Annotated in this window: 51 protein-coding genes and 2 tRNA genes; 43 read left to right on the top strand and 10 right to left on the bottom strand. The window is 71.7% G+C overall.

All coding sequences use genetic code 11. From position 1 onward, the window contains the following. Nucleotides 1–25 precede the first annotated feature (25 nt). Together ABZ659_RS29355 and ABZ659_RS29350 are read left to right on the top strand one after the other, a co-directional pair. Nucleotides 26–484 carry a hypothetical protein gene (locus tag ABZ659_RS29355; RefSeq protein WP_360225658.1) on the top strand — a complete coding sequence of 153 codons (459 nt, stop codon included), beginning with the start codon at nt 26–28 and terminating at the stop codon, nt 482–484. A gap of 124 nt (nt 485–608) precedes the next feature. Next, nucleotides 609–761: a hypothetical protein gene (locus tag ABZ659_RS29350; protein WP_164873000.1), complete on the top strand. Its 153-nt coding sequence runs from the start codon at nt 609–611 to the stop codon at nt 759–761. Between the two features lie 59 nt (nt 762–820). On the opposite strand, the gene ABZ659_RS29345 is transcribed toward ABZ659_RS29350, so the two are convergent. Continuing rightward, nucleotides 821–1381 (bottom strand): CGNR zinc finger domain-containing protein, encoded by a 561-nt coding sequence (locus ABZ659_RS29345; protein ID WP_360225623.1) that lies wholly within the window; start codon nt 1379–1381, stop codon nt 821–823. A gap of 500 nt (nt 1382–1881) precedes the next feature. Further along, on the bottom strand, nt 1882–2295 hold the full coding sequence (locus tag ABZ659_RS29340) for an SsgA family sporulation/cell division regulator (RefSeq protein ID WP_004002642.1): 414 nt from the start codon (nt 2293–2295) through the stop codon (nt 1882–1884). A 191-nt stretch (nt 2296–2486) separates the two neighbouring features. Between ABZ659_RS29340 and ABZ659_RS29335 the strand changes: the two genes are divergently transcribed. From ABZ659_RS29335 to ABZ659_RS29305, 7 genes are all read left to right on the top strand, one after another. After that, nucleotides 2487–2939, top strand: coding sequence for a TIGR02611 family protein (locus tag ABZ659_RS29335; protein ID WP_360225621.1), 453 nt, complete (start codon nt 2487–2489; stop codon nt 2937–2939). A 97-nt stretch (nt 2940–3036) separates the two neighbouring features. Then, nucleotides 3037–3108, top strand: a tRNA-Val gene (locus ABZ659_RS29330). A 522-nt stretch (nt 3109–3630) separates the two neighbouring features. Next, the gene (locus ABZ659_RS29325) at nt 3631–4917 is read left to right on the top strand and encodes an extracellular solute-binding protein (RefSeq protein ID WP_360225619.1); all 1287 of its coding nucleotides are present in this window, start codon (nt 3631–3633) and stop codon (nt 4915–4917) included. 14 nt (nt 4918–4931) lie between these two features. Continuing rightward, the gene (locus tag ABZ659_RS29320) at nt 4932–5888 is read left to right on the top strand and encodes a sugar ABC transporter permease (RefSeq protein WP_360225617.1); all 957 of its coding nucleotides are present in this window, start codon (nt 4932–4934) and stop codon (nt 5886–5888) included. Next, nucleotides 5885–6778: a carbohydrate ABC transporter permease gene (locus ABZ659_RS29315; protein ID WP_360225615.1), complete on the top strand. Its 894-nt coding sequence runs from the start codon at nt 5885–5887 to the stop codon at nt 6776–6778. Before ABZ659_RS29320 ends, ABZ659_RS29315 begins: the two co-directional genes overlap by 4 nt. 10 nt (nt 6779–6788) lie before the next feature. After that, nucleotides 6789–7400 carry a hypothetical protein gene (locus ABZ659_RS29310; RefSeq protein ID WP_360225613.1) on the top strand — a complete coding sequence of 204 codons (612 nt, stop codon included), beginning with the start codon at nt 6789–6791 and terminating at the stop codon, nt 7398–7400. A 105-nt stretch (nt 7401–7505) separates the two neighbouring features. Continuing rightward, nucleotides 7506–10247 carry a Tat pathway signal sequence domain protein gene (locus ABZ659_RS29305; protein ID WP_360225611.1) on the top strand — a complete coding sequence of 914 codons (2742 nt, stop codon included), beginning with the start codon at nt 7506–7508 and terminating at the stop codon, nt 10245–10247. Between the two features lie 4 nt (nt 10248–10251). On the opposite strand, the gene ABZ659_RS29300 is transcribed toward ABZ659_RS29305, so the two are convergent. After that, the gene (locus tag ABZ659_RS29300; protein WP_360225609.1) at nt 10252–12588 is read right to left on the bottom strand and encodes a hypothetical protein; all 2337 of its coding nucleotides are present in this window, start codon (nt 12586–12588) and stop codon (nt 10252–10254) included. 101 nt (nt 12589–12689) lie between these two features. Here ABZ659_RS29300 and ABZ659_RS29295 point away from each other — a divergent pair, with 101 nt between their 5' ends. After that, nucleotides 12690–13136, top strand: coding sequence for an SRPBCC family protein (locus tag ABZ659_RS29295; RefSeq protein WP_360225607.1), 447 nt, complete (start codon nt 12690–12692; stop codon nt 13134–13136). Between the two features lie 39 nt (nt 13137–13175). Continuing rightward, nucleotides 13176–13247, top strand: a tRNA-Val gene (locus ABZ659_RS29290). 48 nt (nt 13248–13295) lie between these two features. Here the strand turns inward: ABZ659_RS29290 and ABZ659_RS29285 are convergent. Beyond that, on the bottom strand, nt 13296–14024 hold the full coding sequence (locus ABZ659_RS29285) for a 3'-5' exonuclease (protein ID WP_360225605.1): 729 nt from the start codon (nt 14022–14024) through the stop codon (nt 13296–13298). A 193-nt stretch (nt 14025–14217) separates the two neighbouring features. Here ABZ659_RS29285 and ABZ659_RS29280 point away from each other — a divergent pair, with 193 nt between their 5' ends. The 3 genes from ABZ659_RS29280 (at nt 14218) to thrS (ending at nt 18061) form a co-directional block, all read left to right on the top strand. Next, nucleotides 14218–14784 carry a DUF4365 domain-containing protein gene (locus ABZ659_RS29280; RefSeq protein ID WP_360225603.1) on the top strand — a complete coding sequence of 189 codons (567 nt, stop codon included), beginning with the start codon at nt 14218–14220 and terminating at the stop codon, nt 14782–14784. Further along, on the top strand, nt 14781–15983 hold the full coding sequence (locus ABZ659_RS29275) for a hypothetical protein (RefSeq protein ID WP_360225601.1): 1203 nt from the start codon (nt 14781–14783) through the stop codon (nt 15981–15983). Before ABZ659_RS29280 ends, ABZ659_RS29275 begins: the two co-directional genes overlap by 4 nt. Nucleotides 15984–16084: 101 nt before the next feature. Further along, the gene (gene thrS / locus ABZ659_RS29270) at nt 16085–18061 is read left to right on the top strand and encodes a threonine--tRNA ligase (RefSeq protein WP_360225599.1); all 1977 of its coding nucleotides are present in this window, start codon (nt 16085–16087) and stop codon (nt 18059–18061) included. A 31-nt stretch (nt 18062–18092) separates the two neighbouring features. On the opposite strand, the gene ABZ659_RS29265 is transcribed toward thrS, so the two are convergent. Further along, entirely contained in the window at nt 18093–18752 is a 660-nt protein-coding gene (locus ABZ659_RS29265; RefSeq protein ID WP_360225597.1) for a potassium channel family protein, read from the bottom strand. A gap of 65 nt (nt 18753–18817) precedes the next feature. Here ABZ659_RS29265 and ABZ659_RS29260 point away from each other — a divergent pair, with 65 nt between their 5' ends. Further along, complete coding sequence (locus tag ABZ659_RS29260; RefSeq protein ID WP_360225595.1) at nt 18818–19378, top strand: HIT domain-containing protein; 561 nt, start codon at nt 18818–18820, stop codon at nt 19376–19378. Between the two features lie 58 nt (nt 19379–19436). Here ABZ659_RS29260 and ABZ659_RS29255 read toward each other — a convergent pair whose 3' ends face one another. Together ABZ659_RS29255 and ABZ659_RS29250 are read right to left on the bottom strand one after the other, a co-directional pair. After that, nucleotides 19437–21098, bottom strand: a complete 1662-nt coding sequence (locus ABZ659_RS29255) for a hypothetical protein (RefSeq protein ID WP_360225593.1) — start codon at nt 21096–21098, stop codon at nt 19437–19439. A 213-nt stretch (nt 21099–21311) separates the two neighbouring features. Next, entirely contained in the window at nt 21312–23510 is a 2199-nt protein-coding gene (locus tag ABZ659_RS29250; RefSeq protein ID WP_360225591.1) for an elongation factor G-like protein EF-G2, read from the bottom strand. Between the two features lie 216 nt (nt 23511–23726). Between ABZ659_RS29250 and pgsA the strand changes: the two genes are divergently transcribed. From pgsA to ABZ659_RS29175, 15 genes are all read left to right on the top strand, one after another. Beyond that, nucleotides 23727–24545: a phosphatidylinositol phosphate synthase gene (pgsA, locus tag ABZ659_RS29245; RefSeq protein ID WP_360225655.1), complete on the top strand. Its 819-nt coding sequence runs from the start codon at nt 23727–23729 to the stop codon at nt 24543–24545. Then, nucleotides 24542–25450, top strand: a complete 909-nt coding sequence (locus ABZ659_RS29240) for a phosphatidylinositol mannoside acyltransferase (RefSeq protein WP_360225589.1) — start codon at nt 24542–24544, stop codon at nt 25448–25450. Before pgsA ends, ABZ659_RS29240 begins: the two co-directional genes overlap by 4 nt. Further along, nucleotides 25447–26610: a glycosyltransferase family 4 protein gene (locus ABZ659_RS29235; RefSeq protein ID WP_360225587.1), complete on the top strand. Its 1164-nt coding sequence runs from the start codon at nt 25447–25449 to the stop codon at nt 26608–26610. Before ABZ659_RS29240 ends, ABZ659_RS29235 begins: the two co-directional genes overlap by 4 nt. 549 nt (nt 26611–27159) lie before the next feature. Further along, nucleotides 27160–27702, top strand: coding sequence for a hypothetical protein (locus tag ABZ659_RS29230; RefSeq protein WP_360225585.1), 543 nt, complete (start codon nt 27160–27162; stop codon nt 27700–27702). 131 nt (nt 27703–27833) lie between these two features. Then, nucleotides 27834–28745: a pyridoxal 5'-phosphate synthase lyase subunit PdxS gene (pdxS, locus tag ABZ659_RS29225; protein WP_360225583.1), complete on the top strand. Its 912-nt coding sequence runs from the start codon at nt 27834–27836 to the stop codon at nt 28743–28745. Next, the gene (gene pdxT / locus ABZ659_RS29220) at nt 28745–29350 is read left to right on the top strand and encodes a pyridoxal 5'-phosphate synthase glutaminase subunit PdxT (RefSeq protein ID WP_360225581.1); all 606 of its coding nucleotides are present in this window, start codon (nt 28745–28747) and stop codon (nt 29348–29350) included. The genes pdxS and pdxT overlap by 1 nt, the downstream gene beginning before the upstream one ends. Nucleotides 29351–29398: 48 nt before the next feature. Continuing rightward, entirely contained in the window at nt 29399–30151 is a 753-nt protein-coding gene (locus tag ABZ659_RS29215) for a YebC/PmpR family DNA-binding transcriptional regulator (protein ID WP_360225579.1), read from the top strand. Between the two features lie 198 nt (nt 30152–30349). Beyond that, entirely contained in the window at nt 30350–30889 is a 540-nt protein-coding gene (gene ruvC, locus ABZ659_RS29210; RefSeq protein WP_360225577.1) for a crossover junction endodeoxyribonuclease RuvC, read from the top strand. Then, on the top strand, nt 30886–31491 hold the full coding sequence (ruvA, locus tag ABZ659_RS29205; RefSeq protein WP_360225575.1) for a Holliday junction branch migration protein RuvA: 606 nt from the start codon (nt 30886–30888) through the stop codon (nt 31489–31491). The genes ruvC and ruvA overlap by 4 nt, the downstream gene beginning before the upstream one ends. A 50-nt stretch (nt 31492–31541) precedes the next feature. Beyond that, entirely contained in the window at nt 31542–32609 is a 1068-nt protein-coding gene (ruvB, locus tag ABZ659_RS29200; protein WP_360225573.1) for a Holliday junction branch migration DNA helicase RuvB, read from the top strand. Nucleotides 32610–32775: 166 nt separating this feature from the next. Then, nucleotides 32776–33273, top strand: a complete 498-nt coding sequence (yajC, locus tag ABZ659_RS29195) for a preprotein translocase subunit YajC (protein ID WP_360225571.1) — start codon at nt 32776–32778, stop codon at nt 33271–33273. Between the two features lie 131 nt (nt 33274–33404). Next, the gene (gene secD, locus ABZ659_RS29190; RefSeq protein WP_360225569.1) at nt 33405–35180 is read left to right on the top strand and encodes a protein translocase subunit SecD; all 1776 of its coding nucleotides are present in this window, start codon (nt 33405–33407) and stop codon (nt 35178–35180) included. A 1-nt stretch (nt 35181) separates the two neighbouring features. Further along, nucleotides 35182–36297 carry a protein translocase subunit SecF gene (secF, locus tag ABZ659_RS29185; protein ID WP_360225567.1) on the top strand — a complete coding sequence of 372 codons (1116 nt, stop codon included), beginning with the start codon at nt 35182–35184 and terminating at the stop codon, nt 36295–36297. Beyond that, complete coding sequence (locus tag ABZ659_RS29180; RefSeq protein WP_360225565.1) at nt 36294–36833, top strand: adenine phosphoribosyltransferase; 540 nt, start codon at nt 36294–36296, stop codon at nt 36831–36833. Before secF ends, ABZ659_RS29180 begins: the two co-directional genes overlap by 4 nt. Nucleotides 36834–37141: 308 nt before the next feature. Continuing rightward, a complete protein-coding gene (locus ABZ659_RS29175) occupies nt 37142–39664 on the top strand; it encodes a RelA/SpoT family protein (RefSeq protein WP_360225563.1) in 2523 nt (840 codons plus the stop codon). Nucleotides 39665–39724: 60 nt separating this feature from the next. On the opposite strand, the gene ABZ659_RS29170 is transcribed toward ABZ659_RS29175, so the two are convergent. Then, nucleotides 39725–40954, bottom strand: a complete 1230-nt coding sequence (locus ABZ659_RS29170) for a DUF349 domain-containing protein (protein WP_360225561.1) — start codon at nt 40952–40954, stop codon at nt 39725–39727. 135 nt (nt 40955–41089) lie between these two features. Further along, nucleotides 41090–41929 carry a peptidylprolyl isomerase gene (locus ABZ659_RS29165; RefSeq protein WP_360225559.1) on the bottom strand — a complete coding sequence of 280 codons (840 nt, stop codon included), beginning with the start codon at nt 41927–41929 and terminating at the stop codon, nt 41090–41092. 178 nt (nt 41930–42107) lie between these two features. On the opposite strand from ABZ659_RS29165, the gene ABZ659_RS29160 reads away from it, so the two are divergent. From ABZ659_RS29160 to rpsD, 5 genes are all read left to right on the top strand, one after another. After that, nucleotides 42108–42818, top strand: coding sequence for an MBL fold metallo-hydrolase (locus ABZ659_RS29160; protein ID WP_360225557.1), 711 nt, complete (start codon nt 42108–42110; stop codon nt 42816–42818). 13 nt (nt 42819–42831) lie between these two features. Next, nucleotides 42832–44094, top strand: coding sequence for a histidine--tRNA ligase (hisS, locus tag ABZ659_RS29155; protein WP_360225555.1), 1263 nt, complete (start codon nt 42832–42834; stop codon nt 44092–44094). Between the two features lie 127 nt (nt 44095–44221). After that, nucleotides 44222–44878, top strand: coding sequence for a vitamin K epoxide reductase family protein (locus ABZ659_RS29150; RefSeq protein WP_360225553.1), 657 nt, complete (start codon nt 44222–44224; stop codon nt 44876–44878). 44 nt (nt 44879–44922) lie between these two features. Beyond that, a complete protein-coding gene (locus tag ABZ659_RS29145) occupies nt 44923–46278 on the top strand; it encodes a replication-associated recombination protein A (RefSeq protein ID WP_360225551.1) in 1356 nt (451 codons plus the stop codon). A 304-nt stretch (nt 46279–46582) separates the two neighbouring features. Further along, the gene (gene rpsD, locus ABZ659_RS29140) at nt 46583–47197 is read left to right on the top strand and encodes a 30S ribosomal protein S4 (protein WP_360225549.1); all 615 of its coding nucleotides are present in this window, start codon (nt 46583–46585) and stop codon (nt 47195–47197) included. A gap of 30 nt (nt 47198–47227) precedes the next feature. On the opposite strand, the gene ABZ659_RS29135 is transcribed toward rpsD, so the two are convergent. Further along, the gene (locus tag ABZ659_RS29135) at nt 47228–49408 is read right to left on the bottom strand and encodes a regulator (protein WP_360225547.1); all 2181 of its coding nucleotides are present in this window, start codon (nt 49406–49408) and stop codon (nt 47228–47230) included. 149 nt (nt 49409–49557) lie between these two features. Here ABZ659_RS29135 and ABZ659_RS29130 point away from each other — a divergent pair, with 149 nt between their 5' ends. The 8 genes from ABZ659_RS29130 to ABZ659_RS29095 form a co-directional block, all read left to right on the top strand. Further along, nucleotides 49558–50007, top strand: coding sequence for a DUF948 domain-containing protein (locus ABZ659_RS29130; RefSeq protein ID WP_360225545.1), 450 nt, complete (start codon nt 49558–49560; stop codon nt 50005–50007). 9 nt (nt 50008–50016) lie between these two features. Beyond that, nucleotides 50017–50373 (top strand): hypothetical protein, encoded by a 357-nt coding sequence (locus ABZ659_RS29125; protein ID WP_360225543.1) that lies wholly within the window; start codon nt 50017–50019, stop codon nt 50371–50373. Further along, nucleotides 50373–53045, top strand: a complete 2673-nt coding sequence (gene alaS / locus ABZ659_RS29120) for an alanine--tRNA ligase (RefSeq protein ID WP_360225541.1) — start codon at nt 50373–50375, stop codon at nt 53043–53045. Before ABZ659_RS29125 ends, alaS begins: the two co-directional genes overlap by 1 nt. A gap of 32 nt (nt 53046–53077) precedes the next feature. Then, nucleotides 53078–53542, top strand: a complete 465-nt coding sequence (ruvX, locus tag ABZ659_RS29115; RefSeq protein ID WP_360225652.1) for a Holliday junction resolvase RuvX — start codon at nt 53078–53080, stop codon at nt 53540–53542. A 121-nt stretch (nt 53543–53663) separates the two neighbouring features. Then, a complete protein-coding gene (gene mltG, locus ABZ659_RS29110; RefSeq protein ID WP_360225539.1) occupies nt 53664–55433 on the top strand; it encodes an endolytic transglycosylase MltG in 1770 nt (589 codons plus the stop codon). Between the two features lie 25 nt (nt 55434–55458). Then, complete coding sequence (locus tag ABZ659_RS29105) at nt 55459–56298, top strand: shikimate dehydrogenase (RefSeq protein ID WP_360225537.1); 840 nt, start codon at nt 55459–55461, stop codon at nt 56296–56298. Between the two features lie 51 nt (nt 56299–56349). Further along, complete coding sequence (locus tag ABZ659_RS29100; protein ID WP_360225535.1) at nt 56350–56667, top strand: hypothetical protein; 318 nt, start codon at nt 56350–56352, stop codon at nt 56665–56667. Between the two features lie 163 nt (nt 56668–56830). Then, nucleotides 56831–56916 (top strand): chorismate synthase (locus ABZ659_RS29095; protein WP_158693198.1); only part of this gene is annotated, 86 nt, incomplete at its 3' end.

The following is a 56916-nucleotide window of genomic DNA, read 5'->3' as shown; positions in this document are numbered from 1 at the left end:
CGACCGAGCCTGCCTGGAGGACCGGATGATTGCCGAGACCGTCTGTTCCGCCGTCGCCGCGGCCGGGCTGGGCATCGCCGCGGTCAGCGCCTACCGCAAGCGATTCCTCGCCGCCACCCGGATCGCCGCCTACGCGCTCGTCCCCCTCGGACTGGTGATGACGGGCGTCGTGGAGTGGGCCGCCGACACCGCCTTCAGTCCCACGGCGTGGGCGGGGGTCGGGGTGCTGGGTGCGGCTTGGGCGCTGTTCACGACCACCCGTGCCGTGGAGCGCCGTCGCGGAGGCGGCCGTCAGGAGCGCAAGGCCGCCCGTGCCGCCGCCCGCAGCGGTGCCGTGGAGCCGGGCGCCTCGGCACCCGCCCTGGGCGCGAGCACCCGCCAGAAGGCCCGGCCGCAGGGCGGCGCGAGCGGCTCCGGGGCCCGTGCGGACGCCGCGGACGACTTCAGCGACATCGAGGCCATCCTCAAGAAGCACGGCATATGACCCCGCCCGAGGGGCGCGCGGGCGGAAGGTGACCGGTCCGTTCACGGATTCCGGCGAACTCCCGGGGCTGGTTGGCGTGTTGATCGCGTGGCGGGTGCGGGTTTAGGCCATCATCGCCCGCGAGATGCTGGATACGACCCAGAGCGATGCCGCGCCGCCGCAGGACGAGCCGCGTGGATGCCTCTTCGCCCTTTCCCAGCCACCGCTAATGATCTTCCTTGCGGTGATCGGGTGTCTGCTGCTTACAGCCGCGTTGCACGATCTGCTGTTGCTGTAAGCCGTACCCGCGGCCCCCGGCGCCACCCGCCGGGGCCCGCGTCGACGGTCGTCCTCCGCTCAGCTCGCCGCTTCCTTGCGGCGCGCCCGGTAGGCGGCCACATGGAGGCGGTTTCCGCAGGTGCGGCTGTCGCAGTAGCGGCGGGAGCGGTTGCGGGAGAGGTCGACGAAGGCACGTCGGCAGTCCGGGGCCTCACAGCGCCGCAGCCGCTCGCGTTCCCCGGCGACCACGAAGAAGGCCAGCGCCATCCCGCAGTCGGCCGCCAGGTGGTCGGCGACCGAGGCGCCGGGCGCGAAGTAGTGCACATGCCAGTCGTAGCCGTCGTGGTCGGTGAGCCGGGGTGTGGTGCCCGCGGCGGCGACCAGCTCGTTGATCATTTTGGCCGCGGTCCGGGAGTCCGGGGCCGCGAAGATCCCGGCGAACCTGCCGCGGATCTCGCGCACGTCCGAGAGGTCGAGTTCCGAGAGCACACCGACATCGCTGACTTCGTGCGTTCGCACGAACTCTTCGAGCGCTACGACATCGGACAGCGCGTCCGGCGTCGCATCGTCCTCCGGCGAGGTGTTCACCAGATCCACCACGGTGTCGAGGGCGCACCGGGTGTCGTGGGTGATCAGCACGTTTCGCTCCCTGGCCTGGTGGTCGGGCGGGCGCCCGCCGATGCTGGCCGATGGTAGTGGCTTCCGGACACGCCGTGCCGGGTCCGGGTCCGCCCGGCCGCTGGATGCCGTGACAACGTCGACGGCGGGTCGGGGGTTCCCGGGCCGCACACGCCTGGGGCCGCGTCGCACCCCTGGGTCGCACACACTCCCGGACCGCACACATTCCCGGAGCGCCACATACCTCTGGGCCGCACACATTCCCGGAGCGCACACATTCCCGGACCGCCACATACCTCCGAGCCGCACACATTCCCGGACCGCCACACACCTCTGGGCCGCACACACCCCCGGACCGCGCGCACCGCTGGGCGGCACGCCCGGGGCCGCACGCACCGGCGCCGTCGGCCGCGGTGGTCCGCGGCGCGACGGCGCCGGTGTGTGCCGTATGCGGTTGTCGTGGCCCGAGCCGTCTCCCCGAGTGGACGGCGCCGGGCGGCTTGGTGGTGGCTGCCGGCCTCCTAGCTCTCCGCCAGGATGTGCGACAGTTCCTGGTCGAGATCGAAGTGCCGGTGTTCCGTGCCGGGGGGCACGGCGGCGTCGGTTCGCTTGAGGAACGATTCCAGGGCCCGCGCCGGGGCCTCAAGCAGGGCCTCGCCTTCCGGGGAGCTGAGGGCGATGCAGACGACGCCCTGGCCGTGACTGCGCGACGGCCAGACGCGGACGTCGCCGGTGCCGGTGGGACGGTGAAGCCCCTCGGCGAGGAGGTCGCGGGCGAACACCCACTCGACGGTCTCCTCGGCTCCGGTGTGGAAGGTGGCGTGCACGGCGTAGGGGTCGGCCGTGTCGTACCGCAGGCCTGCGGGGACAGGCAGGGAGGACTCGCTCGACACAACGAGGCGCAGGTGCAGCTCGCAGCTGACCGTGGTGTTCATAAGCGCCAGGGCCTTTCGCTCAGTGTGCGCTCGGGGATTCGCACGTCGGCGAAATCGACATGCCACCTACGGTGCCGTTGTAAACCCCTCTGAGGGTTTTGTGCGGCTTTACGTAACTCTTCCGGCCGAGAACCTGTTCTCCTGGTACGACCATTTCGGTGACGGGAATCGTTCCGGTAGGGTCTGGGTGTATGAACACGGGGAGTGACGGGCCGGGCGAGGTCGCCGTGGCGTCGGGAGATGCGGAAGTGGACGGTGCACAGGGTGAGCGCGCGCTCGGCTCACGGGCGCCCGCCTTCATCAAGGCGCGTCGTGTGCTGCACCTGAGCTGGCAGGTGGGGGTCTTCATCGTCGGCCTCGCGGTGGTGGCCACGGGAGTGGTCATGCTGCCGCTGCCCGGACCGGGCTGGGTGGTGATCTTCGGGGGTATGGCCATCTGGGCGACCGAGTTCGTCTGGGCCCAGCTGGTGCTGCGCTGGACCAAGCGCAAGGTCACCGAGGCCGCCCAGCGCGCCCTCGACCCCGAGGTGCGGCGCCGGAACATCATCCTGACGACGATCGGCCTGGTCATCGTGGCGGTGCTGGTCGGGATCTACGTGTGGAAGTTCGGCTTCATGATGCCGTGGAAGATCAAGGATCAGTGACCCGCAGTGACGGGCACCGGAGACCGGGGTCGGGCTCCGGCCGCTGGTGCCCGGTCACAGGCACCCGCTGACATGCGGTAATGTTCTTCCTGCGTCCGGGCGATTAGCTCAGTGGGAGAGCGCTTCGTTCACACCGAAGAGGTCACTGGTTCGAACCCAGTATCGCCCACCCGGGACACCGGCCCACCTGCGAACGCGCGGGTGGGCCGGTGTCATGTGTGCGTGCTCCCGGTGTCGGCGACTGGGCGGCGCGGCGTGCCGTGGAGGGGGGCTGGCGGGCCGTAGGGCCTCTCCCCGCCGCCACCGGGATGTCGGAGGCGGGTGACTGGCCGCGGGGGCGCCAGGGGGCGCTCGTGGCGTGCATACGGCCCGCCCCCGCCCCGCCGTCTGACCGGCACCCGCCGCCCAACGCTTTCCAGCCGCCGCACCCACCCCACCCCCGCCCCACAGCCACCTCTCAGCTGCCCTCCAGCCCCACCCGTTCGACCAGCCGACCCCGCTCCTCCCACCTGCGCTTTCGCCTCGTTCGACGCCTCGCCGAGCCCTGTATTCGCGCGTCGCCTCACACAGCGTCGGAAAAAATTGCTGTCCGAATCATTGACGCACCCGTAGCCCCTCCGTAACTTGTGCCAGCAAGCGCTTACTTGAAACGATTCATGCAGGCGGAACGACACTGCGGGGAGGGCCCACTGTGGGAACCAGCAGGAATGTTGAGCGGCGAACGATCCTGAAGGTGGCCGGTGCGTCGGCGGCCACGCTCGGGCTGGGCCTGACGACCGGATGTGGCGGGGACGGTACATCCGCGGACGGGACGGTGACCCTCCGTTACGCGTGGTGGGGTGGCGAGCCGCGCACCATCGCCATCAAGAAGACGATCGCGCTCTTCGAGAAGAAGTACCCCAAGATCAAGATCAAGCCGGAATTCACCGACTACGCGGCGTTCTGGGAGAAGTTCCAGACCCAGGCATCCGGCGGGAATCCCCCGGACGTTTTCCAGAATGCGGTCGGGTTCCTGCGCAAGTACGACCAGCGCGGGATTCTGATGGACCTCAAGACGCAGGCGGACGCCGGGAATCTGAGCCTGGAGAACTTCCGCAACGGAGTTCTGGCGAACGGTCAGGTCGACGGCAAGCAGCTCGGCATTCCCGTGGGTGCCAACACCATGTCCCTCGTCATCGACCTCAAGGCGTTCAGGAAGGCGGGCGTCGAGCCGAAGTTCGGCTGGACCTGGGACGAGTACTTCGACACCCTCCAGACGATCCAGGACAAGCTGAAGGTCGCCGGTGACACCGGCTACTTCGGCATCATGTACCTCTACGACCTGTACCTGCGTCAGAACGGCAAGGCGTTCTTCACCGACTCCGACCTCGGATTCACCGAGGACGACCTGACGCAGTGGTGGGAGGACGGCTACAAGCGCGTGAGGTCCGGGCTCGTCGCCGACCCCAGGAAGATCGAGCAGGTCGCCCCCAAGTCCGGTCTCTCCGCGGGTCTCGCCGCCTCCGAGTTCACCTGGGACAACTTCTCCATCCGCTACGAGGGTGAGGGCGAGTCGGACTACGGGCTCGCGCCGATTCCCACCACGGACGGCAAGAACACCGGCCAGTACCTCGGTTCGCTGATGCTCAGCGGCTTCTCCGGGACCAAGCACCCCAAGGAGGTCGCCCAGTTCATCGACTTCATGGTCCACGACCCCGAGGTCGGCAAGATCATGGGCTACGACCGAGGCATCCTCGCCACCACCGAGCAGTACGAGGCGTTCACGCCCACCGACGACAACAACAAGGGCGTCAAGGCGTACGAGGAGGAGGTCGCCGCGGCCGGGGTGCTCGGGAAGATCACCCCGCACCCGTCCGGCGCCGATGTCATCGAGGCGGCGTTCCTGCGGCTGGGCGGTGAGGTCTCCCAGGGCAAGACCAAGCCGGCCGACGCCGCCAAGGCGCTGTTCAGCGAGGCCAAGGCCGCGTTCGCGGGCTGAGGGGACGTACCACCATGACGCTCGTCAAGGAAGCGCCCGTGCGCCCGGCCGGGAAGCGGTCCGCCGCTCCCGCGGCCGGGCGGCGCGGGCGGCGCCGCGAGAACCTCGCCGGTTACCTGTTCATGTCGCCGTGGATCGCGGGTTTCCTGCTGCTCACGGCGGGGCCGATGGTCGCGTCGCTGTACTACGCGTTCACCAGCTACAACCTGTTCACGCCGCCCAAGTGGGTGGGGCTGGACAACTTCACGACGATGTTCCAGGACCCGCGCTGGCAGAAGTCGGTCGAGGTCACGCTGAAGTACGTCGTCGTGGCCACGCCGCTGAAACTGCTGCTCGCCCTCGGCGTCGCGCTGCTGCTCGCGCAGAGCAGGCGCGGACAGGGCCTGTACCGGGCCGCGTTCTACATGCCCTCGCTGATCGGGGCCAGCGTCTCCGTGGGGTTCGTGTGGCGGGCGCTGTTCTCGGACGACGCGATCGTGGACCGTTCGCAGAAGATCTTCGGCGTCGACGTGGGCGGCTGGATCGGCAACCCGGACTACGTCCTCTACTCCCTGGTGGCGCTGAGTATCTGGCAGTTCGGGGCGCCGATGGTCATCTTCCTGGCGGGTCTCAAGCAGGTCCCGCGAGAGCTGTACGAGGCGGCCGAGGTGGACGGGGCCGGTCCGCTGCGCCGGTTCTGGAACATCACCCTGCCGATGATCTCCCCGGTGCTGTTCTTCAACGTGCTGCTGGAGTCGATCCACGCGTTCCAGGTGTTCGGCTCCGCGTACGTCGTCTCCGACACCCGGTGCGGACCGGCCGACGCCACGCTCGTCTACACCTGCTACCTGTACCAGAAGGGCTTCAAGGAGGCCCAGATGGGCTTCGCCTCCGCGATGGCCTGGACGCTGGTGGTCGCGGTGGCGCTCGTCACGGCGGTCCTGTTCTGGTCGCAGAAGAAGTGGGTGCACTACGAGGAGGCCGCCAAGTGACCACCGTCACCAGCCCTGCCCCTGACACGGCCGCCGCGCGGCGTACCGCGACCGAGCGGCGGCGCACCGGGTCGATCGCCTGGCACGTGGGCGCGCTCCTCGTCCTCGCGGTCGTGCTGTACCCGGTGGTCTGGGTGATCGGCGCCTCGTTCAAGCCGAGCAAGGACATCATCGCCAGCCTCGACCTGTTGCCCACCGAGCCGGTCTGGGAGAACTTCTCCGGGCTCGCCGACGGCATCTCCGGCATCTCCATCGGCAGCTTCTTCTGGAACTCGCTGATGTACGCGGGCCTCGCCGTGGCCGGTGTGGTGCTCTCCAGCTCGCTGACCGCGTACGCCTTCGCCAAGATCCGGTTCGCCGGGCGGAACCTGCTGTTCACGCTGATGATCGGCACGCTGCTGCTGCCGTACCACGTGCTGCTCATCCCGCAGTACGTGCTGTTCCGGAACCTGGAACTCGTCGACACGCTGGTGCCGTTGGTGGCGGGGAAGTTCCTGGCCGTGGAGGCGTTCTTCGTCTTCCTGATGGTGCAGTTCATGCGCGGGCTGCCGCGCGAGCTGGACGAGGCCGCGAAGCTCGACGGGTGCGGGCACCTGCGGACCTACTGGTCCATCGTGCTGCCGCTGAGCCGTCCCGCCCTCATCACCAGCGCCATCTTCACCTTCATCAACGCCTGGAACGACTTCATGGGGCCGTTGATCTACCTCAACACCCCCGACAAGTACACCGTCTCTCTCGGTCTGATGATGTTCCGCGACCAGGAGGGCATCTCCAACTACGGCAGCATGATCGCGATGTCACTGGTGGCGCTGGTGCCGGTGATCGCCTTCTTCATGGCCTTCCAGCGCTACCTCATCGACGGTATGGCGACGTCCGGACTGAAGGGCTGAGGCGGTCATCATGGCGCAGGCACGCGCGCAGGCACGCTCCCCGCGGCGGAAGGAGCCGAGGGGGCCGGTCTTCGGCGAGCGGTTCTCCGTCTTCGCCGAGGCCATGCTCACCGGCGTGTGGATCGCCGTGGCCTGTCTCGGGCTCGTCACCTACCCGGCCGCGTTCGCCGCGGGTGCCCGGCACCTGCGGCGCCGTACCACCCATGTGAGCGGCGGCCTCGCGGACTTCGTGGTGGACTTCCGGGCCGCCCTGCGCGGCGGGTGGGCCGTCGGGCTCGCCGGGTGGGCGGCGGCCGTCGCGGTCTGGGTGGACGTCGAGGCCGTCCGCGCCGGACTGCCCGGCGGTCCGCTCGTCGGCGCCGTCGGCCTCTTCGCGCTGATCGGCGCCACCGTGGCCCTGCTGCGCGCGTCGGCCCTGTGGACGCCGGGCGCGTCCTGGCGGGCGCTGCTCGCGGACGCCGCCAGCCGGACCGTGTCCGACCCCGCCGGTTCCTTCCTGATCGTCGGCGGACTGGCCGTCGTGGCCGTGTCCGCCCTGTTCGTCGCGCCGCTGGCGGTGCCCGTCCTGGGCGCCGTCGCGGCGGCGGCCGTCGCCGTGGAGGAGCGGTACCGCACCCGCTGAGCCGCCCTCCGCCCCCGTACGACCCAAGGCCGGTGCCCCCCGGGGTGCCGCGCCTGGATCTGTCATGCCCCTGACCATCCTGCACTCGCTCGGAAAGGAAAGGCCATGTCCCCCATCCCCCGTAGGTCCCTCCTCAAGGCAGCCGCCGTCGCCGGAGCCGCCGCCCAGTTCAGCTGGGCGCTCGGCGCCAGGGACGCGCAGGCCGCCCCGCAGGCCGCCGCAGGCGACGCCGACCCCGTGGTCCTGGACTGGCTGGAGGACGGCGGCCTGGGCGCCGCGCCCGGCTCCACCGTCGGCGTGCCCTGGCCGAGGGGCGCCTTCCAGGAGGACCAGACCTTCGCGCTGACCGACGCGGACGGCACGGCCGTACCCGTGCAGACCTGGCCGCTGGCCTACTGGCCCGACGGCTCCCTGAAGTGGACCGCGCACGCCGTCGGCGCCGCGGGCTCCGGCAAGCTCACCCTCGCCCCCGGCGAGGCCGCCGCCCCCGCGAAGAAGGTCACCGTCGACCAGGGCGGCGGCACCGTGGACGTCTCCACCGGCGTGATCACCGCGCGGATCGGCAAGTCCGGCGCCACCCTCGTCAAGTCCGTCACCCGCGGCTCCACGGTGATCGCCAAGAACGGCCGCCTCGTCATGCTCCGCCAGCCCGAGATCGAGGACGGCGACCAGGGCACCGTCAAGTACGAGCGCTTCGACGGCGTCATCTCCGAGGTCACCGTCGAGCAGGACGGGCCCGTCCGCGCGGTCGTCCGCGTCGACGGCAAGCACCGCAAGGGCTCCCGCGGCTGGCTGCCGTTCTCCCTCCGGCTCTACTTCTACGCGGGCGCCGACTCCTTCCGCATGGTGCACACCATCACCTACGACGGCACCCAGGAACCCGGCAAGGCCGGCGGCGACTTCATCCGCGGCCTCGGCGTCCGCTTCACCGTCCCGATGCGCGACGCGTCCTACGACCGCCACGTCCGCATCGGCGGCGAGGGCACCGGAATGCTCCGCGAGGCCGTCAAGGGCGTCACCGGACTCCGCCGCGACCCGGGCGCCGCCGTGCAGGCGGCCCAGTACGCGGGCGAGAAGCTGCCCGACCCGGCCACCTGGGACCAGCGCGTCACCACCCGCCTCCAGTACATCCCCGAATGGGGTGACTACACCCTCTCCCAGCTCTCCGCCGACGGCTTCACCCTGCGCAAGCGCACCAAGAAGGGCCACGGCTGGATCGGCGCGGGCGGCGGACGCCGGGCCAACGGCTTCGGCTACGTCGGCGGCGCCAGCGGCGGCCTCTCCTTCGGCCTGCGCGACTTCTGGGAGAAGTTCCCCGCCCAGCTCGACATCCGCGACGCCCACACCGACGAGGCCGAGGTCACCCTCTGGCTCTGGTCACCCGAGGCGCAGCCCATGGACCTGCGCTTCTACCACGACGGCATGGGCCAGGACACCTTCCCCGAGCAGCTTGAGGGCCTCAACATCACCTACGAGGACTACGAGCCCGGCTTCGGCACCCCCTACGGCATCGCCCGCACCTCGGAACTGCTGTTCTGGGCCAACGAGTCCACGCCCTCCGCCGAGCGGCTCGCCGAGCAGATCGACGCCGTACGCGTGCTGCCACAGCTCGCCGCCCCGCCCAAGCAGCTCATCAAGGCGGGCGTCTTCGGCCCCGGCCTGTACTCCGAGCCCGACCGCTCCACCCCGGCCAAGGCCAGGATCGAGGACCACCTCGACTTCCTCTTCACCTACTACCGGGACCAGGTGGAGCAGCGCCGGTGGTACGGCTTCTGGGACTACGGCGACATCATGCATACCTACGACACCGTCCGGCACCAGTGGCGCTACGACGTCGGCGGCTACGCCTGGGACAACTCCGAGCTCTCACCCGACCTGTGGCTCTGGTACGCCTACCTGCGCTCCGGCCGCTCCGACATCTTCCGCTTCGCCGAGGCCATGACCCGGCACACCGGCGAGGTCGACGTCTACCACCTCGGCGAGTGGGCGGGCCTGGGCACCCGGCACGGCGTCCAGCACTACGCCGACAGCGCCAAGCAGCAGCGCATCGCCAACACCACCTACCGCCGCTTCTACTACTTCCTCACCGCCGACGAACGCGTCGGCGACCTCATGCACGCCAACGTCGACTCCGACGAGACCTTCCTCGTCCTCGACCCCATCCGCAAGATCCGCACCGAGCCGTACACCCCCGACCGGCACGCCCTGTCCATCGGCTTCGGCACCGACTGGAGCGGCCTGGTCTCCGCGTGGCTCACCGAGTGGGAGCGCAAGGGACCGAAGTGGGAGAAGGCCAAGGCGCGCGTGCTGTCCACCATGGAGACCATCGCCGCCCAGCCCAACGGCTTCGTCCAGGGCACCGGCCTGTACGACCTGGACACCGGCCGGTTCGCCGTCGCCACGGAGCCGGTGGTCGGCGTCTCCCACCTGTCCGCCGTCTTCGGCCTCAACGAACTGTGCGCCGAACTGATCGACCTCGTCGACATGCCGGAGTTCAACGAGGCGTACTACGACTACTGCCGCTACTTCAACGCCTCCAAGACCGAACAGGCCGCCCGCTACGGCTCCCACTTCGGCAGCCTGATCCTCTTCCAGGGCCACTCCCGCCTCGACGCCTACGCCGCCGTCCGGACCGGCGACGAGAAGCTCGCCCAGCGGGCCTGGACGAAGTTCTACAACTCCGACGGCTACAAGGAGTCCGCCCCCTGGAAGACCGAGCGGATCACCGGCCCGACGGCGCTGGTCGAGGGCAGCGAGGCCGCGTGGGTGTCCACCAACGACACCGCGCTGTACGGCCTCGCCGCCATCGAGAACCTGGCGCTCCTCGGCGACAGGATGCCGTCGTAGCCGCCTAGTCGAGTCTGCCCAGCGCCTCCCGCCACCGTCGGACGTCCTCGATGCGCCGCTCGTACGTCGCGCCCAGGGCGAGCAGCAGCAGTCCGGCGAGGGCGGGAGGCACCCAGCGGGGGAGCGCCCCCGCGACCTGGACCAGGTACGGGGCCAGTTCGTGCAGCACGGTCAGCAGCAGCGCCGCACCGCCGAGCAGCAGGGGCGCCTGGAGCCGGTGCCGGGCGCCCAGCAGCGTGACCAGCAGCGCCGCCGCACCCAGCAGCAGGGGCCGCTGCCAGTGCGCGTCACCCCAGACCGCGAGGAGGCTCGGCACCAGCGTGGCGGCCAGCCCGGGGCCGTACGCCGTCCAGGACGACGACGCCGGATCGCGCCGCCTGCGCAGCGCGCCGACGAGCAGCGCCGGGACGGTCACCGGCAGCGTGTACGCCTCCGGCGTCCCCACCTCCCAGGCCGCCAGGCGCACCCACGCGGCCAGCACGAACAGGGCAGTCGCCGCCCAGCCGACGGGACGGCGGTCGGCCCGTACGGCGGTCGCCGCGGCGATCACCCCGGCCAGCGCGAGGACCAGCGCCAGCACCGGCGGATCGGTCACCGCGAGACCGACGGCCACCAGGGCCGCCACGGCTCCGGCCACCTCCACCGTCACCCGGACCGGTCCCGCCACCCGGGTCGCCCACAGCGCCGCCGCCGACGGGACCACCAGCACCAGCAGCGCGACGTACCGCGGCGGCCAGTCGGCCGAGGCACCGGTGGCTACCGCCAGCGCGGTGGCGTACCCCACGGCCGCGGCGGCGGGCGCGCGGCGCCGGGCGGCCGACGCGCACAGCGCGGTGAGGAACGCGAGCACCCCCAGCGTCGCCGGTTCCGTGGCGAGGGCCAGCAGCGCGAGCGCCAGCGACGTCAGCAGGGCGAGCACCGTCGTCACCGCCCGCCGTAGCAGGAGCAGCGCCGCCGTGAGCACGCCCCACGCCAGCAGCGCCGCGAGGTACGGCAGCCGCAGCGTCGCGGGCAGGACCAGGACGGCGGCCCAGGCCGGCACCGCCGCCGCGGCCAGGGCGCGAGGGCGCCACTCGGGGGCGCGGACCGCCCACCACACCACCCCCGCGACCGCGGCCAGCACGGCGGGGGCGAGTGCCGCGTCCGGCGGCCACGTCAGGATCTCCGTCACCGCCGCCCGCGCGTCACCGGGCACCCCCGACCAGACCCCGGTCAGCACGGCGGCCGGTCCGGCGAGCGCCACGAGCACGACCGGCAGCGCCCACAGCACGGCGACCGCCTGCACGGCACCGGACGCCCACGCCAGCCCCGCCCGCACCCCCCGCGGTACCCGGTCGACCCGGACCACCGCCAACAGCGCGATCCCGCACGCCAGATGCACCGGCACCGTCCACAGGTCCGGCAGCGCGGCGTGCGGGACCCCGGCCAGCCCGGCAGTCATCAGCAGCCCCGCCGCCACCGCGTTGCCGACCGCCACGCCGGGAGCCCGCCAGGCGGCGCCCAGGGCGATGCCCCCGGCGAAGAGGAGGAGCGCCGCCGCACGGGCGGCGGCGCTCGGACCGGGCGCCGTCCAGGACAGCCACCCGGCCGCCAACACGCCCCAGCCGCCCACGCCGTACCCGCCTACCACGGCGACGACACGGACGGCGGAGGCGGAGACCCGGAGCGCCAGCACCGTGTCCAGCCCGGCCGTCAGGAGGAGCGCCACCGTGACGCCGTACCCACCGGCGTCGACGGCCACCGCTCCCAGCGGCAGGCAGAGCTGCGCCACCAGCACCGCGGCGGGCACCGGCAGCCGCAGCCCCGGGTCGGCCCACCGCGCCAGCGCCCGGCCGTACCCCGTCCAGACCGCCGCCAGCACCGCCGAGGCCGCCGCCGCGTACCCGGTGCCGTCCAGCGCACCCAGCGCGGCCCCGTACAGCGCGTACGCGTCGAGCACCGTCAGGGCCAGCCCGAGCCCCGCCACCGTCTCGGCCGTCGACCGCAGCCCCCGCCGCAGCAGCGGCAGCGGCACGGCGAGCGCGGCCAGCGTGACGGCGCCCAGCACCAGCGCCCGCCCGGCGATCCCCAACTCCCCCCAGCTGACCAGGGTGAACGCGGTCGCCGCGAGAGTGAGCAGGGCGCCGCCCAGGAGCAGCAGCACGTTCTGGACACGGGGCGCGGAGGCGTCCGGGCCCGGCGCGACGGGCGCCGGGCCCCACTGCCGTACCGGCTCAACCGGCTGCAACCGGGAGACGAGCCAGGCGCGGCGGGCCAGCAACAGGGCCCGACGGGCGTCCAGTTGGTACAGCTCGGCGTCGAGGACCCGCAGTTCCTCGGCCGGGGGCGGCAGGTGCGTCATGCTGGCGAGTGTGGCCCGCGTCACGCCGCCGGGGCATGAGTGCGCGTACTCAGCCCGTACTCAGATACGTCCCCCGGCGCCTCGCCGGGCAGACTCGCCCCATGGACTGGAACCATTACCGCTTCCGCAGCACCTGGTCCCTGCCCGCCCCGCCCGCCGCCGTCTACGACGCGCTGATGCGGGCCGAGGACTACCCCCGCTGGTGGCACCAGGTCCGCCGCGTCGACCGCGCCGACGACACCAGCGGCGTCATCAGCATCCGCTCCCTGCTGCCGTACGACATGACGTTCACCGCGCGCCAGGTCCGCAGGGACGCGGCGGCCGGGGTGCTGGAGGCGGCGGTCTCCGGCGACATCGAGGGCTGGCTGCGCTGGAGCGTCACCCCACGGGGCACCGGCAGCGTCGCCCGCTACGAGCAGGTCGTCGACGTCAACAAGCCCCTGCTCAGACGGCTGGCCCTGCCGGGACGCCCGGTGTTCCGCGCCAACCACTGGCTGATGATGCGCTCCGGACACCGCGGGCTGACCGCCCACCTGCAAGCGGTTTGATGCCAGCCCGGTCGCACCTGTATTGTTCGGTGCGTTCCCGGGCGATTAGCTCAGTGGGAGAGCGCTTCGTTCACACCGAAGAGGTCACTGGTTCGAACCCAGTATCGCCCACCGGGAAAGGCCGGTCCGCCACCGCGGACCGGCCTTCCGCGTACCTCCTCACGCCGCCGCCGCGGGCGCCTCCGGGCGCAGCGGCCACGCCGGGTCCACCGCCTCGTCCGTGCCGCTGCGCGCGAACCACGCCTGGAGTCCCCGCGCCTGCGCCGCGTGCCACACCGCCTGGAGCGTGTGCAGCTCAGCGGGGGACAACCGCTCAAGCCGGGCCGCGAACCGGTGTCCGAGCGCCCGCACGACCTCCAGCGCGGCCAGCGCGTCCGCCGCCGCGTCATGTGCCTCGTCCAACGCGACGCCGTAGTGCGCGCACAGGTCGGTGAGCGTGCGGCGGCCCTTGCGGTAGCGGTCGAAGTGCTTGTCGAGGACCCGCGGGTCGAGCACCAGCAGCGGTGTCGACTCGAACCAGCGGCCGAGCGACGCGGCACGGTGCCGACGCAACTCCCGGTCCAGCAACGTCAGGTCGAACGGCGCGTTCATCACCACCAACGGCCGCCCCGCCGCGGCGTGTTCCGCCAGCTGCGCCGCTATCTCGTACATCACGGGCGCGGGCCAGCGCCCGTTGCGCTGGAGGTGCTCCTCCGTCAGCCCGTGCACCGCCGTCGCCTCGGCGGGCACCGGCACCCCGGGATTCACCAGCCAACGCCGCACCCGCGGCCGTCCGCCCGTCGCGTCCTGGACGACCACCGCCGCCGACACGATCCGGTCGCCCTCCACGTCCACACCCGTCGTCTCCGTGTCGAAGGCCGCCAGCGGACCCTCGAACCAGCACGCCATACGACCAACTCCTCGCTCACCCACGACCGCTGACGCTCCGTCCGGCCGCCGCTTCGGTGATACCCGGGCCGTTTGCGCCGTACGCCGCCCGGAGACAACAGGAGTACGGGTCGGCGCAGTTCAGCGCTGTCGTCAGCACACCGCCGCGCGACCCGGCACTTGACGATCACTGTGCTCGGAAGGCTGTTCGGTCATGGCGGTAGCGCAGCCCGAGCGGGGCGGGCTGCTGCCCGAACGCACCGGCCCCCCTCGCGGTTCCCTCGCCACCACCGCCTGCATGGAGACCCTGCAGGTGGCCTACCTCCACGCCGTCGCCGCCGCGGCGGGCTGCTCCCTCGCCCAGCCGTTCCCGGACCACGGCATCGACTGGCACGTCAGCCACAGCGCCCCCGGCCACACCGTCGACGACGAGGTCACCATCAAGGTGCAGCTCAAGGCCACGTACCAGACCCCGCCGAACCCGCCGGGCCGCTCCTTCTCCTTCACGCTCGACAACGACCACCTGGTGAAACTCGCCCGCACCCCGGTCTCGGTGCACAAGATCCTCGTCGTGATGCTCGTCCCGCGGTCCCGCGACGACTGGCTGCGCGCCAGCCACGACCGGCTCGACCTCAGGCACTGCTGCTACTGGGTCAACCTCGCCGGTCACCCCGTCACCGGCCGGACCCGGACCACCGTACGGATACCCACCGCGCGGATCTTCGACGACCAGGCCCTGTGCGAGATCATGACGCGGGTCGGCTCGGGAGGCAGACCATGACGCACCGCCCGCAGGACGAACCCGCCCGGCCCCACCCGACGCACGCCCACCGCAGCCCGCCCCCCGACCCCGCCGACGTCGACCCCGCCGTCCTCGCCGCCCTGCTGCACCGGCACGGCTGGCAACGGCGCGGCGGCGCCCCCGGACGCTACAGCCGCTGGACCCCGCCCGGACCCGGGGCCCGGGGCACCAGCCTCCTCGTCCCCGAGAGCCGCGCCTTCCCCGACAGCGACGACCTGCTCGGCGAGGCGCTCGACGCCCTCACCCGCAGTACCGCGCCCTCCGCCCGCGAGGTGCTCCTCGGGCTGACCGTGCCCGGCGACGAGGTCCACTGGTGGCGCGCCACCCCCGCCGGACCCGCCCGCTGGACCGACGAGGAACGGCTGCGCGCCGCCGCCCGGCACCTGCTGCTCGCCGCCGCCCTCGCGACCCGCGCCCGTGCCGGGTACCACGGCGCCCGGCACCGCGGACCCGCCGCCGCCCTGCTGGCCGACGTCCTCGTCGGCCCCGCCTCCGGGGGCGACCACCTCACCGCCGTCGTCCCCGTGCACACCGGACGCCCTCTCTCCATACGGCTGCACCACGCCCTGTGCGCCGCCCGCGAGGCCGTCGACTACCAGCGCGCCACCGGCGCCATGGACGCCTTCGACAGCGCCGTGGCAGCGGGCGTCAGCCGTGAACTCACCGAGGCGCTGGTCACGCTGGTGCGGGGCACCGAGGGCGCCCGGATCGCCGTCGCCTGGGCGCCCGCCGCCGGAGTGCCGGAGGGCTGCGTGCCCGGCGCCGACCCCGTCGAGTTCTCCCCCGGCGACCTGCCCGCGCTGCGTGCCGCCGGGGCCCGCTACCTGCGTGCCGAACCCTCCGTGCCGGTGCGGATCACCGGCGCCGTGGTGCGGATGCGCAGGACACAGCCGCGCGGCGCGGGCACCGTACGGCTGCGGGTGCTCGCCGGGGCCGACGTGCCGCACGTCCGGCTCACCCTCGACGAGGAGGACTACCGCCTCGCGGGCCACGCCCACCTGGTCGGACTGCCGGTGCGGGTGCACGGACGGCTGGAGAGCCGGGGCGGCTTCCGGCGGCTGACCGGCGCGTGCGGGGTCGTCCCCGTACAGGTGGAGGAGGGCGAGCGGGACCGGCTCCTGAAGTCCCTCCAGGAGGACCTCGGCCTCTTCGAGGAGGCGTGCGGCGGCGAGGACTGACACTAACCGTTTCGCGATCGGAGGGGGCGGGTCGGTACGATTCCGGCTACGGCGCGCGCTCGGGTACGGCGCTCGCATTCGCCTTCAGTCAGGAGAGACCGGTGTCAGACGTCCGTGTGATCATCCAACGCGATTCCGAGCGGGAAGAGCGCGTGGTGACGACGGGCACTACGGCCGCCGACCTCTTCTCCGGTGAGCGCTCGGTCATCGCCGCGCGCGTGGGCGGCGAGCTGAAGGACCTCGCCTACGCGGTCTCCGACGGCGACGAGGTCGAGGGCGTCGAGATCTCCTCCGAGGACGGTCTCAACATCCTGCGCCACTCCACCGCGCACGTCATGGCGCAGGCCGTGCAGGAGCTGTTCCCCGAGGCCAAGCTGGGCATCGGCCCGCCCGTCCGGGACGGCTTCTACTACGACTTCGACGTGGAGAAGCCGTTCACGCCCGAGGATCTCAAGGCCATCGAGAAGAAGATGCAGGAGATCCAGAAGCGGGGCCAGAGGTTCTCCCGCCGCGTGGTGACCGACGAGGCCGCCCGTGAGGAGCTGGCCGACGAGCCGTACAAGCTGGAGCTGATCGGCATCAAGGGCTCCGCGTCCTCGGACGACGGCGCGGACGTCGAGGTGGGCGGCGGCGAGCTGACCATCTACGACAACCTGGACGCCAAGACCGGCGAACTGTGCTGGAAGGACCTGTGCCGGGGCCCGCACCTGCCGTCGACCCGGGCGATCCCGGCGTTCAAGCTGATGCGGAACGCCGCCGCCTACTGGCGCGGCAGCGAGAAGAACCCGATGCTCCAGCGCATCTACGGGACCGCCTGGCCGTCCCGCGACGAGCTGAAGGCGCACCTGGAGTTCCTCGCCGAGGCCGAGAAGCGCGACCACCGCAAACTGGGTTCCGAGCTCGACCTGTTCTCGATCCCGGAGCAGATCGGCTCCGGCCTCGCCGTCTTCCACCCCAAGGGCGGCATCGTCCGCCGGGTGATGGAGGACTACTCGCGGCGCCGCCACGAGGAGGCGGGGTACGAGTTCGTCTACACCCCGCACGCCACCAAGGGGAAGCTCTTCGAGACCTCGGGCCACCTCGACTGGTACGCCGAGGGCATGTACCCGCCCATGCAGCTCGACGAGGGCGTGGACTACTACCTCAAGCCCATGAACTGCCCGATGCACAACCTGATCTTCGACGCGCGCGGCCGGTCCTACCGTGAACTGCCGCTGCGGCTGTTCGAGTTCGGCACCGTGTACCGCTACGAGAAGTCGGGCGTCGTGCACGGGCTGACCCGCGCGCGCGGCTTCACCCAGGACGACGCGCACATCTACTGCACGCGTGAGCAGATGTCCGAGGAGCTGGACAAGCTGCTCACCTTCGTGCTGGACCTGCTGCGCGACTACGGTCTGACCGACTTCTACCTGGAGCTGTCCACCAAGGACGAGACCAAGTTCGTCGGGTCGGACGAGGCCTGGGAGGAGGCGACCGAGACGCTGCGCGAGGTCGCCGAGAAGCAGGGGCTGCCGCTGGTTCCCGACCCGGGTGGCGCGGCCTTCTACGGTCCGAAGATCTCCGTGCAGGCCCGGGACGCCATCGGCCGGACCTGGCAGATGTCGACCATCCAGCTCGACTTCAACCTGCCCGAGCGGTTCGAGCTGGAGTACACGTCGGCCGACGGCTCCAAGCAGCGGCCGGTGATGATCCACCGGGCCCTCTTCGGCTCCATCGAGCGGTTCTTCGCAGTCCTGCTTGAGCACTACGCGGGCGCCTTCCCGGCCTGGCTCGCGCCGGTGCAGGCCGTGGGCATCCCGGTCGGGGACGCGCACGTGGAGTACCTGGAGAAGTTCGCCGCGGAGGCGAAGAGGAAGGGGCTGCGGGTCGAGGTCGACTCTTCGTCTGACCGGATGCAGAAGAAGATCCGCAACGCCCAGAAGCAGAAGGTGCCGTTCATGGTCATCGTCGGGGACGACGACATGAACGCGGGCACGGTGTCGTTCCGCTACCGGGACGGGTCGCAGGAGAACGGCATCCCGTTCGACGACGCCCTCGGGAAGATCGCCAAGGTCGTCGAGGAGCGCGCGCAGGTCTGATCCGGCGCTGAGCGGGAGGCCCCCGGGGAGTTCACCTCCACGGGGGCCTCTCCTCGTCCTCCCGGGAGAACACCTGGAGCAGCCACGACGAGAACGACCCCGTCACCGCCCCCAGCAGCGCCAGGCCGCAGGCCATCAGGGCGACCGCGATCAGGCGGCCCACCGGCGTCACGGGCGCCACGTCGCCGTAGCCCACGGTGGACAGGGTCGAGCACGTCCACCAGACCGCGTCGCCGAAGGTGCGCATGGTGGCCCCGGGAGCCCCGCGCTCCTGCTGGTAGACGGCGAGCGCGCCCGCGAAGCCGAGGAGCACGGCGGACGTCCCGGCGTAGGCGATCACACGCCCGTACAGCGCGAGCCGCGGCTGTCCGTGCCGCCGCTTCACCCGCTCGTACGCCTTCACGAACCGCAGGGGCCGCAGCAGCGGCAGGACCAGGATGACCGCGTCGAACAGGTGGGTGCGTACGAAGCTCAGGCGCTGCCCGCTGAACCGCCAGCGGACCGCGTAGTCCACGGCGAAGGCCGCCCAGGCGGCGAGCATCGTGCCGTAGCAGGCGACGCGCGCCGCCCCGGGCAGCGAGGGGTCGGCGAGCACCCGGACCGCGTAGGCGGCGAGGAAGAGCAGTGAGGCGAGGGTGAGGGGGCCGCCGGTGCGGCGTTCCCAGCGGGCCTCACGGCTGTCGTCGTCCATCGGCCCAGCTTCACCCGGGTGGTTTTCCGGGTGCCCGGCGACACGCCCCGTTCGGGCGACGCCATATGCTTCCTAGCATGACGAGTGAGCCGGAGCAGCAGATCGGAGTGGGTACGCAGGACGCGTTCCAGCGCCTGTGGACGCCCCACCGGATGGCGTACATCCAGGGCGAGAACAAGCCGAGCGGCCCCGGTGCCGACGACGGCTGCCCGTTCTGCTCGATCCCGGCCAAGTCCGACGAGGACGGGCTGGTCGTCCGGCGCGGTGAGCTGGTGTACGCGGTGCTGAACCTCTACCCGTACAACGGCGGCCACCTCATGGTCGTGCCCTACCGGCACGTCGCCGACTACACCGACCTCACCGGTGCCGAGACCGCCGAGCTGGCCGAGCTGACCAAGCAGGCGATGACGGCGCTGCGGGCGGCGTCCGGGGCGCACGGGTTCAACATCGGGATGAACCAGGGCGCGGTCGCGGGCGCGGGGATCGCCGCGCACCTGCACCAGCACATCGTGCCGCGCTGGGGCGGGGACACGAACTTCATGCCGGTGGTGGGGCACACCAAGGTGCTGCCGCAGCTGCTGGCCGACACCCGGAAGATGCTGGCGGAGGCGTGGCCGGGACGGTGACGGCGGTCAGGTGCGGTGAGGCGCGTCACGCGCACGCCACCGCACCGGGCTCCCGGGCTCACGCGTCGTAGAGGTCGGCCTTCTTCGGGGCCGCGTCCTGGACGGCCCCGCTGAGGGACGCCGAGCGGGAGCCGAACTTCTCCGTGTTGACGCCGTTCTCCTTGAGGACCTTGATCGCGGCGGAGTGGACGACCCGCAGCACCGGGGTGGCGGCGCGCAGGGCGTCGTCGGCCATGAAGCGGTGCCGCCAGGGCTTGTCGGCCCACACGTGCCGCAGTCCGAACGGCTCGGGCAGGCTGAGGGAGCCACCGAGCCAGTTCAGCAGCGGCGGGTACCAGGTGAGCGGCGCGCGGGCGGCGAGGCGGACCACCTCGTCGGTGTCGACGAGCGGCAGCTTGATGGTCCGGCTCTCCCAGCGCTTGAGGGACTTCTGGACCGACTTCTCCTTGGCCGCGGGCTTGGCCGAGAACAGCGGGTGGACCCGGCCGAGGGCGTGTCCGGTGACCTCGATGCGCAGGGTCTCGTAGAGCACGGTCACGGTGATGAGCATGGTGAGGACCAGCTGGCCGTCCCACAGGACCCACTGGACGCCGAGGTAGTGCCGGTCGCCGCTGCCGAACTGCTGCTTGTTGCAGATGTCCTGTATGGCGTGCGGTTTGACCTGGTACGCCTCCACGTCGGTGCCCTCGGGGCGGGACACCGAGCCCGCGTTCTCGTCGACGGGGGTGACGATCCAGTGCCGTATCGACGGCTTGGGGAAGCCGCCGGTGTTCAGCGGGCCGCGTTCCAGCATCCGGAGCTGGTCGTGGATGGAGCGTATGACGTCCCAGCTGCGGAACGGGTGGATCTCCCGGTCGGGGTCGGCGGGCACGAGGTCCTCGGCGAGCTGCCAGGTGCCCCAGCGGGTGCCCATGCCGAGTATGCCCTTGGGGCCGGCGTAGAAGACGGAGTTGGACTGCTGCTCGGCGCTGAGCTTGGCCAGGGACTGGCGCAGCTGCTCGGCGGCGGTCTCGCCGGGGCTGCTGGGCACGGCCTCGGGCACCTTGGCGCCGACGCTGCTGCCGGAGAGCAGGCTGTCCCAGCGCGCGCGCAGGTCACGTGCGGTGCGCTCGCAGATCTGCTTGGCCCAGAACCAGCCGACGACGGGCATCACCACGGCCGCGCGTGCGTACCACGCCCAGAAGCCCGTGAAGGGCATCCGGACGAGGAAGAGCACGGCGAGCGCGCCGACCGCGACGAGCAGGGTGGTGGCGAGGGTGGAGGCCCGCTTGTCGTCGCGCTTGGCGACGGTGCCGCGCAGGGTGAACACCAGCAGCCAGACCAGCAGTCCGGGCAGGAAGAGCACGCCGCACAGCACCATGACGACGGAGAGCAGGTTGTCCCGTTCCTTGCGGATGCGGTTGGCCGCGAGGCAGTGCTCGACGACGACCTGCGGTTCGACGCCGAAGGACTGGATGAGCGGTTTGCGGCCGGAGCCGAGCATCCGGTTGACGACGGCCGTGGCGAACGCCTCGCCGAGGTTGGGCCGGAAGATTTTGGCCCACTTCTGGCCCTCGGACACCTTCGACTCGTGCCACTCGCTGTTGGCCTTGAGGATCTCCGCGACCTCGTTGTCGCGGTAGGCCGCCGAGGCCAGCGCGAAGGTCGCCGTCTGGCCCTCGTCGCCCGTGCGCGGCACCTGCGGTCCGAAAAAGTCCGCGAAACCGCCGTCAACGGTCATTCCCGCCCCCACTCGCCGTACGCACTGTCGCTCCTGCGGACTTCCCGACTTCCCCGCTTCGCACACCTGTTGATCAGGTCCTCAGCGTATCCGCAGCCGCTGACATCCGGGTGGCGGACGGCCGAAGCCGTCCGCCACCGTGGAGGAGAACCCCCGGGATCGGGCCACTTGGGGGTGGCGCGGGGGCAAGCGCGCCGTGTGGGGCGGGTGTTGCTACGCCTGGTCGGCCTCCTGTGCGCGGACCCTCTCCGCGATCTGCGGGGGCATCGGCTCGTGCCGGGCGTACCGGCGGCTGAAGCGGGCGGTGCCGTGGGAGAGGGAGCGCAGGTCGACGGCGTACCGGCCGATCTCGATCTCGGGCACCTCGGCGCGTACGAGGGTGCGTCCGCCGGGCGTCTGCTCGGTGCCGAGGACCCGGCCGCGCCGTCCGGACAGGTCGCTCATGACGGCGCCCACGTAGTCGTCGCCGACGAGCACGCTCACCTCGGCGACCGGTTCGAGGAGGTGGATGCGGGCGTCGGCGGCGGCCTCCCGCAGGGCGAGCGCCCCGGCCGTCTGGAAGGCGGCGTCGGAGGAGTCGACCGAGTGCGCCTTGCCGTCCAGGAGCGTGACCCGGACGTCGATCAGGGGGTACCCGGCGGCGACGCCCTTGGCGGCCTGGGCGCGTACGCCCTTCTCCACCGAGGGGATGAACTGCCGGGGCACCGCGCCGCCGACCACCTTGTCCACGAACTCGATGCCCGAACCGCCCGGCAGCGGCTCCACCTCGATCTCGCAGATGGCGTACTGGCCGTGGCCGCCGGACTGCTTGACGTGCCGTCCGCGGCCCGCGGACTTCGCGGCGAACGTCTCGCGCAGGGAGACCCTGTGGGGGATGACGTCGACCTGGACGCCGTAGCGGCTGCGCAGCCGTTCCAGGGCGACGTCCGCGTGGGCCTCGCCCAGGCACCACAGGACGACCTGGTGGGTGTTCTGGTTCTGCTCCAGGCGCATGGTGGGGTCCTCGGCGACGAGCCGGGCCAGGCCCTGCGAGAGCTTGTCCTCGTCGGCCTTGCTGTGCGCCTGGATGGCGAGCGGCAGCAGCGGGTCGGGCATCTCCCAGGGCTCCATCAGGAGCGGGTCGTCCTTGGCGGACAGGGTGTCGCCGGTCTCGGCGCGGGCGAGCTTGGCCACGCACGCGAGGTCGCCCGCGACGCAGTGGGTGACGGGGACCTGCCGCTTGCCGAACGGGGTGGACAGGGCGCCGACGCGTTCGTCGACATCGTGGTCCTCGTGGCCGCGGTCGGCGAGCCCGTGCCCGGAGACGTGCACCGTCTCGTCGGGGCGCAGGGTGCCGGAGAAGACGCGGACCAGGGAGACGCGGCCGACGTAGGGGTCGGAGGAGGTCTTCACGACCTCGGCGACGAGGGGGCTGTCGGGGTCGCAGGGCTTCAGCTCGCGCGGGGTGCCGTCGATGGTGGTGACCCGGGGTGCCGCGCGCTCCAGCGGGGTGGGGAAGCCGCCGGTGACGAGTTCCAGCAGTTCGACCGTGCCGAGGCCCTGCCGGGCGCCGTCGGTCGCGGGGGCGGCGGCCAGCACGGGGAAGAAGGTGCCGCGCGCGACGGCCCGTTCCAGGTCGGTCACGAGCGTGCTGACATCGACGCGTTCGCCGCCGAGGTAGCGGTCCATGAGGGTCTCGTCCTCGCTCTCGGCGATGATCCCCTCGATGAGCCGGTTGCGGGCCTGCTCGATGAGCGGCAGCTGGTCCTCGGCGGGTTCGGACTCCTTGCGCTCGCCGGTCGAGTAGTCGTACAGCCGCTGCGACAGCAGCCCGACGAGGCCGGTCACGGGCGCGTGCCCGTCGGGCGCCTGCGGGCCGTGCAGCGGCAGGTAGAGCGGCAGGACGGCGTCGGGGTCGTCGGCGCCGAACGCGTCGGCGCAGAACCCGGTCATCTCGTCGTAGTCCGCGCGGGCCGACTCCAGGTGGGTGACGACGATGGCGCGCGGCATCCCGACCGCGGCGCACTCGTCCCACACCATGCGGGTGGAGCCGTCCACGCCGTCGGAGGCCGAGACGACGAAGAGGGCCGCGTCCGCCGCGCGCAGACCGGCCCGCAGCTCTCCGACGAAGTCGGCGTATCCGGGGGTGTCCAGCAGGTTGACCTTGATGCCGTTCCATTCGACGGGCACCAGGGAGAGCTGCACCGAGCGCTGCTGGCGGTGCTCTATCTCGTCGTAGTCGGAGACGGTGCCGCCGTCCTGTACGCGGCCCGCCCGGTTGACCGCCCCCGCGGTCAGCGCGAGGGCTTCCACCAAGGTGGTCTTGCCCGATCCGGAGTGGCCGACCAGCACCACATTCCGTACGGACGCGGGGTGGTCGGCCGCCATTGCCCTGCCGGCGGCTCCGGGGTGTGTGTTCGCCTTGTCGCCCATTGTCCTGCCTCCCGTGCGCGGTGAGGTCACTGTGGGCGCGGACACGCGGGAACCGCGTGCGGGGGCGGCTCCGGCGACGCCCGCGATTCTTCGAGCTTTCCACTCCCGTCACGGTGCGTCCATACGGAGGAGGGGAATCCGACTTTCGGGACGTGGCGCCGTTGGTCCGCGCGGGCTGCGGTGCCCGGCAGCCACGGACACGCGCGCGTGGCTACGATGGGCCAGCCGGTGGCCAGCAGGGGCCGCGCGGCGACCTTGACCCTCGGGAAGGCCATGCTGAACAAGTACGCGCGTGCTTTCTTCACGCGTGTTCTCACGCCGTTCGCCACGTTTCTGATCCGGCGGGGCGTCAGCCCTGACACGGTCACGCTGATCGGCACCGCCGGTGTGATGGCGGGGGCGCTGGTCTTCTACCCCAGGGGGGAGTTCTTCTGGGGCACGGTCGTGATCACGCTGTTCGTCTTCTCCGACCTCGTCGACGGGAACATGGCGCGCCAGCTGGGCCGCTCCAGCCGCTGGGGCGCCTTCCTGGACTCCACGCTCGACCGGGTCGCCGACGGCGCGATCTTCGGCGGGTTCGCCCTGTGGTACGCGGCCGGTGGGGACGACATCGTCCTGTGCGCGGTGTCGATCTTCTGTCTGGCCAGCGGCCAGGTGGTGTCGTACACCAAGGCCCGTGGTGAGTCGATCGGGCTGCCGGTCGCCGTCAACGGGCTGGTCGAGCGGGCCGAGCGGCTGGTGATCTCGCTGGTCGCGGCCGGGTTCGCGGGCCTGCACAAGTTCGGGGTGCCCGGCATCCAGTACCTGCTGCCGATCGCGCTGTGGATCGTCGCCGTCGGCAGCCTGGTGACGCTGGTGCAGCGGGTCGTCACCGTGCGCCGGGAGTCCGCGGAGGCCGAGGCGGCGGCGGAGGCGGAGCCCGGGGCGCGGACCTCCGGCAACGCCGCCCAGAACGGCGCTGGTGCCGCCCCAGGCGCCCGCAACGCCGCGCAGGGGGCCGGGGGAGCCCCCCGGGACGGCGGGGCGGCGACATGAGCGCCCGGGACCGGTTGACGGACGGGCTGTACGGCGTCGGCTGGGGCACCGTGAAGAAGCTCCCCGAGCCGGTCGCCGTACGGCTCGGGCGCACCGTCGCCGACCTCGCCTGGCGGCAGGACGGCAAGGGCGTGCGGCGGCTGGCGGCCAACTACGCGCGCGTGCTGCCCGACGCCACACCGGAGCGCCTCGCGGAGCTGACCCGCGCGGGGATGCGCTCGTACCTGCGGTACTGGATGGAGTCCTTCCGGCTCCCGGCCTGGAGCGCCGAGCGCGTCGAGGGCGGGTTCGACCCGAAGGACGTGCACTACCTGACCGACGGGCTGGCCGCCGGGAACGGCGTGATCCTCGCGCTGCCGCACCTGGCCAACTGGGACCTGGCGGGCGCGTGGGTCACCACCAAGCTGCGGACCCCGTTCACCACGGTCGCCGAGCGGCTGAGGCCGGAGACGCTGTACGACCGGTTCGTGGCCTACCGGGAGGGCCTCGGCATGGAGGTCCTGCCGCACAGCGGCGGCACCGCCTTCGGCACGCTGGCCCGGCGGCTGCGCGACGGCGGCCTGGTCTGCCTGGTCGCCGACCGCGACCTGTCCGCCTCCGGGGTCACGGTCGACTTCTTCGGCGCGGAGGCGCGGATGCCCGCCGGTCCCGCGCTGCTCGCCCAGCAGACCGGCGCGCTGCTGCTGCCGGTCACCCTCTGGTACGACGACTCGCCGGTCATGCAGGGCCGGGTGCACCCGCCGGTCGAGGTACCCGCGTCAGGTACCCGGGCGGAGAGGACGTCTGCCATGACGCAGGCGCTGGCCAACGCCTTCGCCACCGGCATCGCCGAGCACCCGGAGGACTGGCACATGCTGCAACGGCTGTGGACCGCTGACCTCGACCCCGCGAAGGGACCCTCGTGAGGATCGGCATCGTCTGCCCGTACTCCTGGGACGTCCCCGGCGGCGTCCAGTTCCACATCCGTGACCTGGCCGAGTACTTCCTCCGCCTCGGTCACGAGGTGTCCGTCCTCGCCCCGGCCGACGACGACACCCCGCTGCCGCCGTACGTGGTCTCGGCGGGCCGCGCGGTCCCGGTGCCGTACAACGGCTCGGTGGCCCGGCTGAACTTCGGTTTCCTGTCGGCGGCGCGGGTGCGGCGCTGGCTGCACGACGGCGCGTTCGACGTCATCCACATCCACGAACCGACGTCGCCGTCGCTGGGCCTGCTGACCTGCTGGGCGGCGCAGGGCCCGATCGTGGCGACCTTCCACACCTCCAACCCCCGCTCGCGCGCGATGATCGCCGCGTACGCCATCCTCCAGGCGGCGCTGGAGAAGATCAGCGCCCGGATCGCGGTCAGCGAGTACGCCCGCCGCACGCTCGTCGAGCACCTCGGCGGCGACGCGGTGGTCATTCCCAACGGCGTCGACGTGGACTTCTTCGCGCGGGCCGAGCCCAAGCCGGAGTGGCAGGGCGGGACGATCGGCTTCATCGGGCGCATCGACGAGCCCCGCAAGGGCCTCCCGGTGCTGATGCGGGCCCTGCCGGGGATCCTCGCCGAGCGGCCGGGGACGCGGCTGCTGGTGGCGGGCCGCGGCGACGAGGAGGAGGCCGTCGAGTCCCTCCCCGCCGACCTGCGTTCCCGCGTGGAGTTCCTCGGCATGGTCAGCGACGAGGACAAGGCGCGGCTGCTGCGCAGCGTCGACGTGTACGTGGCGCCCAACACCGGCGGTGAGAGCTTCGGCATCATCCTCGTCGAGGCGATGTCGGCGGGCGCGCCGGTGCTCGCCTCCGACCTGGACGCCTTCGCCCAGGTCCTCGACCACGGGGCGGCGGGCGAACTCTTCGCCAACGAGGACGCCGACGCCCTGGCCGAGGCGGCCGTCCGGCTCCTCGGGGACCCCGGGCGCCGCGAGGAGCTCCGGGAGCGCGGCAGCGCCCATGTACGCCGCTTCGACTGGTCGACCGTCGGCGCCGACATCCTCTCCGTCTACGAGACGGTGACGGCGGGCGCGGCGGCGGTGGCGGCGGACGAGCGGACGACGGGGCTACGGGCCCGGTTCGGGCTGGCACGGGACTGAAGGGCGGCGCCCGAGGGACTGAGCGGCGCCCACCACGTGGACCGGGCGGCGGTCACCCCGTGACGGGGCGGCGCCCACCCGGTCGACTACCCGCCGGCTCGCTCGGTGGGCCGCGCGGCGGACCGCCCCGTGGACGGGGCCGTCCGACTCGGCGTTCCGCGCGGGGCCCCGCGCAGCGGACTGGGGGCGGCCGCCCGGGCGGCTGAGGGAGCCCGGTCCGGCGTTCCGCGCGGGGGCTCGACCAGTGGACTGCGCGGCGGCCACCCGGCGGGCTGCGCGCGGGCGCTGGACTGAGGTGGCCCGCCCCGGCGTCCCGCGTGGTGGCCCGCCCCGGCGTCCCGCGCGGCGGCCCGCTTCCAGCGGACGGGCTGCGCGGCGTTCGTGCGGGGTCCCTGCACCGGGCTGAGGTCGCCTGGCCCGGCGTTCCGCGCGGGGTGCCCGCACCGGGCTGAGGGAGCCCGCCCCGGCGTCCCGCGCGGCGCCCGCCCCCAGCGGGCGTGCTGAGGCCCGCCCCGCCCGGCGTCCCGCGCGGGTATAACCTTGCCGCCCGTGACCGCAACCCTCATCTGGATCCTGGTCGCCCTCGTGGCGATCGGCCTGTACCTGAGTTGGACCGCGGGCCGCCTGGACCGCCTGCACGCGCGGATCGACGCCGCCCGCGCCGCCCTGGACGCGCACCTGCTGCGCCGGGCCTCCGTGGCGCAGGAACTGGCCACCTCCGGGGTGCTCGACCCGGCCGCGTCGATCGTGCTGTACGAGGCCGCGCACGCCGCCCGGCAGGCCGAGGAGGAGCAGCGGGAGTTCGCGGAGAGCGAGCTGAGCCAAGCCCTGCGCGCGGTCCTCGCCGACCCCGGCCAGGTGGACGGGGTGCGCGCCGCCCCCGGCGGTGAGGCGGCCGTCACGGAGTTGGCGGAGGCGGTGCGGCGGGTGCCGATGGCCCGGCGCTTCCACAACGACGCCGTCCGCGCGGCCCGCGCCCTGCGGCGGCACCGCAAGGTCCGCTGGTTCCGGCTGGCCGGGCACGCCCCGTTCCCGCTGGCCTTCGAAATGGACGACGAACCGCCCGCCGCGCTGGTGGAGAGGGCCGCCTGAACGGCGTATTCCAGACACCTCCCGTCCGGAAAACGAGCCACCGCTTCCTCATTGGCCCTTGCTGTGGCCTGCACGCCTCACGTTTCCTCGGTACTCGGTAGCAGCCCTCTTTCCCGTCAGCGAGGTCACCCGTGTCCAGCACGCCTTCCGAGAACCAGACCCCCGAGACCGGCACCGCGCGCGTGAAGCGCGGCATGGCCGAGCAGCTCAAGGGCGGTGTGATCATGGACGTCGTCACGCCGGAGCAGGCGAAGATCGCCGAGGACGCGGGCGCCGTCGCCGTCATGGCCCTGGAGCGGGTCCCCGCCGACATCCGCAAGGACGGCGGCGTGGCCCGGATGTCCGACCCGGACATGATCGAGGGCATCATCGAGGCGGTGTCGATCCCGGTGATGGCCAAGTCCCGCATCGGCCACTTCGTCGAGGCCCAGGTGCTCCAGTCGCTCGGCGTCGACTACATCGACGAGTCCGAGGTCCTCACCCCGGCCGACGAGGTCAACCACTCCGACAAGTGGGCCTTCACCACCCCGTTCGTCTGCGGCGCCACCAACCTGGGCGAGGCCCTGCGCCGGATCGCCGAGGGCGCGGCCATGATCCGCTCCAAGGGCGAGGCCGGCACCGGCAACGTCGTCGAGGCGGTCCGCCACCTGCGCCAGATCAAGAACGAGATCGCCCGCCTGCGCGGCTACGACAACAACGAGCTGTACGCCGCCGCCAAGGAGCTGCGCGCCCCCTACGAGCTGGTCAGGGAGGTCGCCGAGCTGGGCAAGCTCCCGGTCGTGCTGTTCTCCGCCGGTGGCGTCGCCACCCCGGCCGACGCCGCGCTGATGCGCCAGCTCGGCGCCGAGGGCGTCTTCGTCGGCTCCGGCATCTTCAAGTCCGGCGACCCGGCCAAGCGCGCCGCCGCCATCGTGAAGGCCACCACCTTCTACGACGACCCGAAGATCATCGCCGACGCGTCCCGCAACCTCGGCGAGGCCATGGTCGGCATCAACTGCGACACCCTGCCCGAGTCCGAGCGCTACGCGAACCGGGGCTGGTGATGACCGCTCCCGTGGTCGGAGTCCTCGCACTCCAGGGCGACGTACGGGAGCACCTGATCGCCCTGGCCGCGGCCGACGCCGTGGCCAGGCCGGTCCGGCGCCCCGAGGAGCTCGCCGCGGTGGACGGCCTCGTCATACCCGGCGGCGAGTCCACCACCATCTCCAAGCTGGCCGTCCTCTTCGGCCTGATGGAGCCCCTCCGCGCGCGCGTGCGGGACGGTATGCCCGTCTACGGCACCTGCGCGGGCATGATCATGCTCGCCGAGAAGATCCTCGACCCGCGCTCGGGCCAGGAGACCGTCGGTGGCATCGACATGATCGTGCGCCGCAACGCCTTCGGACGGCAGAACGAGTCCTTCGAGGCGGCGGTGGACGTCCGGGGCGTCGACGGCGATCCTGTGGAGGGCGTCTTCATCCGCGCGCCGTGGGTGGAGTCCGTGGGCGCCGCCGCCGAGGTGCTCGCCGAGCACGGGGGGCACATCGTGGCCGTCCGCCAGGGCAACGCGCTGGCCACGTCGTTCCACCCGGAGCTGACCGGCGACCACCGCGTGCACGGGCTCTTCGTCGACATGGTGCGCGCGAGCCGGGCGCCGGAGTCCTTGTAGGATCTCTGACGTTCGTCATTGGATGGGTTACGCGAAGGAGACAGGCAGATGTCCGGCCACTCTAAATGGGCCACGACGAAGCACAAGAAGGCCGTCATCGATGCCAAGCGCGGCAAGCTCTTCGCGAAGCTGATCAAGAACATCGAGGTCGCGGCCCGCATGGGCGGCGTCGACCTGGACGGCAACCCGACGCTCTACGACGCCGTGCAGAAGGCGAAGAAGTCGTCGGTGCCGAACAAGAACATCGACTCGGCGATCAAGCGCGGCGGCGGCCTCGAAGCGGGCGGCGCCGACTACGAGACGATCATGTACGAGGGTTACGGCCCCAACGGTGTCGCGGTGCTCATCGAGTGCCTCACCGACAACCGCAACCGCGCCGCCTCCGAGGTCCGCGTCGCCATGACCCGCAACGGCGGCTCCATGGCCGACCCCGGCTCGGTGTCGTACCTCTTCCACCGCAAGGGCGTCGTCATCGTCCCCAAGGGCGAGCTGACCGAGGACGAGGTCCTCATGGCCGTCCTGGACGCGGGTGCGGAGGAAGTGAACGACCTCGGCGAGAACTTCGAGGTGGTCTCCGAGCCCACCGACCTGGTCGCGGTCCGCACGGCCCTCCAGGACGCGGGCATCGACTACGAGTCCGCCGACGCCAACTTCGTCCCGACCATGCAGGTCGAGCTGGACGAGGAGGGCGCCAAGAAGATCTTCAAGCTGATCGACGCGCTCGAGGACAGCGACGACGTGCAGAACGTCTTCGCCAACTTCGACGTCAGCGACGAGATCATGGAGAAGGTCGACGCGTAGCACCGCGGCGGACTGGGCGTCTTCGGCGGGCTGGTGGGACACGTCCTACCAGCCCGCCGCCGTTGTCGGTGGCAGCGGCTAGCCTGACAGGACAAAGATCGCCGTCCGTGGGCGGCAACCAGCCGTTGGGGAACCACGACGCTGGTCAGCCAGGTCCGCGAGAGCGGCGGCGGTCCAGCCGCGAGGAGGGGAGGGCGCGTGCGCGTACTGGGGGTGGACCCGGGGCTGACCCGGTGCGGCGTCGGCGTCGTCGAGGGCGTCGCGGGACGGCCGTTGACCATGCTCGGCGTCGGAGTGGTCCGCACCTCGGCCGACGCGGAGCTGGGGGACCGGCTGGTCGCCGTCGAGCAGGGCGTCGAGCGGTGGCTCGACGAACACCGGCCGGAATGCGTCGCCGTGGAGCGCGTGTTCAGCCAGCACAACGTGCGTACCGTGATGGGCACCGCCCAGGCCAGCGCCGTCGCCATGCTGTGCGCCGCCCGCCGCGGCATCCCCGTCGCCCTGCACACCCCCAGCGAGGTCAAGGCCGCCGTCACCGGCAGCGGGCGGGCGGACAAGGCCCAGGTCGGCGCCATGGTCACCCGGCTCCTCCGGCTCAGCGCGCCCCCCAGGCCCGCGGACGCCGCCGACGCCCTCGCCCTCGCCATCTGCCACATCTGGCGCGCCCCCGCCCAGAACCGCCTCCAGCAGGCCGTCGCCCTGCACACCGCCCACGCAACGAAAGGCCGTACGGCATGATCGCCTTCGTCAGCGGCCCGGTCGCCGCCCTCGCCCCCGACTCCGCGGTGGTCGAGGTGGGCGGGATCGGCATCGCCGTCCAGTGCACCCCGAACACCCTCTCCGGGCTGCGCACCGGCCAGCAGGCCAGGCTCGCCACCTCCCTGGTCGTCCGGGAGGACTCCCTGACCCTCTACGGCTTCGCCGACGACGACGAGCGGCAGACCTTCGAACTGCTGCAGACCGCGAGCGGTGTCGGCCCCCGGCTCGCCCAGGCCATGCTGGCCGTGCACTCCCCGGACGCCCTGCGCAGAGCCGTCGCCACCGGCGACGAGAAGGCCCTCACCGCCGTCCCCGGCATCGGTAAGAAGGGTGCGCAGAAGCTGCTCCTGGAACTGAAGGACCGGCTCGGCGAACCCCTCGGTGCCCCCGCCGTCGGCGCCCCCGTCACCCACGGCTGGCGCGACCAGCTGCACGCCGCCCTGATCGGCCTCGGCTACGCCACCCGCGAGGCCGACGAGGCCGTCTCCGCCGTCACCCCGCAGGCCGAGGCCGCGGGCGGCCCGCCCCCGGTCGGACAGCTCCTCAAGGCCGCCCTCCAGACGCTGAACCGCGCCCGATAACCCGCGGTCGAGAGCCCGCCAGCCCGTAGTCGAGAACCGAGGCACACCACATGAACTGGGACGACACCCCCGACACCGCCACCGAGCGGCTCGTCGGTGCGTCCGCCGACGGTGAGGACCAGGCCGTCGAGGCCGCCCTGCGCCCCAAGGACCTGCACGAGTTCATCGGCCAGGAGAAGGTCCGCGAGCAGCTCGACCTCGTGCTGCGCGCCGCCCGCGCGCGCGGCGCCACCGCCGACCACGTCCTGCTGTCCGGCGCCCCCGGCCTCGGCAAGACCACCCTGTCGATGATCATCGCGGCCGAGATGGGCGCCCCCATCCGCATCACGTCGGGGCCCGCCATCCAGCACGCCGGCGACCTCGCGGCGATCCTGTCCTCCCTCCAGGAGGGCGAGGTCCTCTTCCTCGACGAGATCCACCGCATGTCCCGCCCCGCCGAGGAGATGCTCTACATGGCGATGGAGGACTTCCGCGTCGACGTCATCGTCGGCAAGGGCCCCGGCGCCACCGCCATCCCCCTGGAGCTGCCGCCGTTCACCCTGGTCGGCGCCACCACCCGCGCGGGCCTGCTGCCGCCCCCGCTGCGCGACCGCTTCGGCTTCACCGCGCACATGGAGTTCTACGAGCCCACCGAGCTGGAACGGGTCATCCACCGCTCCGCCAGCCTGCTCGACGTCGAGATCGAGGCGCCCGGCGCCGCCGAGATCGCGGGCCGCTCCCGCGGCACGCCCCGCATCGCCAACCGGTTGCTGCGCCGGGTCCGCGACTACGCCCAGGTCAAGGCCGACGGCGTGATCAGCCAGGAGATCGCCGCCGCCGCCCTCGCGGTCTACGAGGTCGACAGCCGTGGCCTCGACCGCCTCGACCGCGCCGTCCTGGAGGCCCTGCTGAAGCTGTTCGGCGGCGGCCCCGTGGGCCTGTCCACCCTCGCGGTCGCCGTGGGGGAGGAGCGCGAGACCGTCGAGGAGGTCGCCGAGCCCTTCCTGGTACGGGAGGGACTGCTCGCCCGCACCCCGCGCGGCCGGGTCGCCACCCCCGCCGCATGGGCGCATCTCGGCCTCACCGCACCCGGCACCGGCGCTGTGGGAAACGGACAACAGGACTTGTTCGGGACGTGACGGTGCGGACATTGGCCAGCCCAGGAACCCTGGTGCCATGCTGAGCGTTGTTCCATGCGCGCGGACTCGCTTAGACTCCGCCGATGCCGCCCTTCTCGTGGCGGCAAGCACACCCCCAACCATCAGGCCGCTCACCACCGCGGTCGTGTGAAGGAAGTTCCGACCCGTGAGTCTCGTGACCCTCCTCCCGTTCATCGTGCTCATCGGGGCCATGTTCCTGATGACGCGGTCGGCCAAGAAGAAGCAGCAGCAGGCCGCCGACATGCGGAACCAGATGCAGCCCGGTTCCGGAGTCCGCACGATCGGGGGCATGTACGCCACGGTCAAGGAAGTCAACGAGGACACCGTCCTCCTCGACGCCGGACCGGGTGTGGAGCTGCTCTTCGCCAAGAACTCCATCGGTGCGGTCCTCACCGACGACGAGTACAACCGCATCGTGCACGGCATCGAGCACGACCTGAAGTCCGACGCAGGCCTCGTGCCGGACGACGCCTCCTCCCTCACCGACTCCGACGAGTCCGCCGAAGCCGCCTCCGACGGCGACACCTCCGCCGACGCCTCCGTCGACCTCGGCAAGAAGGACACGGCCGAGGAGCCGTCCACCGCCGACGCGAAGCCGGGCGAGGAGCCGAAGAAGTCCGACGGCGACTCCGACGCGAAGTAGTCACGCCCAGGGCGCGCGGGTACCACCCGCGCACCCAGGGACCTGCTCGTCGCGCACGGGATCCCGACACCATGGCACGGCCGCACGCCCGCAGACCCGGCGCGGAGCGGCCCGAGAGGGAGTACGAGAAGGTGGCAGCACCCAAAAAGGGTCGGAGCGCGAGCGCTCAGAGCAAGCCGGTGCGCTCGCTGGTCCTGATTCTGATCGCCATCGTGGCGCTCACGGGGGGCATGTTCCTCTCCGGACATACCACCCCGCGTCTCGGCATCGACCTGGCGGGCGGCACGAGCATCACGCTCCGCGCCGTCCCCGAGGACGGCGACGAGGCGGCGATCAACAAGACCAACATGAACACCGCGGTCTCCATCATGGAGCGCCGCGTCAACGGTCTTGGCGTGTCCGAGGCGGAAGTCCAGACCCAGGGCGATCGCAACATCATCGTCAACATCCCCAAGGGCACCAACTCCAAGCAGGCCCGGGAACAGGTCGGCACCACCGCCAAGCTGTACTTCCGGCCGGTCCTGGCCACCGAGCCCACCGGCCCCGCCGCGGCGAACCCCTCGCCCAGCGCCTCGGGCGAGGCCACCGGCTCCGCCAGCCCCTCCGCGTCAGCGTCCCCGTCGGACGGCGAGTCCGCCACCGGCACCGAGACCGCCAAGGCGACCCCGTCGGGCTCCGCCACCACCCAGGGCCGCGCCGTCACCGACGCGCTGAAGGCCGACCCCACGCCCTCCGACTCGGCCTCGGCCTCCGCGAGCGCCAGCCCCTCCGCCACGGACGAGGGCGCCGCCTCCGACGCCGACACCAAGGTCCAGCAGGAGTACGCCGCACTGGACTGCTCCAAGAAGGCGGCCCGCACCGACGCCGGTGACGGCGCCAAGCCCGACGCCTCCACGGTCGGTTGCGGTGAGATCAACGGCGTCTGGTACAAGTACCTGCTCGGCCCGGCCGCCGTCGACGGCACCGAGGTCGACGACGCCAGCGCCGTCTACGACACCCAGAGCGGTGCCGGCTGGAAGGTCCAGATGGACTTCTCCTCCTCCGGCGCCAAGAAGTTCGCCGACATCACCGGCCAGCTCGCGCAGAACCAGTCGCCGCAGAACCAGTTCGGCATCGTCCTGGACGGAGAGGTCGTCTCCAGCCCGTTCGTCAGCCAGTCCATCTCCGGCGGCAACGCGGAGATCTCCGGCAGCTTCACCCAGGACGAGGCGCAGAACCTCGCCAACATGCTCTCCTACGGCGCCCTGCCGCTGAGCTTCCAGGAGGACAGCGTCACCACGGTCACCGCCGCGCTCGGCGGCGACCAGCTCCACGCGGGCCTCATCGCGGGCGCCATCGGCCTCGCGCTGGTCGTGCTCTACCTGGTGGTCTACTACCGCGGCCTGTCCTTCATCGCGATCGCCTCGCTGCTGGTCTCCGCCGCGCTCACCTACGTGATCATGTCGCTGCTCGGCCCCGCCATCGGCTTCGCGCTGAACCTCCCCGCGGTCTGCGGCGCCATCGTCGCCATCGGCATCACCGCGGACTCGTTCATCGTCTACTTCGAACGCGTCCGCGACGAGATCCGTGAGGGCCGCTCGCTGCGCCCCGCGGTCGAGCGGGCCTGGCCGCGCGCCCGGCGCACCATCCTGGTCTCCGACTTCGTGTCGTTCCTCGCCGCCGCGGTGCTGTTCGTCGTCACCGTCGGCAAGGTGCAGGGCTTCGCCTTCACGCTCGGCCTCACGACCGTGCTCGACGTCGTGGTCGTGTTCCTGTTCACCAAGCCGCTGCTGACGCTGATGGCGCGCCGGAAGTTCTTCGCGAGCGGCCACCGCTGGTCCGGCCTGGACCCGAAGGCCCTGGGAGCCAAGCCCCCGCTGCGCCGCACCCGCCGTCCCGTCGCCCCCGTCGACCCGAAGGAGGCGTGAGATGTCGAAGCTCGGCAACCTCGGCGCCCGGCTCCACCGTGGCGAGGTCGGTTACGACTTCGTCGGCAACCGCAAGCTCTGGTACGGCATCTCGATCCTGATCACCATCACGGCCATCGTCGGCCTGACGGTGCGCGGCCTGAACATGGGCATCGAGTTCCAGGGCGGCGCCGTCTTCACCACCCCGAAGACGTCCGTCTCGGTCTCCCAGGCGCAGGAGTACGCGGAGGAGGCGTCGGGTCACGACGCCATCGTCCAGAAGCTCGGCAACGGCAGCCTGCGCATCCAGATCGCGGGCACGGACACCAGCAAGTCCGACCAGATCAAGAACACCCTCGCCGAGGACCTCAAGGTCAACGAGGAGGACATCAACGCCGAACTGGTCGGTCCCAGCTGGGGCGACCAGATCGCCAACAAGGCGTGGCAGGGCCTGGGGATCTTCCTGGTCCTGGTGGTGATCTACCTGGCGATCGCCTTCGAGTGGCGGATGGCCATCGCCGCGTTCGTCGCCCTGATCCACGACATCACCATCACGGTCGGCATCTACGCCCTCGTCGGCTTCGAGGTCACCCCGGGCACCGTGATCGGTCTGCTGACGATCCTCGGTTACTCGCTGTACGACACGGTCGTCGTCTTCGACAGCCTCAAGGAACAGACCAAGGGCATCACCAAACAGACCCGCTGGACCTACAGCGACATCGCCAACCGCTCGATCAACAGCACCCTGGTCCGGTCGGTCAACACCACCGTGGTCGCCCTGCTGCCGGTGGCGGGCCTGCTGTTCATCGGCGGCGGCGTCCTCGGCGGCGGCATGTTGAACGACATCTCGCTGTCGCTGTTCGTCGGCCTCGCGGCCGGCGCCTACTCCTCGATCTTCATCGCCACGCCGCTCGTCGCCGACCTCAAGGAACTCGAGCCGGAGATGAAGGCGCTGAGGAAGCGCGTCCTCGCCAAGCGCGCCCAGGGCGCCGAACCGGCCGTCGCGCCGACCGCCGCCACCACGGACGACGACTACGACGACGAGCCCGAGGACGCCGCGCCCGCGGTCGTCGGCCCGCGCAACCAGCCCGCGTCCCGTGGCCGGGGCCGTGGCCGACCCTCGGGGAAGCGACGATGACCGACATCGAGCAGCTGCTGCTCAGCCGGATCCGGGACGTGGCCGACTACCCGGAGCCGGGCGTGCTGTTCAAGGACATCACCCCGCTGCTCGCGGACCCGGCGGCGTTCGGCGCCCTGACCGACGCCCTGGCCGACATAGCCGTCCGCGAGAACGCCACCAAGGTCGTCGGTCTGGAGGCCCGCGGCTTCATCCTGGGCGCCCCGGTCGCCGTCCGCGCGGGCGTCGGCTTCATCCCCGTACGCAAGGCGGGCAAGCTCCCCGGAGCGACCCTGAGCCAGGCGTACGACCTGGAGTACGGCTCCGCGGAGATCGAGATCCACGCCGAGGACCTCAGCGGCGACGACCGGGTCCTGGTCGTCGACGACGTCCTTGCCACCGGCGGCACCGCCGAGGCGTCCCTCACCCTGATCCGCCGCGCCGGTGCCCGGGTCGCGGGCGTCGCCGTCCTGATGGAACTGGGCTTCCTGGGCGGCCGTACCCGCCTGGAGTCCTCCCTGGACGGAGCGCCGCTGGAGGCACTTCTCACCATCTGACCCGCACCACCCCGCGCGCCCGGCACCGAGCACCACCGCCGGGCGCGCGGCCTTTTCCCGGCGCGGAGCGCGCGGTCCCGTGCGCGGGCGCGCGAGGCGTCCGACCGCAGGCGGGAGCCGTCCCGCGCACCGGTCGACCGCCACGCGGGAGCCGCCGGACCCCGCGGAAGGAATCCCCCGCACGCCCCTTGTGTTCCTCGGGTAGACGGGCCTCACTCTGGCCTGAAGGCGATCCCGCGACCCGGGATCGCTACCATGGGGTCTCCGGAACCTGACCGGGGGACCCGGATCGCGCACGAGGAGCCCTCTTGGCAGACGAGGCCCAGCACCTGACCGCCGCCAAGCCCGAACCCACCCCGGGCGCCGCGGCGAAGCCCGCGCCGAACGCCGGGAACGACACCCGCGGGCCGGTCGAACACGCCCCGGCCCCGTCCGCGAACCCCGCCGAGCAGCCCGCCAAGCCGTCCGCACCGCAGCGCAGCACGGCCACGCCGCCCATCCGCCCGGCGTCCGCGCAGCCCGTCCGCACCGGTTCCTCCAACCGCGTCCGCGCCCGTCTCGCCCGCCTCGGCGTCCAGCGCGCCAACCCGTACAACCCGGTCCTGGAGCCGCTGCTGCGGATAGTGCGCAGCAACGACCCCAAGATCGAGACGTCGACACTGCGCCAGATCGAGCGCGCCTACCAGGTCGCCGAGCGCTGGCACCGCGGCCAGAAGCGCAAGAGCGGCGACCCGTACATCACCCACCCGCTCGCGGTCACCACCATCCTCGCCGAGCTGGGCATGGACCCGGCCACCCTGATGGCGGGCCTGCTGCACGACACCGTCGAGGACACCGAGTACGGCCTGGACGACCTGCGCCGCGACTTCGGCGACGTCGTCGCCCTCCTCGTCGACGGCGTCACCAAGCTGGACAAGGTCAAGTTCGGTGAGGCCGCGCAGGCGGAGACCGTGCGCAAGATGGTCGTCGCCATGGCCAAGGACCCCCGCGTCCTGGTCATCAAGCTCGCCGACCGCCTGCACAACATGCGCACCATGCGCTACCTCAAGCGCGAGAAGCAGGAGAAGAAGGCGCGCGAGACCCTGGAGATCTACGCGCCGCTCGCCCACCGCCTGGGCATGAACACCATCAAGTGGGAGCTGGAGGACCTCGCCTTCGCGATCCTCTACCCCAAGATGTACGACGAGATCGTCCGGCTGGTGGCCGAGAGGGCGCCGAAGCGCGACGAGTACCTGGCCATAGTGACCGACGAGGTCCAGCAGGACCTGCGTGCCGCCCGCATCAAGGCGACCGTCACCGGCCGCCCCAAGCACTACTACAGCGTCTACCAGAAGATGATCGTCCGCGGCCGGGACTTCGCGGAGATCTACGACCTGGTGGGCATCCGCGTCCTCGTCGACACCGTGCGCGACTGCTACGCCGCCCTCGGCACCGTGCACGCGCGGTGGAACCCGGTCCCCGGCCGGTTCAAGGACTACATCGCGATGCCCAAGTTCAACATGTACCAGTCGCTGCACACGACGGTCATCGGACCCAACGGCAAGCCCGTAGAGCTCCAGATCCGCACCTTCGACATGCACCGCCGCGCCGAGTACGGCATCGCCGCGCACTGGAAGTACAAGCAGGAGGCCGTCGCCGGTGCCTCGAAGGTGCGTACCGACGTGCCGAAGGGGTCCGGCAAGGACAAGGACGCCATCAACGACATGGCGTGGCTGCGGCAGCTCCTGGACTGGCAGAAGGAGACCGAGGACCCCGGCGAGTTCCTGGAGTCGCTGCGCTTCGACCTCTCCCGCAACGAGGTCTTCGTCTTCACCCCTAAGGGTGACGTCATAGCGCTCCCGGCCGGTGCCACCCCCGTGGACTTCGCGTACGCCGTCCACACCGAGGTCGGCCACCGCACCATAGGAGCGCGGGTCAACGGCAGGCTCGTCCCGCTGGAGTCCACCCTCGACAACGGCGACCTGGTGGAGGTCTTCACCTCCAAGGCGGCCGGTGCCGGGCCCTCCCGCGACTGGCTCGGCTTCGTCAAGTCACCGCGTGCCCGCAACAAGATCCGCGCCTGGTTCTCCAAGGAGCGCCGGGACGAGGCGATCGAGCAGGGCAAGGACGCCATCGTCCGCGCGATGCGCAAGCAGAACCTGCCGATCCAGCGCATCCTCACCGGTGACTCCCTGGTCACCCTGGCGCACGAGATGCGCTACTCGGACATCTCCGCGCTGTACGCGGCGATCGGCGAGGGCCATGTCTCCGCGCAGAACATCGTGCAGAAGCTGGTCCAGGCGCTCGGCGGTGAGGAGGCCGCCACCGAGGAGATCGACGAGAGCGTCCCGCCCGCCCGCGGCCGGAGCCGCAAGCGCCGCTCCAGCGCCGACCCGGGCGTCATCTGCAAGGGCGTCGAGGACGTCTGGGTCAAGCTGGCCCGCTGCTGTACGCCCGTACCCGGCGACCCGATCATCGGCTTCGTCACCCGTGGTAGCGGTGTGTCGGTGCACCGGAGTGACTGCGTCAACGTGGAGTCACTGTCGCGCGAGCCGGAGCGCATCCTCGAAGTGGAGTGGGCGCCCACCCAGTCCTCGGTCTTCCTGGTCGCCATCCAGGTGGAGGCCCTGGACCGCTCCCGGCTGCTCTCCGACGTCACCCGGGTCCTGTCCGACCAGCACGTCAACATCCTCTCCGCCGCCGTCCAGACCTCCCGCGACCGCGTCGCCACCTCCCGCTTCACCTTCGAGATGGGCGACCCGAAACACCTCGGCCACGTGCTGAAGGCCGTCCGGGGCGTGGAAGGCGTCTACGACGTCTACCGCGTGACGTCGGCACGCAACCGGACGTAGGCAGGACGACGAGAACGGGGCTCCCCGCGGTGGGGAGCCCCGTTCCTCGGTGTCCGTGCGTCAGCCGCCGAACTCCTGGAGACCCTTCAGCGCCTGGTCCAGCAGTGCCTGGCGGCCCTCCAGCTCACGCTCCAGCTTGTCGGCCTTGGCGTTGTTGCCCTGGGCACGCGCCTGGTCGATCTGACCGCGGAGCTTGTCCACGGCCGCCTGGAGCTGACCGGTCAGTCCCTCGGCACGCGCGCGTGCCTCCGGGTTGGTCCGGCGCCACTCGGCCTCCTCGGCCTCCTGGATGGCCCGCTCCACCGCGTGCATCCGGCCCTCGACCTTCGGGCGGGCGTCGCGCGGGACGTGGCCGATGGCCTCCCAGCGCTCGTTGACCGAGCGGAAGGCGGCCCGCGCGGTCTTCAGATCGGTGACCGGGAGGATCTTCTCGGCCTCCTCGGCCAGCTCCTCCTTGAGCTTGAGGTTCTCCGCCTGCTCCGCGTCCCGCTCGGCGAAGACCGAGCTGCGGGCGGCGAAGAACACGTCCTGTGCGCCGCGGAAGCGGTTCCACAGGTCGTCCTCGTGCTCGCGCTGGGCGCGGCCCGCGGCCTTCCACTCCGTCATCAGCTCGCGGTAGCGCGCGGCCGTGGGGCCCCAGTCCGTCGACGCGGACAGCGCCTCGGCCTCGGCGACCAGCCGCTCCTTGGTCCGGCGGGCCTCCTCGCGCTGCGCGTCCAGCTGCGCGAAGTGCGCCTTGCGCCGCTTGGAGAACGCCGACCGGGCGTGCGAGAACCGGTGCCACAGCTCGTCGTCCGACTTGCGGTCCAGGCGCGGCAGGCCCTTCCAGGTGTCCACCAGCGACCGCAGCCGCTCACCGGCCACCCGCCACTGGTCGGACTGGGCCAGCTCCTCGGCCTCGGTGACCAGCGACTCCTTGGCCTGACGGGCCTCGTCGGTCTGCCGGGCCCGCTGCGCCCTGCGCTCCTCGCGGCGCTTGTCCACCAGCTCGACCAGCTTGTCCAGCCGGGCCCGGAGCGCGTCCAGGTCACCGACGGCGTGGTGCGCGTCGATCTGCTCGCGCAGGTGGTCGATCGCGGCCTGGGCGTCCTTCGCCGACAGGTCGGTGGTCTGCACCCGCTTCTCGAGGAGGCCGATCTCGACAACCAGGCCCTCGTACTTGCGCTCGAAATAGGCCAGCGCCTCCTCGGGGGAGCCCGCCTGCCAGGAACCGACGACCTGCTCGCCGTCGGCCGTACGCACGTACACGGTCCCCGTCTCGTCGACGCGGCCCCACGGGTCGCTGCTCACAGCGCCTCCTCCACATGATGCCTGCGGGGGGCGTCGGCTCCCCCGGGCATCGTCCACAGTTTCGTCACGGCCAACATAGGCGACCGGCGGGTTGCCTGTCCGCATCCCGCGCGACCGAAGTTACGCAGTTGGGGGTCAGGATTCGCTGACCGTGGCCTTGTTGATCACGACCGTCGCGTTCGGCGCCCCGTCACCCGCGCCGGTGTTCTCACCCGCGGCGGCAATCTTCTCGAGTACCTTCATCCCGGCCTCGGAAACCGTACCGAACGGGGTGTAGTTGGGCGGCAGCGGACTGTCCTCGTAGACGAGGAAGAACTGGCTGCCACCGCTGTCGCGGCCCTGACCCGAGGAGGCGTCGAACTGGTTCGCCATCGCCACCGTGCCCTTCGGGTAGGTGTCGCCCTTGAGGCTCTTGTCCTTCAGGTTCTCGTCCGGGATGGTGTAGCCCGGCCCGCCGGTGCCCTGGCCCGTCGGATCGCCGCACTGCAGGACGTAGATGCCGTTCGTGGTGAGCCGGTGGCACGACGTGTGGTCGAAGTAGCCCTTCCCGGCCAGGAAGTCGAACGAGTTCACGGTGTGCGGGGCCGCCGACGCCTTCAGGTCGATGTCTATGTCACCGCAGGTCGTCGCCAGCTTCATCGTGTACTTCGCCGACTTGTCGATGGTGACCGCTGGCTCCTTCTTCCAGCTCATCGTCTCCACGTCGCCCTTGGCGGGCTTGTCGCAGGGGTCGGGTGCCTTGCTCGTCGCCTCGGCGCTGGGCGTGACCTCCGCGCCCGCGTTGCTCTTGTCGTCGTCGCCCTTCAGGGTCCCGGTCGTGTACAGCGCGAGGCTGCCCACCAGAACCACGCCGAGCACCGACGCGATCACCGCGTTGCGCGTGCGTGTCTTGCGCCGTGCCTGGGTGCGCCGCTGCTGCTGCCGCAAGAACTTCTCCCGGGCGAGCTGACGCCGCCGCTGTTCCTGGCTGACCACCGGGTCTACTCCTCGTGCGTCTGGTTACGTCGACGGGTTACGCGCCCTGGAGTCAACCGCGCGCGTGTGTGCCCCGTACCGTATATGGGTTCCCTGAGGATGCGGCAGCGCCGGTAGGCTTCTGGCCTCAGGCGCAGCCGTTCACAAGCCACTCGAACCGACACAACGAAGGACGATCGTGCTCATTGCCGGGTTCCCCGCCGGGGCCTGGGGGACGAACTGTTATCTCGTCGCCCCCGCCGCCGGTGAGGAGTGCGTGATCATCGACCCCGGCCACCAGGCCGCCCCGGGCGTCGCCGAGGCCGTCGCCAAGCACCGCCTCAAGCCGGTCGCCGTCATCCTCACCCACGGCCACATCGACCATGTGGCGTCGGTCGTCCCGGTGTGCGGCGCGCATGGCGTACCGGCCTGGATCCACCCCGCCGACCGCTACATGATGAGCGACCCGGAGAAGGCCGTCGGCCGCTCCATCGGGATGCCGCTGATGGGTGAGCTGACCGTGGGGGAGCCGGACGACGTCAGGGAGCTGACCGACGGCGCCGCACTGGAACTGGCCGGTCTGCGGCTCTCCGTCGCGCACGCGCCGGGCCATACCAAGGGGTCGGTGACCTTCGGTATGCCCGAGGCGGCGGACGTCCCGCCGGTCATGTTCTCGGGCGACCTGCTGTTCGCCGGCTCCATCGGACGCACCGACCTGCCCGGTGGTGACATGGCCGAGATGCTCGACTCGCTGGCCCGCGTGTGCCTGCCGCTCGACGACTCGACCGTGGTGCTGTCCGGACACGGCCCCCAGACGACCATCGGCCGGGAGCGTGCCACCAACCCGTACCTGCGGCAGGTGGCCGACGGCCAGGGAGCCGCCGACCAGGCTCCCCGACGAGGAATGTGACGAGAGAACTCCCGTGAGCACCTTCAAGGCCCCCAAGGGCACGTACGACCTGATCCCGCCGGACAGCGCCAAGTTCCTGGCGGTCCGCGAGGCGATCTCCGCGCCGCTGCGCAACTCCGGCTACGGCTACGTCGAGACGCCCGGCTTCGAGAACGTGGAGCTGTTCGCGCGCGGGGTGGGCGAGTCCACCGACATCGTGACCAAGGAGATGTACGCCTTCGAGACCAAGGGCGGCGACCGGCTCGCGCTGCGTCCCGAGGGCACCGCCTCCGTGCTGCGCGCCGCGCTGGAGGCCAACCTGCACAAGGCGGGCAACCTCCCCGTCAAGCTCTGGTACTCCGGCTCGTACTACCGCTACGAGCGCCCCCAGAAGGGCCGTTACCGCCACTTCTCGCAGGTCGGCGCCGAGGCGATCGGCGCGGAGGACCCGGCGCTCGACGCCGAGCTGATCATCCTGGCCGACCAGGCGTACCGCTCGCTCGGCCTCAGGGACTTCCGCATCCTGCTCAACAGCCTGGGCGACCAGGAGTGCCGCCCGGTCTACCGGGCCGCGCTCCAGGACTTCCTGCGCGGTCTCGACCTCGACGAGGACACCCTGCGCCGCGCCGAGATCAACCCGCTGCGCGTCCTCGACGACAAGCGCCCCGACGTCCAGAAGCAGCTCAGCGACGCCCCGCTGCTGCGCGACTACCTGTGCGACGCCTGCAAGGCGTACCACGAGGAGGTCCGCGAGCTGCTCACGGCGGCGGGCGTGGCCTTCGAGGACGACGCGAAGCTGGTGCGCGGCCTGGACTACTACACCCGCACCACCTTCGAGTTCGTCCACGACGGCCTCGGCTCGCAGTCCGCGGTGGGCGGCGGCGGCCGCTACGACGGCCTGTCCGAGATGATCGGCGGCCCCGCGCTGCCGTCCGTCGGCTGGGCGCTCGGCGTCGACCGCACGGTGCTGGCCCTGGAGGCGGAGGGCGTCGCCCTCGAACTCCCCGCCACCACCAGCGTCTTCGCCGTCCCCCTCGGGGAGGAGGCCCGCCGCGTCCTGTTCGGCAAGGTCACCGAACTGCGCAAGAACGGCATCGCGGCGGACTTCTCGTACGGCGGCAAGGGCCTGAAGGCGGCGATGAAGGCGGCCAACCGCAGTGGCGCCCGCTACACCCTCGTCCTCGGCGAACGCGACCTCGCCGAAGGGGTCGTCCAGCTCAAGGACATGGACTCCGGCGAGCAGACGGCGATCGGCGTCAACGAGATCGTGGCGGAACTGGAGTCCCGGCTCGGCTGACAGCTGTTGGGGGGCGGGGTCGGCCGTATGTCCTTATGCGGATCGAACGGTCACCACACAGGCCCGTACGGCACAATGACCCGTGCCGGGAACCGGCCCCCCACCCCCTAGCGACGGAATCGGCGTGATGAGCAAGACGACTGTGCAGGGCGTCTCCACCGGACCCGACCCGCGGCGGACCGCCGACGGGCCGCGCACCGAGGGCGGCAGCCGGGCGTTCGCCCTGCTGCTGGTGATCACCGGCGCGGCGGGACTGCTCGCCGCCTGGGTCATCACGATCGACAAGTTCAAGATCCTTGAGGCCAAGGTCGCGGGGGAGACGTTCACCCCCGGGTGCAGCCTCAACCCGGTCGTCTCCTGCGGCAGTGTGATGGAGAGCGACCAGGCGTCCGTCTTCGGCTTCCCCAACCCGATGCTCGGCCTCGTCGCCTACGGCATCGTGATCGGCGTCGGCATGGCCCTGCTCGCGCGGGCCCGCTTCCCGCGCTGGTACTGGCTCACCTTCAACGCGGGCACCCTCTTCGGCGTCGTCTTCTGCGCCTGGCTGATGTTCCAGTCGCTGTACCGGATCAACGCCCTGTGCCTGTGGTGCAGCCTCGCCTGGGTCGCCACGATCATCATGTTCTGGTACGTGACCTCGTTCAACGTCCGCAAGGGCTTCCTGCCCGCGCCGGGCTGGCTCAAGGGCTTCTTCGACGAGTTCACCTGGGTCATGCCGGTGCTGCACATCGGCATCATCGGGATGCTGATCCTGACCCGGTGGTGGGACTTCTGGCTGAGCTGACGGCCGGGGCCGCGTTGTCAGTGCGGTGATTTAGGGTTTCCAGCGTGGAGCCCGATCTGTTCACCGCCGCAGCCGAAGACCGCCAGGAGAAGGAGCCGTCCAGCAGCCCCCTGGCGGCGCGGATGCGCCCGCGCGTCCTCGACGAGGTCGTGGGCCAGCAGCATCTGCTGAAGCCCGGCTCGCCCCTGCGCCGCCTGGTCGGCGAGGGCGCCTCGGGCCCGGCCGGGCCGTCCTCGGTGATCCTCTGGGGCCCGCCCGGCACCGGCAAGACGACCCTGGCGTACGTCGTCTCCAAGGCCACCAACAAGCGGTTCGTGGAGCTGTCCGCGATCACCGCCGGGGTCAAGGAGGTCCGCGCGGTCATCGACGGCGCCCGCCGCGCCACCGGCGGCTACGGCAAGGAGACCGTCCTCTTCCTCGACGAGATCCACCGCTTCAGCAAGGCCCAGCAGGACTCCCTGCTGCCCGCCGTCGAGAACCGCTGGGTCACCCTGATCGCCGCCACCACCGAGAACCCGTACTTCTCGGTGATCTCCCCGCTGCTCTCCCGTTCCCTGCTGCTCACCCTCGAACCCCTCACCGACGACGACATCGGCGCCCTGCTGCGCCGCGCCCTCGCCGACGAGCGCGGGCTGAAGGGCGCCGTCACCCTCCCCGAGGACACCGAGGCGCACCTGCTGCGCATCGCCGGGGGCGACGCCCGCCGCGCCCTGACCGCCCTGGAGGCCGCCGCCGGGGCCGCCCTCGACAAGGGCGAGACCGAGATCGCGCTGACCACGCTGGAGGAGACGGTCGACCGCGCGGCGGTGAAGTACGACCGCGACGGCGACCAGCACTACGACGTCGCCAGCGCCCTGATCAAGTCCATCCGCGGCTCCGACGTCGACGCCGCCCTGCACTACCTGGCCCGGATGATCGAGGCCGGGGAGGACCCCCGCTTCATCGCCCGCCGCCTGATGATCTCCGCCAGCGAGGACATCGGCCTCGCCGACCCGAACGCCCTGCCCATCGCGGTCGCCGCCGCCCAGGCCGTCGCCATGATCGGCTTCCCCGAGGCAGCCCTCACCCTCAGCCACGCCACCATCGCCCTCGCCCTCGCACCGAAGTCCAACGCCGCGACCACCGCGATAGGCGCCGCCCTGGACGACGTACGCAAGGGGCTGGCCGGGCCCGTGCCGGCGCATCTGCGGGACGGGCACTACAAGGGCGCCGCCAAGCTGGGGCACGCGCAGGGGTACGTCTACCCGCACGACCTGCCGGAGGGCATCGCCGCCCAGCAGTACGCGCCGGACGCGTTGCGGGACCGCGCGTACTACACCCCGACCCGGCACGGCGCCGAGGCACGATACGCGGACGCGGTGGAGTGGACCCGCAAGAACCTCGGTCGGAAGCGGTCCTGAGCACCCTGTAGACTGCTCCGAAGTGCTGAGTCCCGCGCTGTCAGAACGGGACAACCAGCCGGAGACCCGGCCCCCAGGGGCCGGCTCCAGGAGCGTCGCGCACCGTCGAACGGTGTCGCGGGCAGCCCACCACCATCCCAGCAGGTCCGGGAACCGGTCGGTGGGCCACTCGCGTGCTGCACGTATGTGCCCAGACCAGGGGAGCGGCTGCCCGACAGGTCCCGCACGGACCCGGAGGGTCTCCCCGGCTGCGGATGCGACCTCCCTCACCACCCTGACAGGCCGAACTAGGAAATGAGAGACAGTGGCGAACCAGTCCCGCCCCAAGGTCAAGAAGTCGCGTGCCCTCGGCATCGCGCTGACCCCGAAGGCCGTCAAGTACTTCGAGGCCCGTCCCTACCCGCCGGGTGAGCACGGCCGCGGCCGCAAGCAGAACTCGGACTACAAGGTCCGTCTGCTGGAGAAGCAGCGTCTGCGCGCGCAGTACGACGTGTCCGAGCGCCAGCTCGTCCGCGCCTACGACCGTGCCTCCAAGGTCCAGGGCAAGACCGGTGAGGCCTTGATCATCGAGCTGGAGCGTCGCCTCGACGCGCTGGTCCTGCGTTCGGGCATCGCCCGCACGATCTACCAGGCCCGCCAGATGGTCGTCCACGGCCACATCCAGGTCAACGGCCAGAAGGTCGACAAGCCGTCCTTCCGCGTCCGCCCGGACGACGTCGTGCAGGTCCGCGACCGCAGCAAGGACAAGACGCTGTTCCAGATCGCCCGCGAGGGCGGCTTCGCCCCCGACGGCGAGACCCCGCGCTACCTGCAGGTGAACCTCAAGGCCCTGGCGTTCCGCCTGGACCGTGAGCCGAACCGCAAGGAGATCCCGGTGATCTGCGACGAGCAGCTCGTCGTCGAGTACTACGCCCGCTGACCCAGCCGGACGCAGTACACCCAGCGGTACTCAGCCCGCCGTCTCGCCACCCCGCCGGGTGCGCGGGGCGGCGGGTTCGTGCTGGTCGGCCCCGTCCCGGGCGACCGGCGCCGCCCCACGCGGCGACGGGACCGCCGACAGCGGGCGGCTCCCGCCGCCCGGCCCGCGCAGGGCCCGCGCCACCGCCGCCTCCCGGCCGAGCCGCGCCCCCTCCCGCACCCCCCGCGCGTACCGCTCGTCGCCGAGCCGCTCCCGGGCCAGCGCCTCGCAGCGCTCGTGCGGGGCGTTGTAGTAGGCCGAGCCGAACAGCGGCAGGCCCACCGACGGCCACATCCCGGACGCCGCGCCCTGGAGCACCGCCGCCTCCGCCGCGTCGCCCTCCGCCACCGTGACCATGGCCAGCAGCTCCACCGCCAGCACCGAGCCGAGCAGGTCCCGGAAGGAGTGCGCGCCCTCCAGCCCCTCCGTCAGCAGTCCCCGGGCGGTGGCCAGCTCACCCTCGCGCCAGGCGGCGTACGCCAGCACGTACAGGGCGTACCCGCGCGCCCAGCGCTCGCCGTGGTCCTCGCAGACCCGGCGGACGTCCTCGCACAGCCGTACCGCGTCCGCGAGATCGCCCTGGAAGGCCCGGGTCATCGCCAGTTCGACCTGGCCCATCAGGACGTTGCTGTTCAGCTCGCCGATCTCCCGGTAGCGCTCCAGCGCCGACCGCAGCAGCGTCTCCGCGCGCGCCGTGTCGTCGGTGACCAGCGCCAGACAGCCCCTGCGGTGCTCCGCGTACGCCATCGCGGTCGGGCTCGCGACCCGCTCGGCAGCCTCCCGGCACTCCTCCAGCGCCCCCAGCGCCGTGACCGGATCGCCCTGCAGGACGGCGACGTAGCCCAGCACCCACAGCGCCTTCAGCCGGGACTGCTCACCGGGCCCGCGCTCCGTCTCCGGCTCCAGACAGCGCACCAGCCAGTGCCGCCCCTCCGCGAGCCGCCCGCAGCCCACCCAGTGGAACCACAGCGAGCCGGCCAGGTACTGCCCCAGATGCGTGCCGTCCGGCTCACTCAGACAGTGCTCCAGCGCCTCCCGCAGGTTCGGCAGCTCCGCGTCGACCCGCGCGGCGACCTCCCGCTGGCGCGGGGAGAACCACTCCAGCTCGCACCAGGTCGCCAGGCCCAGGTACCAGTCGCGGTGCCGCCGCCGCAGCCGCTCGGCGTCCCCGGTCGCCGTGAGCCACTCGGCGCCGTAGGCGCGGACGGTGTCGAGCATCCGGTAGCGCACCCCGGCCGGGGTCTCCTCGCGGGCCAGCACCGACTGCTCCAGCAGCCGTGTCAGCACGTCGAGGACCTCGTCGGCGGGCAGCCCGTCGCCGCTGCACACGTACTCGGCGGCCTCCAGGTCGAACGTTCCGGCAAACACCGACAGGCGCGCCCACAGCAGCCGCTCGGGCGGGCTGCACAGCTCGTGGCTCCAGCCGATCGCCGTGCGCAGCGTGCGGTGGCGGGGCAGCCCGTCGCACGGGCCGCCGTCCAGCAGCCGGAACCGGTCGCCGAGCCGGTCGAGGAGCCGGCGCGGGGCGAGCGCGCGCAGCCGCCCCGCCGCCAGCTCCACGGCCAGCGGGATGCCGTCCAGCCGCCGGCACAGCTCCCGTACCTCCGGGCCGTCGGCGAGCGGGACGCCCTGCCGTTCGGTGCGCTCCCGCAGCAGGCGCACCGCGTCGTCCTCGGCGAGCGGGGCCAGCGGGAACAGCAGCTCGCCCGGCACGCCCAGTGGTCTGCGGCCCACGGCGAGCACCCGCAGACCGGGCGCGCGGCGCAGCAGCTCCCCGACCAGGTGGGCGCAGCCGTCCACCAGGTGCTCGAACCCGTCGAGGACGAGCAGGAGTTCACGCCCGGCGAGATGGTCGCCCAGGGCGTCGAGCGGCGGCCGGGCGGTGTGGTCGGTCAGCGCCAGCGCCTCCACCAGCGCGTGGTCGACGAACTCCGGGTCCCGCAGCGGTGCCAGTTCCGCGCGCCAGACGCCGTCGCGCGGGGTGCGTCTGGCGCCCGCGCGCGCCGCGAGACGTGACTTGCCGACCCCGCCGGGGCCGGTGACGGTCACCAGCCGCGAGGCGTCGAGGGCGCGGCCCAGTCCGGTGAGTTCGGCGGTCCGGCCCACGAACGCGTCGAGTTCGAGAGGGAGATTGCCGGGTACAGGGTCCTCGGTGCGCTGATGGTCCCGCATGGAACACGGAGCGTACTGAACCGTATTCAGTGCGTACAATCGGCGCACAAGACCCCACCGCGCGCGCCCCCTAATCGAGTGCGGGGCCCCACCCCCGGCGCGATAGGCTCGGTGCACGACTTTTCCAAAGCTCAGGGAGCGGGTGCGCAGTGTCCGGTGGAGAGGTGGCCGGGATCCTGGTGGCCGTCTTCTGGGCGATCCTGGTGTCCTTCCTCGCCGTGGCCCTGGCGAGGCTGGCCCAGACGCTCAGGGCGACCACCAAGCTCGTGGCGGACGTGACCGACCAGGCCGTCCCGCTGCTGGCCGACGCCTCGTCGGCGGTGCGCTCGGCGCAGACCCAGATCGACCGGGTCGACTCGATCGCCTCGGACGTCCAGGAGGTCACCTCGAACGCGTCCGCCCTGTCGACCACCGTCGCCTCCACCTTCGGCGGCCCCCTGGTCAAGGTCGCGGCGTTCGGCTACGGCGTACGCCGGGCCCTCGGCGGCTCCCGCCGGGAGGACGCGCCGGAGCGGGCCGCACAGCACACGGTCATCGTCGGCCGCACCGTCCCGGCCGCGCGGTGGGGCAGGCGAAACCGCCGCGGAGAGAAGGACTGAGAGCCAGCGATGTTCCGCCGTACCTTCTGGTTCACCACCGGCGTCGCCGCCGGGGTCTGGGCCACCACCAAGGTCAACCGCAAGCTGCGCCAGCTGACCCCCGAGAGCCTCGCCGCGACCGCGGCGAACAAGGCGCTTCAGGCCGGTCACCGGCTGAAGGACCGCGCGGTCGGCTTCGCGCTCGACGTGCGCGACAACATGGCCGAGCGGGAGGCCGAACTCGGCGAGGCGCTCGGCCTGAACGCGCCCGTCGACCCCGAGCTCCCGGCCGCCCGGCGCTACACCGCCATCGAGAACAGCAACAAGACGAAGACGTACGTCATCGACCGGACGACGTACTCGTACAACCGGAATGAGGACCACTGATGGAGTCGGCTGAGATCCGCCGCCGCTGGCTGAGCTTCTTCGAGGAGCGCGGGCACACCGTCGTCCCTTCGGCGTCGCTCATCGCGGACGACCCGACTCTGCTCCTCGTCCCCGCCGGGATGGTGCCCTTCAAGCCCTACTTCCTGGGCGAGGTGAAGCCGCCGTTCGACCGCGCCACCAGCGTGCAGAAGTGCGTGCGCACCCCCGACATCGAAGAGGTCGGCAAGACCACCCGGCACGGCACGTTCTTCCAGATGTGCGGCAACTTCTCGTTCGGCGACTACTTCAAGGAAGGCGCCATCAAGCTCGCCTGGGAGCTGCTCACCAGCCCCCAGGACAAGGGCGGTTACGGCCTGGAGCCGGAGAAGCTCTGGATCACCGTCTACAAGGACGACGACGAGGCCGAGCGCATCTGGCACGAGGTCGTCGGAGTGCCCACGGAGCGCATCCAGCGCCTCGGCATGAAGGACAACTACTGGTCCATGGGCGTGCCCGGACCGTGCGGCCCCTGCTCCGAGATCAACTACGACCGCGGCCCCGAGTTCGGCGCCGAGGGCGGCCCCGCCGTCAACGACGAGCGGTACGTGGAGATCTGGAACCTCGTCTTCATGCAGTACGAGCGTGGCGAGGGCACCGGCAAGGACAACTTCGAGATCCTCGGGGACCTGCCGAGCAAGAACATCGACACCGGGCTCGGTCTCGAACGTCTCGCCATGATCCTGCAGGGCGTGCGGAACATGTACGAGATCGACACCTCGATGGCCGTGATCGACAAGGCCACCGAGCTGACCGGCGTCCGCTACGGCGACGCCCACGCCTCGGACGTCTCCCTGCGCGTGGTCACCGACCACATGCGCACCGCCACCATGCTCATCGGCGACGGCGTCACCCCGGGCAACGAGGGCCGCGGCTACGTGCTGCGCCGGATCATGCGCCGCGCCATCCGCAACATGCGGCTGCTTGGCGCCACCGGGCCGGTCGTCAGGGACCTCATCGACGTCGTCATCGGCATGATGGGCCAGCAGTACCCCGAGCTGATCACCGACCGCGAGCGGATCGAGAAGGTCGCCCTCGCCGAGGAGAACGCCTTCCTGAAGACGCTGAAGGCGGGCACCAACATCCTCGACACGGCCGTCAGCGAGACCAAGGCCGCCGGTGCCGGCGTGCTCCCCGGCGACAAGGCGTTCCTGCTCCACGACACCTGGGGCTTCCCGATCGACCTCACCCTGGAGATGGCCGCCGAGCAGGGCCTCTCCGTGGACGAGGACGGCTTCCGGCGCCTGATGAAGGAGCAGCGGGAGCGCGCCAAGGCCGACGCCCAGGCCAAGAAGACCGGCCACGCCGACCTGGGCGCCTACCGGGAGATCGCCGACTCCGCCGGTGCCACCGAGTTCATCGGCTACACCGACACCGAGGGCGAGTCCACGATCGTCGGCATCCTCGTCGACGGGCTGTCCTCCCCGGCCGCCACCGAGGGCGACGAGGTCGAGATCGTCCTCGACCGCACCCCGTTCTACGCCGAGGGCGGCGGCCAGATCGGTGACACCGGCCGGATCAGGGTGGACTCCGGGGCCGTGATCGAGGTCCGGGACTGCCAGAAGCCGGTGCCGGGCGTGTACGTCCACAAGGGCGTCGTCCAGGTCGGCGAGGTCACGGTCGGCGCCAAGGCCCTCGCCGCCATCGACGACCGGCGGCGCACGTCCATCGCCCGCGCCCACTCCGCCACCCACCTCACCCACCAGGCCCTGCGCGACGCCCTCGGTCCGACGGCCGCCCAGGCCGGTTCCGAGAACCAGCCCGGCCGGTTCCGCTTCGACTTCGGCTCCCCGTCCGCCGTACCGCAGACGGTGATGGTCGACGTCGAGCAGAAGATCAACGAGGTGCTCGCCCGCGACCTCGACGTGCGCGCCGACGTCATGGGCATCGACGAGGCCAAGCGGCAGGGCGCGATCGCCGAGTTCGGCGAGAAGTACGGCGAGCGGGTGCGCGTGGTCACCATCGGCGACTTCTCCAAGGAGCTGTGCGGCGGCACGCACGTGCACAACACGGCCCAGCTCGGCCTGGTGAAGCTGCTGGGCGAGTCGTCGATCGGCTCGGGGGTGCGCCGTATCGAGGCCCTCGTCGGTGTGGACGCCTACCACTTCCTGGCGCGTGAGCACACGGTGGTCAACCAGCTCACCGAGCTGCTCAAGGGCCGCTCGGAGGAGCTGCCGGAGAAGGTGTCCGCCATGCTCGGCAGGCTCAAGGACGCCGAGAAGGAGATCGAGAAGTTCCGCGCCGAGAAGGTCCTCCAGGCCGCCGCAGGACTCGCCGAGTCCGCCAAGGACGTCCGCGGCGTCGCCCTGGTCACCGGGCAGGTCCCGGACGGCACCACCGCCGACGACCTGCGCAAGCTGGTCCTCGACGTGCGCGGCCGGATCCAGGGCGGCCGGGCGGCCGTGGTCGCCCTGTTCACCGTGGTGAACGGCAAGCCGCTGACGGTCATCGCCACCAACGACGCCGCCCGCGAACGCGGCCTCAAGGCCGGTGACCTGGTGCGCGCGGCCGCCAAGACGCTCGGCGGCGGCGGTGGCGGCAAGCCCGACGTCGCCCAGGGCGGCGGCCAGAACCCGGCCGCCGTCGGGGAGGCCGTCGACGCGGTCGAACGCCTCGTGGGCGAGACGGCCAAGTGAGCGACGGACCGACGGGTGGCGCGGGCCGCGGGATGCGCCGTGGCCGACGCCTCGCGATCGACGTCGGGGACGCCCGGATCGGGGTCGCCTCCTGCGACCCCGACGGGATCCTCGCCACCCCCGTGGAGACGGTCCCCGGCCGGGACGTCCCTGCCGCGCACCGCAGGCTGCGGCAGCTCGTCCAGGAGTACGAACCCGTCGAGGTCGTCGTCGGCCTCCCTCGCTCCCTCAAGGGGGGCGAGGGTCCGGCCGCGGCCAAGGTCCGCGTCTTCGCCCGGGAGCTGGCCCGGGGCATCCAGCCCGTCCCGGTGCGGCTGGTCGACGAGCGGATGACCACGGTCACGGCCACCCAGGGACTGCGCGCCTCCGGCGTGAAGTCCAAGAAGGGACGTTCCGTCATCGACCAGGCCGCCGCTGTGATCATCCTCCAGCAGGCACTGGAATCCGAACGGGTGTCAGGGAAGCCGCCGGGCGAGGGCGTCGAAGTGGTCATCTGATCGCGATACGGTAACGTTCCGCGCGATGCGTCAGCATTCGAACAGCTGCCGCACAGGAGAGACGGCACGGACACCGGACCCGGACGCCGCGTGACCGCCGCCTCGCGGCTCTAGGGGATCGATGACTGAGTATGGCCGGGGCCAGGGCTCCGAACCGTGGGATCCGCAGGACCCGTTGTACGGGGACGGCGGATGGGATGGACAGCAGGCCCAGCAGGGCCAGCAGTCCTCCTACGGCGGCCAGCCGCAGCAGCCCCAGCAGCCGCAGTACGGTGAGTGGGGCCAGGAGTCGCAGGACCCGTACGCCCAGGCGCAGCAGCAGTACCCCCAGCAGTACGAGCAGCAGCACTACCACGCGCAGCAGTACGACCAGCAGCAGGGATACGACCAGCAGCAGTACGACCAGTACTACGGCGGCCAGGACCAGCAGCAGTACGGCCAGCAGCAGGGGTACGGCCAGGGCCAGGCACAGGGACAGGGGTACGGCCAGCAGCACGACACCGGCGACTGGACCACCGGCTCCTCCCCGCAGACCGCCTACCCCGGCGACCCCGCCGACCCGTACGCGCGGCAGACCGGGACCTACGGTGGTGAGCAGCCCGACTTCTACAGCACCCCGGACGCCTACCCGCCGCCGGAACCGCCGAGCCGTCGACGCGCCGAGCCGGAGCCGCAGACCGACTGGGACCCGGGTCCCGACCAGGGCGAGCACGCCTTCTTCGCGGGCGGCGACGATGACGACGACCGCGACGACCGTGACGACGAGTCCGGCGGCCGGGGTGGGCGCGGGGAACGGCGCGGGCGCGGCGGCAAGGACAAGAAGAGCCGCAGCGGGTGCGCCTGTCTGGTGGTCGCGCTGGTGTTCGGCGGAGGACTGGCAGGGGTCGCCTACTTCGGCTACCAGTACTACCAGGACCGTTTCGGCGCGGCCCCGGACTACGCGGGCGACGGCACCGACGAAGAGGTGGCCGTCGACATCCCCAAGGGCGCGACCGGCTACGAGATCGGCCGTCGGCTGAAGGCCGCGGGCGTCGTCAAGAGCGTGGACGCCTTCGTCGCCGCGCAGTCGCAGGACCCGGAGGGCGACTCCATCCAGGCGGGCGCCTATCTGCTGCGCAAGGAGATGTCCGCGGCGAGCGCCGTCGACATGATGCTCGACCCCAAGAGCCAGAACAACCTCGTCATCCCCGAGGGCACCCGCAACGTCGCGATCTACAAGCTGATCGACGAGCGCCTGGAGCTGTCCAAGGGCACCACGGCGAAGGTCGCGAAGCAGGAGTTCAAGAGCCTCGGGCTGCCCGAGTGGGCGCTGAACCACGCCGACGTGAAGGATCCGCTGGAAGGATTCCTCTACCCGTCCAGCTACGCCGCCAGCAAGGGGCAGAAGCCGGAGGCCATCCTGAAGGAGATGGTCGGCCGCGCCAACGACAAGTACGAGGAACTGGGCCTGGCGAAGAAGGCCGAGGGCCTCGGCCTCGACAACCCCTGGCAACTGCTCACCGTGGCCAGCCTGGCGCAGGCCGAGGGCACCAGCCACGACGACTTCCGCAAGATGGCCGAGGTCGTCTACAACCGCCTCAAGCCGGCGAACCCCGAGACGTACGGCGCCCTGGAGTTCGACTCCACGTACAACTACATCAAGAATCAGAGCGAGATCGACCTGACGATCGAGGAACTCAAGCAGTTCGACAACCCGTACAACACGTACTACGTGAAGGGACTGCCGCCCGGCCCGATCGACAACCCGGGCGAGGAGGCGCTCAGGGGCGCGCTCAACCCCACGGACGACGGCTGGTACTACTTCATCTCGCTGGACGGCAAGACCAGCAAGTTCACCAAGACGCTCGCCGAGCACGAGAAGCTCGTCGAGAAGTTCAACGCCTCTCGCTAGAGGGCGCTGTGTCCAAGGACGGGTCATGACAGTTGGGGCCGCAGCCGCCCGCCGGGCCGCCGTGCTCGGCTCGCCCATCGCCCACTCGCTCTCGCCGGTGCTGCACCGCGCCGCGTACGCGCACCTGGGGCTCACGGGATGGTCGTACGACCGCTTCGAGGTCGACGAGGCCGCCCTGCCCGGGTTCCTCGCGGACCTCGGAGCCGAGTGGGCCGGGCTGTCGCTGACCATGCCGCTGAAGCGGGCGGTGATCCCGCTGCTCGACGAGGTCAGCGAGACGGCGGCCTCGGTCGAGGCGGTCAACACGGTCGTGTTCACCGAGGACGGCCGCCGCGTCGGCGACAACACCGACATCCCCGGCATGGTCGCGGCCCTGCGCGAGCACGGCATCGAACAGGTCGGCACCGCCGCCGTCCTCGGCGCGGGCGCCACCGCCTCCTCCGCGCTCGCCGCGCTGGCCCGGATCTGCCCGGGGCCGGTCACGGTGTACGTCCGCAGCGCCGCCCGCGCCGCGGAGATGCGGCAGTGGGGCGAACGGCTCGACGTCGAGGTCCGCACCGCCGACTGGTCCGACGCGGCGGAGGCCCTGCGCGCCCCGCTGGTCGTCGCCACCACCCCGGCGGGGACGACCGACGCGCTCGCCGCCGCCGTACCGGAGATGCCCGCCACGCTCTTCGATGTGCTCTACGACCCCTGGCCCACCGCGCTCGCGGCCCGCTGGTCGGCGTACGGCGGCGCGGTCGTCAGCGGGCTCGACCTGCTGGTGCACCAGGCGGTGCTCCAGGTCGAGCAGATGACGGGCCACGCGCCGGCGCCCGTGGACGTGATGCGGAAAGCGGGCGAACGCGCGCTGGAAGAGCGCTAGGATCCGCTCGGTTCGCGCAGGGGGCGTGGGCCGGGAGGGGAAGCGTTTCCGATGTCCGTGGACACACAGCTGGCGTCCGGGAAGACCGCGATCTTCGAGGCCGTGCTGGGGTTTCTGCCCGACTGGGTGCAGATCGGTGTGCTGGGGCTGGTCCTGCTCGTCGTCGTGGCGAGCTGGGGAGTCGGTCTCAAGCGCCGGGTCGGTCGGCGCCGGGCGGCGCGCAACGCGCCGGTGGTGCCGCGGCAGCCGCAGGGCAGCGGGGCCGACCACCTCGGCCCCTGGGCGCCGCAGCAGCGGAGCGAGCAGGGCAGCGGCGCCGACTACCTCGGGGCGTACGCGCCGCCGCGGCGGCCCGGCGGAACCGGCTGACCGGCCGGGCCGTCCGCCTGATGGACCGGCGGCCGGGACACGTGCCCGGACGTGGGAGGATCGGAGGTGGCGGGCCAGGGCCGCGCACCCCGGTCGCGCCGCGGCGCACGCGAGGACACGCGTGCGTGAGGCAGTACCAGGGCGCGAGCACTGAGGAGCACCGTTGAGCAGGTTGCGCTGGCTGACCGCGGGGGAGTCCCATGGTCCCGCACTCGTCGCGACGCTGGAGGGCCTTCCCGCCGGCGTGCC

It is taken from the genome of Streptomyces sp. NPDC006997 (assembly GCF_040635175.1).
GTDB lineage: Bacteria > Actinomycetota > Actinomycetes > Streptomycetales > Streptomycetaceae > Streptomyces.
The sequence above is the reverse complement of the archived record's forward strand: the minus strand, read 5'-3'. Positions and strand labels throughout refer to the sequence as shown.

Bases quoted from the DNA above. Each gene is read 5' to 3' on its own strand.
- ABZ659_RS29355 (WP_360225658.1), top strand. From the start codon at position 26: ATGATTGCCGAGACCGTCTGTTCCGCCGTCGCCGCGGCCGGGCTGGGC.
- alaS (WP_360225541.1), top strand. From the start codon at position 50,373: ATGGAGTCGGCTGAGATCCGCCGCCGCTGGCTGAGCTTCTTCGAGGAG.
- ABZ659_RS29320 (WP_360225617.1), top strand. From the start codon at position 4,932: ATGACGCTCGTCAAGGAAGCGCCCGTGCGCCCGGCCGGGAAGCGGTCC.
- ruvA (WP_360225575.1), top strand. From the start codon at position 30,886: ATGATCGCCTTCGTCAGCGGCCCGGTCGCCGCCCTCGCCCCCGACTCC.
- ABZ659_RS29255 (WP_360225593.1), bottom strand. From the start codon at position 21,098: ATGACCGTTGACGGCGGTTTCGCGGACTTTTTCGGACCGCAGGTGCCG.
- secF (WP_360225567.1), top strand. From the start codon at position 35,182: ATGTCGAAGCTCGGCAACCTCGGCGCCCGGCTCCACCGTGGCGAGGTC.
- ABZ659_RS29180 (WP_360225565.1), top strand. From the start codon at position 36,294: ATGACCGACATCGAGCAGCTGCTGCTCAGCCGGATCCGGGACGTGGCC.
- ABZ659_RS29275 (WP_360225601.1), top strand. From the start codon at position 14,781: ATGACGCACCGCCCGCAGGACGAACCCGCCCGGCCCCACCCGACGCAC.
- ABZ659_RS29240 (WP_360225589.1), top strand. From the start codon at position 24,542: ATGAGCGCCCGGGACCGGTTGACGGACGGGCTGTACGGCGTCGGCTGG.
- ABZ659_RS29310 (WP_360225613.1), top strand. From the start codon at position 6,789: ATGGCGCAGGCACGCGCGCAGGCACGCTCCCCGCGGCGGAAGGAGCCG.
- ABZ659_RS29105 (WP_360225537.1), top strand. From the start codon at position 55,459: ATGACAGTTGGGGCCGCAGCCGCCCGCCGGGCCGCCGTGCTCGGCTCG.
- ABZ659_RS29305 (WP_360225611.1), top strand. From the start codon at position 7,506: ATGTCCCCCATCCCCCGTAGGTCCCTCCTCAAGGCAGCCGCCGTCGCC.
- ABZ659_RS29295 (WP_360225607.1), top strand. From the start codon at position 12,690: ATGGACTGGAACCATTACCGCTTCCGCAGCACCTGGTCCCTGCCCGCC.
- ABZ659_RS29300 (WP_360225609.1), bottom strand. From the start codon at position 12,588: ATGACGCACCTGCCGCCCCCGGCCGAGGAACTGCGGGTCCTCGACGCC.
- ABZ659_RS29280 (WP_360225603.1), top strand. From the start codon at position 14,218: ATGGCGGTAGCGCAGCCCGAGCGGGGCGGGCTGCTGCCCGAACGCACC.
- ruvX (WP_360225652.1), top strand. From the start codon at position 53,078: ATGCGCCGTGGCCGACGCCTCGCGATCGACGTCGGGGACGCCCGGATC.
- ABZ659_RS29100 (WP_360225535.1), top strand. From the start codon at position 56,350: ATGTCCGTGGACACACAGCTGGCGTCCGGGAAGACCGCGATCTTCGAG.
- ABZ659_RS29125 (WP_360225543.1), top strand. From the start codon at position 50,017: ATGTTCCGCCGTACCTTCTGGTTCACCACCGGCGTCGCCGCCGGGGTC.
- ruvB (WP_360225573.1), top strand. From the start codon at position 31,542: ATGAACTGGGACGACACCCCCGACACCGCCACCGAGCGGCTCGTCGGT.
- ABZ659_RS29260 (WP_360225595.1), top strand. From the start codon at position 18,818: ATGCTTCCTAGCATGACGAGTGAGCCGGAGCAGCAGATCGGAGTGGGT.
- ABZ659_RS29250 (WP_360225591.1), bottom strand. From the start codon at position 23,510: ATGGGCGACAAGGCGAACACACACCCCGGAGCCGCCGGCAGGGCAATG.
- ABZ659_RS29285 (WP_360225605.1), bottom strand. From the start codon at position 14,024: ATGGCGTGCTGGTTCGAGGGTCCGCTGGCGGCCTTCGACACGGAGACG.
- ABZ659_RS29335 (WP_360225621.1), top strand. From the start codon at position 2,487: ATGAACACGGGGAGTGACGGGCCGGGCGAGGTCGCCGTGGCGTCGGGA.
- mltG (WP_360225539.1), top strand. From the start codon at position 53,664: ATGACTGAGTATGGCCGGGGCCAGGGCTCCGAACCGTGGGATCCGCAG.
- ABZ659_RS29215 (WP_360225579.1), top strand. From the start codon at position 29,399: ATGTCCGGCCACTCTAAATGGGCCACGACGAAGCACAAGAAGGCCGTC.
- pgsA (WP_360225655.1), top strand. From the start codon at position 23,727: ATGGGCCAGCCGGTGGCCAGCAGGGGCCGCGCGGCGACCTTGACCCTC.
- ABZ659_RS29265 (WP_360225597.1), bottom strand. From the start codon at position 18,752: ATGGACGACGACAGCCGTGAGGCCCGCTGGGAACGCCGCACCGGCGGC.
- ABZ659_RS29340 (WP_004002642.1), bottom strand. From the start codon at position 2,295: ATGAACACCACGGTCAGCTGCGAGCTGCACCTGCGCCTCGTTGTGTCG.
- ABZ659_RS29150 (WP_360225553.1), top strand. From the start codon at position 44,222: ATGAGCAAGACGACTGTGCAGGGCGTCTCCACCGGACCCGACCCGCGG.
- ABZ659_RS29350 (WP_164873000.1), top strand. From the start codon at position 609: ATGCTGGATACGACCCAGAGCGATGCCGCGCCGCCGCAGGACGAGCCG.
- ABZ659_RS29135 (WP_360225547.1), bottom strand. From the start codon at position 49,408: ATGCGGGACCATCAGCGCACCGAGGACCCTGTACCCGGCAATCTCCCT.
- pdxT (WP_360225581.1), top strand. From the start codon at position 28,745: ATGACCGCTCCCGTGGTCGGAGTCCTCGCACTCCAGGGCGACGTACGG.